This window comes from Mycobacterium sp. 29Ha (genome assembly GCF_032883055.1).
GTDB lineage: Bacteria > Actinomycetota > Actinomycetes > Mycobacteriales > Mycobacteriaceae > Mycobacterium > Mycobacterium gallinarum.
Map to the genome: position 1 here is coordinate 172,423 of NZ_JAMQTI010000009.1, position 56,386 is coordinate 228,808.

A 56,386-nucleotide genomic window follows, 5' to 3' on the forward strand; every position below is an offset into this window, starting at 1 on the left:
AGTAGCGGCAGGGAAGGTATTGCTAAATTAGGGCAGCCTTGCCTATGCTTTTGTTGAAGCAAGACGCGTACCACCGGACCGCGCCGGAGTCCTGAGGGCTGCAGTGACTCCCGGTCCACACGAAGGAAGGGCCCCGCATCATGTGCGGGGCCCTTCCGCATTTCCAGGTCTCGACCACAACGGTCCGGACATCGCCGTGTAGACAAATCTGCGTGAGCACAGACATCCCAGCCGGCCTCGGCGCCGGATTCGACTCGGCGATCGGCCTCGAATTCCTCGAGCTGACCCCCGAGGGCGGCACCGCCCGTCTCGAGATCAACGACAAGCTGCTGCAACCGTGGGGGATCGTGCACGGTGGCGTGTACTGCTCGATCATCGAGAGCCTGGCCAGCGTGTCGGGGCAGGTCTGGCTCAGCGAGAACGGCGGCGGTCACGTGGTCGGCGTCAACAACAACACCGACTTCCTGCGCGCCATCTCCGCCGGCACGGTGACCGCAGTATCGGTTCCGATCCATCGCGGCCGGCGCCAGCAGCTGTGGCTGATCACCATCACCGACGACACCGACCGTGTCGTGGCGCGAGGCCAGGTGCGGCTGCAGAACCTGCCCGCCGAGTAACCGCCGCTTTCCTCGCGCTGCTGAGGTGTGCGGGGCGTGGCAGTATCCCCGACTATGCGATTAACGCCGCATGAACAGGACAGGTTGCTGCTGTCGTACGCCGCAGAGCTGGCGCGCAGGCGCCAGGCGCGCGGGCTGAAACTCAACCACCCCGAGGCCGTTGCGGTGATCACCGATCACCTTCTCGAAGGGGCGCGCGACGGTCGCACGGTCGTGGAGTTGATGGCCAGCGGCCGCGAGGTTCTCAGCCGCGAGGACGTGATGGCCGGCGTTCCGGAGATGCTCGACGACGTCCAGGTGGAGGCGACGTTCCCCGATGGGACGAAACTCGTCACCGTCCACCATCCGATCCCATGACGGCCGACGATGCGTCGTGGGCGCCCGGCGAGATCGTCTACGGCACCGGCGATATCGAGATCAACCAGGGCGCGCGACGGGTCGAGATGGAGATCCTCAACACCGGCGACCGTCCCGTCCAGGTCGGTAGCCACGTGCACCTGCCACAAAGCAATGCCGCCCTGCGATTCGATCGTGCAGCCGCCCACGGACATCGGCTCGACATTCCCGCCGGCACCGCGGTGCGGTTCGAACCCGGTGTTGCCCAGCGGGTCTCGTTGGTACCGCTGCGCGGATCACGCGAGGTGTATGGGTTGAGCCTGCAACCGCCCGGCCGATTGGACACGTGATGAGCGCTTGCACGAAGAACAGAGAGCACCGATGAGCGCTTGCGCGAAGAACAGAGAGCACCGATGAGCGCTTGCGCGAAGAACAGAGAGCACCGATGAGCGCCATTTCCCGCGCCAGGTATGCAGCGCTCTTCGGACCCACGACCGGCGACCGCATCCGATTGGCGGATACCGATCTGTTCATCGAGATCACCGAGGATCGCAGCGGCGGGCCGGGTCTGGCCGGCGACGAGGCGGTCTTCGGTGGCGGCAAGGTGTTGCGCGAGTCGATGGGCCAGGGCCGGGCAACCCGGGCCGACGGCGCACCCGACACCGTGATCACCGGCGTGGTCATCATCGACCACTGGGGAATCATCAAGGCCGACATCGGTATTCGCGACGGCCGGATCGTCGCGATCGGCAAGGCCGGCAACCCCGACATCATGTCCGGGGTGCACCCCGATCTCGTGGTCGGTCCGTCGACCGAGATCATCGCCGGCAACGGCCGAATCGTCACCGCCGGTGGTATCGACTGCCATGTCCATTTGATCTGTCCGCAGATCATGGGGGAAGCCCTCGGTGGTGGCATCACCACAATCATCGGCGGCGGTACCGGACCCGCGGAGGGCAGCAAGGCCACCACCGTGACGCCGGGGGGGTGGCATCTGGGGCGCATGCTGGAGGCGCTGGACTCATGGCCGATGAACATTGCGCTGCTCGGCAAGGGCAATACCGTCAGTACCGAATCGATGTGGGAGCAATTGCGCGGCGGCGCTTCAGGTTTCAAGCTGCACGAAGATTGGGGGTCCACCCCCGCGGCGATCGACGCCTGCCTTTCCGTCGCCGATGCGGCCGGCGTGCAGGTTGCCCTGCACTCGGACACCCTGAACGAGGCGGGTTTCGTCGAGGACACGATCGGTGCGATCAACGGTCGGTCGATTCACGCCTACCACACCGAGGGCGCCGGCGGCGGCCACGCGCCCGACATCATCCGCGTCGCCGCGGAACCGTACGTCTTGCCGAGTTCGACCAATCCCACGCGTCCGCACACCATAAACACCCTCGATGAACACCTCGACATGTTGATGGTGTGCCATCACCTCAACCCTTCGGTGCCAGAGGATCTCGCATTCGCCGAAAGCCGCATCCGCCCGTCGACGATGGCGGCCGAGGACCTGCTGCACGACATCGGGGCGATCTCGATGATCGGCAGCGACTCCCAGGCGATGGGGCGCATCGGCGAAGTGGTGATCCGCACCTGGCAGACCGCTCACGTGATGAAGCGACGCCGGGGTGCATTGGAAGGGGATAAGTCCGGCGTCCGTCAATCCGACAACAATCGCGCCCGCCGGTACGTCGCGAAATACACGATCTGCCCGGCCATCGCGCACGGCCTCGACGACGAGATCGGCTCGGTGGAGGTGGGTAAGCTCGCCGACCTCGTGCTGTGGGAGCCCGCGTTCTTCGGCGTCCGGCCGCACGCGGTGCTCAAGGGCGGGATGATCGCCTGGGCCGCAATGGGTGACGCGAACGCGTCGATTCCCACACCGCAGCCCGTACTGCCGCGACCGATGTTTGGTGCGGCGACGGCAGCGGCGTCGGCGACCTCGGTGCATTTCGTATCCTCACAGGCCCTCGATGACGGGCTTGCCGACCGGCTCGCCGTCAACCGCAGGCTCGTCGCGGTCAAGGATGTCCGCAATGTCGGCAAGGTCGACATGCCGTTCAACGACGCGCTGCCCGAAATCGAGGTCGACCCCGACACGTTCACCGTCCGTATCGACGGCGACGTGTGGCGCGAAGACCCCGCCGTCGAGTTGCCCATGGCGCAACGCTATTTCCTGTTCTGACAGGTATTCCGATGAACTTGGCGACACTGCTGACACTTTCGGACTCGCGGCTGCCGACCGGCGGCCACGTGCACTCCGGAGGTGTCGAGGAGGCCGTCACCGAGGGTCTGGTCCGCGACCTCGTCACGCTGCGGGCCTTCCTGATCCGGCGAATCCGCACCACCGGATTGGTGACCGCATCGGTGGCCGCGGCCGTGCACAGCGCCAGCCTGCCGGTCAGCGGCGCGGACGCCGAGATCGACGCCCGCACACCGGCACCCGCCGCGCGTAAGGCATCCCGCGCGCAAGGGCGCGGTCTGCTGCGGCTCGCCCGACGGGTCTGGCCGGCCGAAGGCTGGGAATCGCTGGGTGCCGCGCCGCACCTCGCCACCGTGGCCGGAACCGTCGGCGCGGCCAGTGGGCTCGAACCCCAACAGACAGCGCTGACCGTGGTCTACACGACGATGACCGGATCCGCTACGGCCGCGCAACGACTACTGGCGCTGGACCCAGGCGACGTCGCGGCGCTGACCTTCGAGCTGGCCCCGTTGTGCGACCAAACCTCCGCGACGGCCTGCAAGGAGTTGGCCGACCTGTCTGATCCGCTGCTCGACCTGCTGGCCCAGAGGCACAGCCAACGCGAGCGACCCCTGTTCGCATCCTGAAAGAGAGTTCGCCCCATGCCGCCTCAGCCACCGCATTTCCTCGACGGCCAGCCACACGGTCACACCGACCGGCCCAAACGCCGGCGGACACCGGGGGAGCCGTTGCGCATCGGCGTCGGCGGGCCGGTCGGCTCGGGCAAGACGGCGTTGGTCGCCGCGTTGTGCAGGCAACTGCGTGACGAGCTGTCGTTGGCCGTGCTCACCAACGACATCTACACCACAGAAGACGCCGACTTCCTGCGCCGTCACGCCGTCCTGCCCGATGGCCGCATCGCCGCGGTGCAGACCGGCGGATGCCCCCACACTGCGATCCGCGACGACATCACCGCCAACCTCGACGCGATCGACGATCTCATCGCGGGCAACGAGCAGCTCGACCTGATCCTGGTGGAATCCGGTGGCGACAACCTGACGGCCACCTTCTCGTCCGGGCTGGTGGACGTTCAGATCTTCGTCATCGATGTCGCAGGCGGCGACAAAGTTCCCCGCAAGGGCGGCCCGGGCGTCACCTACTCGGATCTGTTGGTGGTCAACAAGACTGATCTGGCACCGCTCGTCGGGGCCGATCTCGACGTGATGCGGCGCGACGCGGCCACCGTGCGCGGCGACCGGCCGGCGGTATTGATCTCGCTGACCGAAGACCCCGCCGCGACCGCCGTGCTCACGTGGGTGCGCGAGCAGCTGAAGGTCGCGGTCTGATGCGATCCGACGTGCTCGTCGTCGCGCAACGCGGCCGCCGCCCTCGCATAGAATCCAGCGGTGGTATCGCGGCCCGGGAAACCGAACCCGACACCGTGCACCTGGTGTCGGCGGCGGCCACCCCGCTCGGCGGAGACTCCATATGTGTGCGCATCGTGGTGGAACCGGGCGCGCTGCTGCGCGTGCGCACCGCCGCCGCGACGATGACGCTGCCCGGACCGACCACCCATGAGTCACATGCGAATTGGCTCCTCGAGGTCGCCGGCGAGCTCGATCTGGACCCGCAACCGACCGTCGTTGCGGCCGCTTCCCGGCATATCACGTCGACACGGCTGGCCGTCGAAGGATCCGGCCGAGTCAAGTTGCGCGAGCGGATCCAGATCGGGAGAACTGATGAACGGCAGGGCTTTTGGTCCGGATCGCTATACGCCGACGTCGACGGGACGGCGCTACTGCGGCATCGCATCGAGCTGGGTCGAGGTTCGGCGGCCGACGACGAGTTGGCCGCGCCGATGGCTTGCATCAGCGAATTGCACTACCCACAGACGGAAGTCGACACCGCCGGCATGACGCTCGCGCTGGCGCGTGGCGGCTGCCTGTCGACCTGGCAGGGCGAGCGGCTCTAGACCGCGGCTCTCTCTTCCGGATCCTGCACCAACGCCGCGATCTCCTCGAGTTCTTCGATTCTGGTGCGGGCGTACGCCTGCTGCTCGGTGATCGTGAGGTTGCCGCGCTTCTTCGACAGGAACGTCACCGTCCACATCAGCAGCGTAGTGATCTTGCGCCTGAACCCGACCAGATACACCAGATGCAGCACCAGCCAAGCCAGCCAGGCGATGAAGCCGCCGAACTCCACCGGGCCGATCTTCGCCACCGCGGAGAAGCGCGACACCGTGGCCATCGAACCCTTGTCGAAGTACTGGAAGGGTTCGCGCTCAGCGGGATTGGCACCCTTGAGCTCGGCCTTGATCGCCTTGGCGGCGTACCTGCCGCCCTGGATGGCTCCCTGAGCCATACCGGGAACGCCTTCGACGGCGGCCATGTCGCCGACCACGAACACGTTCGGATGGCCGGGCACGGTCAGGTCGGGGAGCACCTTCAGTCGTCCCGCGCGATCGACCTCGGCGTCGGACTGATCAGCGATATCGCGGCCGAGCGGGCTCGCCGAAACGCCCGCCGACCACACCTTGGTCGCGCAGTCGATGCGACGGAACTTGCCGTCGGGATCCTTGACCGTGATGCCGTTGCGGTCGACGTCGGTGACCATAGCCCCGAGCTGGATCTCGACGCCCATCTTCTCCAGACGTGCCTTGGCCTTGTTGCCGAGCTTCTCGCCCATCGGGGGCAGCACGGCGGGTGCGGCGTCGAGCAGGATCACCCGGGCAGTCGTCGAATCGATGTGCCGGAACGCGCCCTTGAGCGTGTGGTCGGCGAGTTCGGCGATCTGCCCGGCCATTTCGACGCCGGTCGGACCGGCACCGACGACGGTGAATGTCAGCAGCTTCTCGCGGCGGGCGGGGTCGCTGGATCGTTCCGCCTGCTCGAACGCGCCGAGGATGCGGGCACGCAACTCCAGTGCATCATCGATCGACTTCATGCCCGGTGCCCATTCCGCGAAATGGTCGTTGCCGAAGTAGGACTGGCCCGCGCCCGCAGCGACGATGAGCGAGTCGTACGGCGTGACATAGGTGTGCCCGAGCAGCTCCGACCGGACGGTCTGATTCGCCAGATCGATGTGCGTCACATTGCCCAGCAGCACCTGCGCGTTCTTCTGATTGCGCAGGATCATCCGGGTCGGGGGAGCGATCTCGCCTGAGGAGATGATGCCGGTCGCCACCTGATACAGCAGCGGCTGGAAAAGGTGGTGTGTGGTCTTGGCGATCATCTTCACGTCGACGTCGGCACGCCTGAGCGCTTTGGCAGCGGTCAGCCCGCCGAACCCTGAACCGATGATGACGACCTTGTGCCTATCGGTTGCAGTGGCTCCGGGATGGCTCATTGTCGGGCTCCTCGACGGTGCTTCACGTGCTATTTCTACCCACTACGGTAGTCGCCCGAACCTCCGATACACGCACGGTTTGGCTGTGTTGTTTCCCACGTCAGCGCGGGGAATCACCCGGCGAGAACCGGTTTCAACGCCTCGCCGACGGCGGTGACGTGGCCGGGGTGGTAGCCGTCGAGGCTCGTCACCGGGCTGAGGATGACGCCGGTGACACCCGCGTCGAACACCTTGGTCTTGATCTGCTCGGCGACCTGCTCGGCGGTGCCGTATACCGCCTGCTGCTTGAAGTCGTCGGGAATCAGGTCCTCGGTGATGCCGTCGCCGATGAGCGCGATGACCAGCATGCTCGTCTCGAGCGTGGCCGGATCGCGGCCGATCTCCTCGCAGCGCTCCTTGACCACGGCCAGCTTGCGGGGCAACTCGTCGAATCCCGCGATGATGTTCAAGTGGTCGAAGTGCTTGACTGCCAGCGGAATCGTCTTCTTCTCGCCGCTGCCACCGATCATCAGCGGGATGTGGTCGCGGAACCGGGGCTCGGCCATGGCCTCGACGGTGCGGTAGTACTTTCCGTTCACTGTGGGCCGCTCGCCCGCGAGCATCGGCAGGATGATCTCCAACGCCTCGCCGAGCTTGTTGAAGCGGTCGGTGAAAGTTCCGAACTCGTAGCCGAGCGAGTCGTGCTCGAGCTCGAACCAGCCGGTGCCGATGCCCAGAATCGCCCGACCCTGGCTGATCACGTCGAGTGTCGTGATCGCCTTGGCGAGCAGCGTGGGGTTGCGGTAGGTGTTGCCGGTTACCAACGTTCCGAGCTGCACGCGCTCGGTCGCGGTGGCCAGCGCGCCGAGGGCGGTGTACGCCTCGAGCATCGGCTGGTCGGGGGTTCCGAGGCCGGGCAGCTGATAGAAGTGGTCCATCACGAAGACGGAGTCGAAGCCCGCGGCTTCGGCTTCCTGAGCCTGCGCGATGACGGTGGGGAAAAGTTCGGTGACGCCGGTGCCGTAGGAGAAGTTGGGGATCTGGAGTCCGAGTTTGATGGTCACGCCTTCACGTAACCACAACTAACCGGAGCGGTCACCCCGCTTTAGCTACAGGCGAACGAAGGAATATTCAGCCGAAGTTCGCCAGCGCACCGTGACTGACATGCAGCGTTTGACCGGTGATGTGCCGGGCGGCCGGCGTGGTCAGGAACAATGCGAGTCGGCTGATCTCCTCGGCCACCGAAGGTGGCGACTGCGAGAGACCGTCGTAGCCGGGTTCGGCGTTCCGGCCCGACGCGACCGCGTTCACAGTGATGCCGCGGATGCCGAAGTGCTGAGCCTGCCCCGCCGTCCAGTCGGACACCGCGGCCTTGATGGCGGCCTCGGCACTGCCCTCGGCCGGGTGCTCGGGCACGACGGTGATGATCGAACCCCCCGACCGCAGGTGGTCACCCAGTATCTGCACGGTCAGGACGGCGGAAAGGATCGTCGAGTCGAGCGCATTGCGCCACGCCGTCGCCAGATCGGAGAGGGAGTACGTCCGCGGATCTCCGGCCTGCCAGCGTGGCGCGGGCACATTGACGATGGTGTCGAGGTGGTGCGGGAAGTGGTCCCGCGCCGTTTCCAGGTTCGCCGCATCGGTGTTGTCGAACACGATGGCGTCGACTTCGAGTTCTTTGGCGGCGACGTCCAGTTCGTCGCGGCGAGCGCCCGCGATCACGACCTGGTGGCCCGCGCTGCGAAAGGTCTCCGCGATCGTGCGTCCTAGGTCGGTGTCGCCTCCGGTGACAAGCACGTCCATCGCAAGGACCTCCTCTGTGTTCGACGCTGAACCCCAGCCCGTGCACCAAATGTTACTGGACAGTAGCTATAGGAAGAAACGCGGCACGCGCACACGGCACCACATCGCCGCCGAAGTGCCATAGGGTCGTGATCTGTGAAGCCCGTCGCGACGGTGACCACCTCGAAGGCCAGCGCGATTTCCGCAGTTCGCGCCTTGCCGTGAACCCGTCGGCCGTCCTCCCGCGGTGGATCTATGTCCCGGCCGCACTGGGGGCGCTGTTCGTCGCGGTTCCCCTCGTCGCGGTGGCCGCGAAGGTCGACTGGCCGCGATTCTGGTCCCTGATCACCAGCCCGGCATCGGTGTCCGCACTCGAGCTGAGTCTGCGTACCGCGACCGCCAGCACCGCGTTGTGCCTGATCCTGGGTGTGCCGATGGCCCTGGTGTTCGCCCGAAGCGATGCCCGGGTGGTAAGGATGACGCGGCCGCTGATCCTGCTCCCGCTGGTGCTTCCACCGGTGGTCGGGGGCATCGCGCTGCTGTACGCCTACGGCCGCCTCGGGCTGATCGGGCAGTACCTGGACGCAGCGGGCATCCAGATCGCCTTCACGACGACAGCGGTCGTGCTGGCGCAGACATTCGTGTCGCTGCCGTTCCTCGTCATCGCGCTGGAAGGCGCCGCCCGTACCGCGGGGACCGACTACGAGGTCGTCGCCGCGACCCTGGGCGCCCGGCCCACCGCAGTCTGGTGGCGGGTGTCCCTGCCGCTGCTGGCCCCAGGCCTGGTTTCCGGCGCGGTACTGGCATTCGCGCGATCGTTGGGCGAATTCGGCGCCACGCTCACGTTCGCCGGTTCGCGCGAGGGCGTCACCCGCACCCTTCCGCTGGAGATCTACCTACAGCGGGAGAGCGACGCGGACGCTGCGGTCGCGCTGTCTCTGCTCCTCGTCGTGGTCGCGGCCGTGGTGGTCATCGGGCTCGGTAGCAGGAGGTTGCGGGCGGGCGGCGCCAATGCGTGGTGAATCAGCGTGACGGACCTCAGTGTGCGCGCGGTTGTCGAGAGCCGCGGTGTGGATGTCGAATTCGTGGTGGACGCCGGCGAGGTACTCGCCGTCCTCGGTCCGAATGGCGCGGGTAAGTCGACGGCACTTCATGTGATCGCGGGTCTGGTGCGGCCCGACGACGGCGTCGTCCGCGTCGGCGATCGGGTGCTGACCGATACGGCCACGGGCACTCATGTCGCCACCCACGACCGCCAGGTCGGGCTGCTGATGCAGGATGCGCTGCTGTTCCCGCACCTGAGCGTGGTCGGCAACATCGCCTTCTCACCACGCAGCTCACGAGCGGATGCGGCGCGCTGGTTGGACGAGGTCGAGGCCTCCGACCTGGCCGATCGTATGCCCCGGCAGCTCTCGGGTGGGCAGGCGCAGCGCATCGCGTTGGCTCGCGCGCTGGCCGCCGAACCGGATGTGTTGCTGCTCGACGAACCCCTGGCCGGTCTGGACGTTGGAGCGGCCTCCGCGATGCGCAAACTGCTGGGCCGTGTTCTGGCGCGCGACGGCCGATCTGCGGTCCTGATCACCCACGATCTCGTGGACGTCCTCACCCTCGCCGACAAGGTACTTGTCCTCGAGGAGGGCAGAGTTGTCGAAAAGGGTTCCACCGCAGCGGTTTTGACTGCACCTCGCAGCAAGTTCGGCGCCCGCCTCGCCGGCGTCAACCTGGTGGCCGGCGCCGCGGGTCCGCAGGGCGTGTTGACGACGCCGTGGGGAGTTGCCTGGCATGGCGTCGCCGAACCCGACAGCGTCGAAGGGGCGTCTGCGGTGGCGCTGTTCTCGCCGGCCGCGGTCGCCGTGTATCGCGACAAGCCGCACGGCAGCCCGCGCAACACCGTCGCGGTGACTGTCGCCGAACTGGACATTCGCGGGCCCGCCATCCGCGTCCGCGCCGAGGAACAGCCGGACGGCGCACCGGGACTGGCCGCCGACATCACTGCCGATTCGGCCGCCGAGCTGCGGCTGGCACCGGGGGAGCGAGTCTATTTCTCGGTCAAGGCGCAGGAGGTCACGCTTCTCCCGAGCCCGTAACGACGCGGCTCGCCCATACGAATTACCAACTGGATTGCCTGTGAGAGCCGTCACCAACCGCCGCGAGCGCGCCCCGCGCCAGGTGTGCGGCCCAGTCGAAGCAGCAATCTATAAAATGCTGTCTACCTGCACCTTTTTAGGTTTCAGCAATGTCACAATTAAGCACATTTGGAGCAACTCGCACTTGCGTCACGGCGGTAACACGGTATTTTCTTCCCCATGGATGAGCGAGACGCGTTACGCGAACCCCGCAAGGGCCTCTCAAAGTCGCTGATGATCGCGGCGGTGACCGGTGCGACCGCGGTGGCGCTCACACTGCCTTCGATCGCGCAGGCGCAACCGGAGCCGACGCCGGCGCCGCCACCTCCGCCACCGACCGGCAACACGTTCATGCAGGGGCCGCCTCCTCCGCCAGGCGCGCCCGCGCCCCCGCCTCCCGGCGCCCCGGCGCCGCCACCTGCCCCGCCCGGAGCCCCCGCGCCGCCACCTCCGCCCGCGGACCCGAACGCGCCGCCACCGCCGGTGGATCCCAACGCGCCGCCGCCCGTCGACCCGGGCCGCGTCGAAAATGCCGCCGGCGGCCTGAGCTTCGTGGTCCCCGCCGGATGGAAGGTTTCAGATTCCACCCAGCTGTCTTACGGCCAAGCGTTGTTGACGAAGATCGCGCCTGAGGGAGCGGAGCCGCCGAACGATACGAGCGTGCTGCTCGGACGGCTCGATCTGAAGCTGTTCGCCGGCGCCGAGACCGACAACACGAAGGCGGCCCAGCGCCTGGCATCGGATATGGGCGAGTTCTTCATGCCCTTCCCCGGCACCCGCATGAACCAGGAGACTATTCCGCTCGACGCCAACGGCATGCCCGGCGTTGCCTCCTACTACGAGGTGAAGTTCACCGACGCCAACAAGCCCACGGGGCAGATCTGGGCCGGCGTGGTTGGTGAGCCGGTCGAACCTGGCACACCGCGCGGTCAGCGCACCCCGCAACGCTGGTTCGTCGTCTGGCTCGGAACCGAGACCAACCCGATCCCGAGGGACGAGGCCGTCACACTGGCGAACTCGATCCGGCCCTACGCCCCGCCGGTCGCTGTGCCTCCGCCGCCTGCGGATCCGAACGCTCCGCCTCCGCCGCCGGCCGATCCCAACGCTCCGCCTCCGCCGCCCGCGGATCCGAACGCTCCGCCTCCGCCACCTGCACCCGCGGGCGTCGGAGTCCCCGTGCCAGTGGCACCGGAGGCTGCGCCGGGGATGTTGCCGCCCGCCTGACAGGTCAGGACTGGCTGTAACGCAGGCACAACGCGATGTGACTGCGTCGTCGGGTCGGCCGGGCGAGTGAAGAGCGGCCATCGACCTTCGCGGTCGTCAATTTTGGTGACTTGATTCGCCGGTCGGCCTACGATCAGGAGTACAGCTGAGGTCGGGGATGGGTAAGGGAGCCTCCATGCTGAACTCGATTTGTCGTGCGACCGCCGGGGTGGCGGTGGTTCTTGCGTCGCTTACAGGTATCGCGCTGGTGTCGCCGGCGGTGGGAAGCGCAATTGAGTGCGGAGTAGGAACTCTTTACGACCCACCGACGAACACCTGCATCGCCGCGCCACTTCCGCCGCCCCCGCCGCCTCCACCTCCGCCGCCACCACCACCGCCGGCCTGGAACGGCGATCCGACGCCGTACTTCTCGGTGGGGATCTGCGCTCCTATCCCCTTCGTGTCGTTGTGCGCTGGTATCTGACCTTCCGCGGCTTCACCCAGGCGCCCATTTGAAGACTGCTGATCTTGACCGCGGTGGCCCTCGAATCGTTACCCACGTGCGGTATATCTCGAGTTGGCTCGGCGGTTGCGCTGAGCCACGGCCAGCGATAGGCGGGAGATCCTGATGGACATCATTGCGGCTAGTGAGTTCCTCGCAGAACGGTCGACGACGCTGACCAGCGTCGGCTGGATCGGCTACATCATCATCGGCGCGCTCGCGGGCTGGATCGCCGGAAAGATCGTGAAGGGCCGCGGATCCGGCATCCTGATGAACATCGTCGTCGGTGTCATCGGCGCCTTGATCGGCGGCTTCCTCCTGAGCTTCTGGTTCGACACCGCAGAGGGTGGATGGTGGTTCACCTTCTTCACCGCGATCCTCGGATCGGTCATTCTGCTGTGGCTCGTCGGTCTGGTGCAGAAAAAGACATAGCGTCACCATGAGGTGATGGGCACCCCGACGATGAAGGCATGGCGAGTTCACCGGCCGGGCCCGATGAGCAGTCGACCGTTGCAGGAAGTCACCGCCGACGTGCCACGGCCCGCGACGGGCGAGCTCCTCGTCGCCGTGCGGGCATGTGGCGTGTGCCGCACCGATCTTCACGTCACCGAGGGCGACCTGCCTGTGCATCGCCGCGGGGTGATCCCGGGCCACGAGGTAGTCGCCGAAGTGGTCGAAGTCGGTCCGGAAACAGACGGCGGCGAGTTCGCGGTCGGTGATCGAGTCGGTATCGCGTGGCTGCGGAACACGTGTGGCCACTGCAAATTCTGCACGAGCGGTAACGAAAACCTATGCCCGGAGTCTCGCTACACAGGATGGGACGCCGACGGGGGTTACGCCGAATTCGCCACTGTCCCAGCCGCTTACGCCCATCCGCTCCCAGATCGATATTCCGATGTGGAACTGGCACCGCTGCTGTGCGCGGGCATCATCGGCTATCGCGCACTGCTGCGCGCCGAACTGCCTGAAGGCGGAAGGCTGGGCATATACGGGTTCGGTGGAAGCGCACACCTGACCGCGCAGGTGGCGCTCGCGCAGGGCGCCGAGGTGCATGTGATGACCCGCGGCGAGAAGGCGAGAGAATTGGCATTGGCACTGGGCGCCGCGTCCGCACAGGGCGCCGCCGACAGTCCGCCGGTGGCGCTGGACTCCGCGATTCTCTTTGCGCCGGTGGGTGATCTGGTGTTGCCGGCTCTCGAGGCGCTCGATCGCGGCGGCACGCTGGCCGTCGCCGGTATTCACCTTTCCGACATTCCCGCGCTGAACTATCAGCGCCATCTCTTCCAGGAGCGTCAGTTGCGGTCGGTCGCCTCGAACACCCGCGCCGACGCCCGCGAATTTCTTGCCTTCGCCGGCCGTCATCACCTCGAGGTGACGACACCGCAGTACCCGCTGGACCGGGCCGCCGATGCGCTTGCCGATCTTGGCGCGGGCCATATTTCGGGCGCCGCGGTATTGGTGGTCTAGAGCGCGGCGAGGGCAGCGCCGAGCCGGCCCCGCAGATCGCCGCGCCCGTAACGATAGAGCGGTCCTGTTCCGTCGCCCAGGATCTGGCGCAACCGCGCCATCCCGCGCGCGCTCACCGGCCGCGGTGAATGCAATCGCAGTGTGATCGCATCGATGACGTCTTCGGCCGCGACGATGTTGGGGACGTTCAGTGGCACCCGAGACGACAGCAGGAGACCGCGGCCGCGGGCATCGGCGACCGTCGCACGCAGCGACCGTGCGATTGCCTCACGTTCGGCGGGCGACGTCAGCCGCGCCTCGTGGGCCGCGAGCGCGCTGCCCTCGGGTGCGGGCACACCGACGGCAAGAAGCCGGTCGTACCGGTCGGCCCTCAGTCGCGCGGTCAACCGTGACCGCAGCGACGGCCGTGGAAGCGCGTCGGCCTCTGCGGCGGGGCGGACATTGGCGGAACTGGAAAGAACATCGGCTGGAATCTTGTTGTCAGCCATGGATATCTACCTCTTTGCCGGATTGCGGCTTTGACCTTTCGTGTGACCTTCTAACACGCTACAACAGTCATGCATGACCAGTCAACTTGATATACCGGTCATGCAAGGGTTACAGTGAACTGTGGTTGCCGAACCGACTAGTTGGCTGGCCGACGCCGAATCCAAGCCGGCGCCCGGCCCGCTGCTTCGGGTTCAGGCGCTGGTCAACACAGTGGAGCTGCCTTCGGGGCCAGACCGCCTCGCCGATCTCGACGATGCCCGGCCGTGGTTGATCGACAACGAGCTGATGGCATCCGACGCTGCCCTCGATGGCGCGGATCTGCAGCTGCTGCGCGATGTCCGTGAGGCGCTGCGCGCCCTGCTTGTGCGCAACGGCGGTGGGCCCTCGCCGACCGACGCCGAGCTTGCGCCCCTTCGTGCGGTGGCCGCCGGCGGCGCCGCGCGCGCCGAGTTCGATGCCGACGGGCTCGTCCGACTCACGGCCGTCGGCGATTCCGTGGCCGAGCGCCTGGTCGGTGTGGTGTTGATCATTCGCGACGCACAACTCGACGGCAGCTGGGCACGCCTGAAGGTCTGCGCGAACGACGAATGCCGGTGGGCGTTCTACGACAGATCCCGCAACCACGGCGGCACCTGGTGCGAGATGTCCGCGTGCGGCAACAAGCTCAAGAACCGCGAATTCAGGGCACGGCGCAGAAAGGTGAATGGTTGACCGGCGAGGCGTCAGTCAGGTCGACAGATGCCACACCAGGGCGGCGGCGAGCGCGCCCAAACCGTTGAGCGACCAGTGCAAAGCGATCGGCGCGATCAGGCTTCCACTGCGCCGACGCAACCAGGTGAACACGAAACCGGCGAAGGCTGTCGCCGCCACCGCGAGAATCACGCCGGCGACCGTACCCAGCACGCCGCCCCCGAACAGGCGGGTGAAGCCAACGTTGCTGCTGGTCAAGCCGAATGAGGTCGCGATGTGCCACAGTCCGAAGAGCAGTGAGCCGGCCGCGGCGACGCCGCGCCAGCCCCAGGCGCGGTCCAGTGCGCCGTGCAATACGCCGCGAAATGCCAGCTCCTCGGGGATGACCGTCTGAAGCGGAATGATGATCATCGACGCGATCAGCGCGCCCGAGATCGTCGCGTAGTTATTGTTCATGAACATCGGCCGCGTCCACGGCAACAGTGCGCCGATCGCGATCACCGAGAGCACCAGCGCGACCGCGGCCAGGGCATAGCCCGCGCCTGTTTTCCAGTGTTCCCGGCCCAGGCCCAGCTCGGTCCAGCCCAGGCCGCGGGACCGCACAAGCAGCAGCAGTCCGACGGCGGCCGCGGGCACCGTCGCGATGCTGGCCCACGGGGTGGTGAAGTGCGCTATCAGGTTGGTGAGCGCGAGCACCACGACCACCACGGCGATATCCGCGTAGATCCGGAAATGATGAATTGCGGACAACTGTTCGATCAGCGGGTGCGGCTGCTCGGCTACGTCCGGCGGGCAGGAGCGCAGCGACCGGGGAATCGACAGCGCTTGATCGGACACAATTGTCGATTCTACCGGTGTTCGCTGAGTGCCTGCTGAGACAGCAAGACCCCTGACTATGGAAGACATCCGCGTGCGGGTGTTCGTAGCCGGTGGGTGAACAAGTCTCGCTCGTCGGGCACACCGTGATTTGCAGGCGTTTGATGGGTATTGGAAACCGACCGCGACGCCACAGGAGGACCATGCGATGACCACGCTGGCGCACAATTGGCATTCCGCTGAGCTGCACTCGCTGAGCGACGAGACGCTCGCCCAAATCGACGGTTGGTGGCGTGCTGCCAACTACCTGTCCGTGGGCCAGATCTATCTGCTGGCCAACCCGCTGCTGGAAACTCCACTGTCCCGCGACGACGTCAAACCCCGTCTGCTCGGCCACTGGGGGACCACGCCGGGTCTCAACTTCTTGTACGCACATCTCAACAGGGTCATCAAGGAGCGCGAGCAGTCGACCCTGTACGTCACCGGGCCCGGTCACGGCGGCCCCGGACTGGTCGCCAACGCCTACCTCGACGGCACCTACTCGGAGGTGTACTCCGATATCACCCAGGACACCGAGGGCATTCGGCGGTTGTTCCGCCAGTTCTCATTCCCCGGCGGCATCCCGTCGCACGTCGCACCTGAAACGCCGGGCTCGATCCACGAGGGTGGCGAACTCGGGTATGCGCTCTCGCACGCCTACGGCGCGGCGTTCGACAACCCGGACCTGCTGGTCGCGGCTGTCGTCGGGGACGGCGAGGCCGAGACCGGGGCCCTGGCGACGAGTTGGCATTCGAACAAGTTCGTCAACCCCGCCAAAGACGGTGTGGTGCTGCCGATCCTGCATCTCAACGGGTACAAGATCGCGAATCCGACGGTTCTGGCGCGCATATCTCAGGACGAACTTCGTAGCCTGATGATCGGTTACGGGCACCATCCGTACTTCTTCGAGGCGACCGAGGACGACGACATCGCCGATGTTCACCGGCGGTTCGCATCGCTGCTCGACGAGGTGCTCAACGAGATCTCGGAGATCAAGGCCAAGGCGTTTGAGCGTGACGAGCGGCGGCCGGCGTGGCCGATGATCGTCTTCCGCACACCCAAGGGGTGGACGGGACCCGACTACATCGACGGAAAGAAGACCACGGGATCCTGGCGCGCACACCAGGTTCCGTTGGCCAGCGCCCGCGACACTCCCGAGCACCTGCAGGTGCTGGCCGACTGGTTGGGCTCGTACCGGCCCGACGAGCTGTTCGACGATGACGGCAAACTCCGTTCCGCCATCGCCGAACTCGCACCTGAAGGCACGCTGCGAATGAGTGACAATCCACACGCCAACGGTGGAATGTTGTTGAAGGATCTGCGGCTTCCTGACTTCCGGAGGTTCGGCGTGGATGTGCCGGCCCCGGGTGCGACCATCGCCGAGGCGACCAAGGTGCTCGGTGAGTGGCTGACGGAAGTGATTCGGCTGAACCCCGACAACTTCCGGATATTCGGCCCCGACGAGACCGCGTCGAATCGTCTCCAGGCCGTATTCGATACAACCGCCAAACAGTGGAACGCCGACTTCGTCGGTCCGGAGGTGGATGAGCATCTCGCCCGAGCCGGGCGCGTCGTCGAGATGTTGTCCGAACACCAGTGCCAGGGTTGGCTCGAGGGATACCTGCTGACCGGCCGACACGGTCTGTTCAACTGCTACGAAGCCTTCATCCACATCGTCGACTCGATGGTCAATCAGCACGCGAAGTGGCTCAAGGTCACCAACCACATACCATGGCGCCGGCCCATCGCAAGCCTGAATTACCTTCTATCGAGCCATGTTTGGCGCCAGGACCACAACGGCTTCAGTCATCAGGACCCCGGCTTCATCGACCACGTGGTCAACAAGAAAGCCGAGATCGTCAGGGTCTACCTGCCGCCGGACGCGAACACCCTGCTGTCCACCTACGACCACTGCCTGCGTTCCCGGCAGTATGTGAACGTGGTGGTGGCGGGCAAGCAGCCCCACCCGAACTTCCTCACCATGGACGAGGCGATCGCGCATTGCACCAGAGGACTGGGCATCTGGGAATGGGCGGGCAGCGAGGAACTCGGCACGGACCCCGACGTCGTGATCTCGACCGCCGGTGACGTGCCGACGCTGGAGGGTCTCGCGGCGGTCGACATCCTCAGACAACACCTGCCGGACCTGAAGGTGCGCTTCGTCAACGTCGTCGACCTGATGCGCCTGCAGGACGACACCGAGCACCCGCATGGTCTGTCCAACCGCGCATTCGACGGGATCTTCACTCGGGACAAGCCGGTGATCTTCGCCTATCACGGTTATCCGTGGCTGATCCACCGGCTCATCTATCGCCGTGACGGCGCCAACAACGTGCATGTGCGCGGCTACAAGGAAGAGGGGACGACCACCACCCCCTTCGACATGGTCATGCTCAACGACCTCGATCGGTTCCACCTGGTGATGGACGTGATCGACCGCGTGCCGGCCCTGCGGTCGCGGTGTGCGACGCTGCGGCAGCGCATGGTCGACATGCGGATCACCGCCCGCGAATACACCCGCGAGCACGGCGATGATCTGCCCGAGGTGCGTGACTGGGTGTGGCCCGACGCGCGCGGGCTGGCGGGGCAGTCGAACCTCGATGCGACCTCGTCGACCGGAGGCGACAACGAGTAGTCGCGAATGCACGCATTACCCTGTCGGTCGTGCTGGGATTCGCGGTGCCGCAATTCGGGGAGGCGGCCTACGCTGAGCTGGCCCGCTTCGCCTCGACGGCCGAGGAGCTCGGCGCCGACAGCCTCTGGGTAGGGGACCGGCTGCTGGCCGCGGTGCAACCGACCGTCGGATACGCGGGCAAGGACACCATCCCCGGGCAGTTCCGCACCGGTATCGACCCGTTCATCGCGTTGGCGGTGGCCGCGACCGCGACGACCCGAGCCCGCCTTGGGGCCAGTGTGTTCGTGGCCCCGTGGTACCCGCCGGTGCAGCTGGCCCGGCAACTCACCAGTCTGGACGTGGTCAGCGGCGGGCGCCTGATACCCGGTTTCGGCATCGGCTGGTCGCCCGAGGAGTACCAGGCTGCTGGTGCACCGTTTCGCCGTCGCGGTGCACAACTCGACGAGCTGCTGGACGCGCTGGAGCAACTGTGGACAACCAGTCCTGTTGCCCGCCAAGGGGAACGCTGGTCCATCCCGGCATCGTGGGTGAATCTCAAACCGGTACAACAACCGCGACCCCCGATCTACCTGGGTGCGTTCAGTTCGGCCGGACTCAAGCGCGTGGGTGAGCGTGCCGACGGCTGGATGGCGGTGGTTCAAGTGCCGGGCGGGGTGAACCTCGACATGCTGGCCTGGCAGCGGAAAAAGATCGACGACGCGGCCCGCGCGGCCGGACGTGATCCGTCGGCGATCGACGCCTGTGTCCGGATCAACGTCGCCGAGGACACGTCCGTGGAGTCGGTGGCTGAGGCCGTGAAGGTGCTGGCCGACAACGGATATCCCGATGTGTTCGTCGACCTGATATATGTCGCCACCACCACCGACTCCCATCTCGACTGGGTCGAACGGCTGCTGGCCTCATGAGCGGTGGATTGCTCGCGTCGGTGCGTGTGTTGGATTTGGGCGGCGCGTCTTCCGATGGGGTCGGCCGGCTGTTTGCGGACCTGGGTGCTGACGTCTTGAAGATCGAACTTCGCGACGGAACCGCGGCCCGTCGCGCGCTGCCCGCCATCGCGGGCGAAAGCATCGCGTTCGCGATGAACAACGCGAACAAGCGCAGCGCGGTGCTCGACCCGGACAGCGCCGACGGTCGGCGGCGACTCGCCGCGTTGGCCGGTGCCGCCGACATCGTCGTGGACAGCGGAAACACGGGAACAGCGGCGGCGTTCGGAACATCGGCCGCCGCGCTGGCCGAACAGTTCGGACACCTGGTGACGTTGTCGGTCACCGACTTCGGCGCCACCGGTCCATACAGTTCGCGGCAGGCGACCGACGCTGTGCTGTATGCGATGTCGACCGCTCTGTCACGGACAGGGCCGACTACGGGCAGGCCGGTGCTGCCGCCCGAGGGCGTGGCGTCGGGGACGGCCGCGGTGCAGGCCGCCTGGGCGGCGCTGGCCGCCTTCTACCGCCGATTGCGCGACGGCAGAGGCGATTACATCGACTTCTCGCGGTACGAGGGGGTGCTTCAGTCGCTCGATCCGCCGTTCGGATCGGAGGGCCAGGCTGCCGTCGGCCTCAAGTCCGCCGGTGAGCTGTGGCGGGGCCGACCGCGCAATCAGCACATCTACCCGATCTTCGCGTGCAAGGACGGCCACGTTCGCATCTGCCTGCTGTCGGCTCGCCAATGGCGCGGAATGCGTGGCTGGCTCGGCGAACCCGAGGAGTTCGCCGATCCCAAGTTCGACACCATTGCGGCCCGCTACGCCGCGTCGCGCGAACTCAACGCCGCGATCGCCGAACTGTTCGCGTCGCAGACGATGGACACGCTGGTTGCCGGTGGACAAGCGCGGGGAGTGCCGGTGGCCGCGGTCCTCACCGCGGCTGAAACCCTGACATCGGAGCACTTTCGCGCCGTCGGGGCGTTGACCGATGTCGCGATCTCCGATGACGTGAGGGTGGCCGTTCCCGTCGGCGCCGTCATCGTCGACGGCCGCCGCGCCGGGCTGGAGCGCCCGGCGCCGAAGCTGGGAACCGACGATCCCGCCTGGGCGGCAGACGCGTTCACCGTTGAGCGCCGCGACGTCGATGTGCAGCGCCCGTTCGACGGCCTGCGCATTCTCGACCTCGGGGTGATCGTCGCGGGCGGCGAGCTGGGCCGGCTTTTCGCCGACCTGGGCGCCGAGGTGATCAAGGTCGAAAGCGCCGCCTATCCCGACGGCCTTCGGCAGACGGCGCCGGGCATGACGATGAGCCGGTCGTGGGCGTTGACGCACCGCAACGAACAGAGTCTCGGCCTCGACCTGCGGCATCCCGAAGGGGCCGAGCTCTTTCGCCGTCTGGTCGCGGAATCGGACGCCGTGTTCGCCAATTTCAAGCCCGGAACACTTGAGTCGCTCGGCTTTTCGTATGAACAGCTGCGAGCCATCAACCCACGCATCGTGCTGGCGGAAAGCAGCGCATACGGGGTGACCGGTCCGTGGAGCGACCGGATGGGCTACGGCCCGCTGGTGCGTGCGGCGACAGGTGTCACCTGGCTGTGGACCTCCCAAGACGCCGAACCCGACAGCTTCTATGACGCGACCACCGTCTTCCCCGACCATGTCGCCGCCAGGCTCACCGCGGTCGCGGCGCTGGCCGCCCTGATTCGCCGCGAGCACTCCGGAATCGGTGCGCACGTGCACATTCCGCAGGCCGAGGCGGCCGTCAACCAGCTCGCCACCGCATACGTCGCCGAGGCGGCACGTACCGCAGGGGTGTCGGTGACCGAGGCCGAGGCAATCCATGGCGTCTATCCGTGCGAGGGCGACGATGAATGGTGTGTCATCTCTGTTCGGTCGCAGGCCGACCGTGCGGCGCTATCGACGGTCATCGGCCGTGACCTTCCCGAGGAGCGGGCCGCATTCATCACTGCGGTGTCGGAGTGGACGCATGCCCGCGATAAGGCGGATGTCGCCGAGACCCTGCAAGCCGCAGGTATTCCCGCGGCACCGATGAACCGGGCGGTGGACATACCCACCGACCCGCAGGTGGCGTTCCGGCGGCTCTACGTCGAGATGGCGCATCCGTTGTTCGATGCGCCGATGCTCAGCGAGACCGGACCCGCGCCCTACACCGGCATTCCCGCCGCAGAACTTCGGCCCGCCCCGATGCCGGGGGAGCAGACCCGCCAGATCTGCCAGGAGGTGCTCGGACTGAGCGCCGAGGACACCGATCGGCTCATCGCCGACGGCGTGCTTTTCACTCGACAAGGGAGCCCATGATGGATCCGCGGACGCCGGTGCTGATCGGCTATGGTCAGGTCAACCAGCACGATGAAAACCCCGACGTCGAACCGGTCGACCTGATGGAGGCGGCCGCCCGCGCCGCCGCCGACCCGCGCGTGCTGGCGGCCGTCGACGCCGTGCGCGTGGTCAACCTGCTGTCCTGGCGCTACCGTGATCCGGGACGGCTACTCGCACAGCGCATTCGGGCCGAGGGTGCCGCGACGCGGTACACCGGCATCGGCGGTAACGTGCCGCAGACACTGGTCAACAAGGCGTGCCTGGACATTCAGGCCGGCCGGTCGGAGGTCGTGCTGATCGCGGGGGCCGAGACGTGGCGCACCCGTTCCCGAGTCCGCAAGGCCGGGCGCAAGCTCAACTGGACGAGCCAGGACGACTCCGTACCGATCGCCGAAGGTTCCGACGAAGGCATCGAACTCGCCGGCCCCTCGGATCTCCGGATCAAGCTGGACCGGCCCGCCTATGTCTATCCGATGTTCGAGCAGGCGCTGCGAATCGCGGCGGGCGAATCCTCCGACGAGCACCGGCGCCGCATCGGCGAACTCTGGTCGCAGTTCAGCGCGGTGGCCGCGACGAATCCGTATGCGTGGAGCCGGGAGGCGCTGTCCGGTGACGACATCGCCGAACCCAGTCCGAGCAACCGGATGGTCAGCTGGCCGTACACCAAGCTGATGAACTCGAACAACATGGTGGACCAAGGTGCGGCGCTGCTGCTGACGTCGGTAGAGAAGGCCAACCATCTGCAGATCCCGCGCGACCGTTGGGTTTTCCCGTACGCGGGTACCGACGCGCACGACACCTACGCGATCAGCAATCGCGCCGAGTTCCACACCTCACCGGCCATCCGCATCGCGGGCAACCGCGCGCTGGAGCTGGCCGGTGCCGGTATCGACGACGTGGCGCTGATCGACCTCTACTCGTGCTTTCCCTCCGCCGTGCAGGTGGCGGCGAACGAACTCGGCCTGCCGAGCGGTGACCCCTCCCGGCCCCTGACCGTGACGGGCGGGCTCACCTTCGCGGGCGGGCCGTGGAACAACTACGTGACACATTCGATCGCCACCATGGCCGAACGCCTGGTCGCCAACCCCGGCCAGCGCGGCCTGATCACGGCCAACGGCGGCTACCTCACCAAGCACAGCTTCGGCGTGTACGGGACGGAGCCGCCGGCCCACGAATTCCGTTGGGAAGACGTACAAGACGCCGTTGACCGCGAACCCACCCGCGAGGCCGTGGTCGAGTGGTCGGGGGTGGGCACCGTCGAATCGTGGACGACGCCGTTCGACAGAGAGGGATCACCGGAGAAGGCCTTCCTCGCCGTGCGCACACCCGAGGATGCGCGTGCGCTCGCCGTGATCCCCGAGGATGTCGACGTGACGGTCCGAGAGGACATCGCCGGGGCCAAGGTTCAGGTCAACCAGGACGGCACCGCGACTCTGCTGTGAGCTAGTCGAGGTCGGCCAGCAGCGCTTCGATTCTCGTGACTATGGAGCCCCCACCGGCACGTCGGTGTACTGCGGCACGAATCCGTCAGCGGAGAACGTGAAGCCCTTGTCGCTGAACTCGCTCAGACATGAGACACCCGCCGCCTCCTGTACGTTGCAGCGGAATCCGGCTGCGGCCAGGATTCTGTTGAACGGCAGGACTTTCGCGGGTCCGGGATCGAGCGCGAATTCCGGTTCCTCCAGCGCAACGAACTGTGCGTCGCCGTCGCGTGGAATGACAAGTGCGTTCGGTGTCGCGGCGTCGCCGTCGGAGCCGGGCACCGAGTCCGGTGCGCCGGTGATGCCCATGGCTGATGGCCAGTTCGCGGTGGACTGACATCCCACCTTGTCCCGCGGAATGATCGCGCACGCCCAGTTTCCGCTGGGGGAGGTGAAGTAATAGCTCGTTCCGGCGGGCGGGTGGGCGACGTAATCGAATGCATTCGCCAAGTGCGCGTTGCTCGGCGGTGGGGTCGATGGTGATGGCGTGCCGGCGGGAAGCGCCGTGGATGATTCGTCGGTGTCGGTGACGGTGCCTCCCGAGCAACCCGCGGCCAGCGTCACCACGGCCGCCAGCGCCACCGAAAGGGTGCGGACGTTCACCTATGCGCCGACAAGCTTTTCCGGATCGACCGGTTCCCGCGACCGGACCAGCGATTTGATGTCATCGAGCCCTTCCCAGATGTTGACGTTCATCCCCGCGAGCACCCGGTTCGCGTCATCGAGCCAGTACGCTGTGAATTCGCGGCCTGCCACGTCGCCGCGGAACAGCACCCGGTCGTAGTCGGGCGCATGCCCCACGTATTCCATACCCAGGTCGTACTGGTCGGTGAAGAAATAGGGCAGTTCGGCGTACTCCTGCGGCTTTCCGAGCATGCCCGCGGCCGCGACGGCGGGCTGTTTGAGCGCGTTCGCCCAATGCTCGGTGCGGATGCGAGTACCGAACACCGGATGCTCGGCGGCGGCGATATCGCCGACGGCGAAGATATCCGGATTGCTCGTGCGCAACGCCGCATCAACGAGAACGCCGCCGTTCCCGGTGGCCAGGCCCGCCTGCTCGGCCAGCCCGATGTTGGCTGTCGCGCCGACCGCGACCAGAACGGCATCGGCGGCGACGGTCGAACCGTCGCCCAGCTTGAGCCCCGTTGCCTTGCCTCCGGCGGTGGTGATTTCGTCGACAGTGGTGCCAAGTCGCAGATCCACGCCGTGGTCGCGGTGCATCGCGGCGAATACTTCACCGGCCTCGCGGCCGAGAGCGCCCATCAACGGCACCTCTGCGGTTTCGACGACCGTGACGGCTGCGCCCCGATCGCGGGCCCCTGCGGCGACTTCGAGGCCGATCCATCCCGCACCGATGATCGCCAGCGAAGCACCTTCTGCCAGAACGGAGTTCAGCGCCTGGGCATCGTCGATGGTGCGTAGGTAGTGCACGCCCTCGGCGTCGGCGCCTGGAATCGGGGGCCGCCGGGGAGTGGACCCGGTGGCCAACACAAGCTTGTCGTAGCCCACGGTGGTGCCGTCGGGCAGGGACACGGTGTGGCCATCGGGATCGAGCGCGGACACCTCGGTGCCGAGTTGCAGCTCGACGTGGTGGTCGCGGTACCACGCCGACGACGCGGCGGTGAACTCGCCGAACTGCTTCTTGCCGAGGAGAAACTCCTTCGACAGCGGGGGACGTTCGTACGGCAGGTGCTCCTCTGCGGCGAAAAGCACGATGTGCCCGTCAAAATCCTTGTCACGCAATGCTTCTGCGGCCTTCGCTCCGGCGAGGCCGCCGCCCACGATGGCGAATGTCGACGACGTTGTCATGCCACCTGAGCTTACTCGGGACATGGCGTGGTGGATCAGGCCAACAGGTCTTTGAGCTTTCGCGCATTGCGGATGGCGTGTCCACCCAGGTCGTTGTTGAAGTACACCACCACCCGTCGTCCCTCCTCGTGCCAGCCGGCGATCCTGTCGGCCCATTCGCGCAGCTCGTCGTCGGTGTAGGAGCCCGCATAGATCGAGTCCTGCGGCGGTCCGTGCAGGCGGATGTAGACGAGAGAGCTCGTCGCCCGCGGGACACATGCCAGGCCGGGACCGCTCATCACCACGTACGCGGCGCCGTGTTGTTCCAGCAGCGCATAGACGGCCTCGTCGTTCCAGGACGGATGCCGCAATTCCATGGCCACCGGAATCCAGTCGGGCATCACGGTGAGGAAGTGGGACAGCCGGTCGTCGTCGCGTTCCTGCTCCGGATGCAGCTGGACGAGCAGCGCTTCTCGCCGGTCACCGAGCGCGGTCCAGCTGCGCTCGAACCGCTCCACCCACGGTTCGGGCGAACGCAGCCTTCGGTAGTGGGTGAGCCCCCGCTGAGCCTTGACCGACATCGTGAAACCGTCGGGCAGCCTGTCGCGCCAGCCCTCGAAGGTGGAGTCCTTCGGCCATCGGTAGAAGCTGGCGTTCAGCTCAACGGAGTCGAACTCCTGGACATACGTCGCCAGCCGCTTGGCCACCGGCAGTTTCGGCGGATACAGAACGCCCGCCCAGTGGTCATAGGACCATCCGGACGTGCCGACGCGAACAGCGTCACTTGCGCGGGAGGCTCTTGGCGTAGTCGACACCCCGAGTCACCCAGCCCTGCAACTGGCGTTTGGTTTTGACACCCTCCACGGATACCCGCAACCAGCCTCGGGTCTCTCGTCCGGCCATGACCATCGGTTCGACGTGTTCGCGTGCCAGCAGCTTCTCGGTGTCGTCGCGCGGCACCCGCACCATGAGACCGCCCTGGCCGCTCACGCACACCGACATGTTGCCGCCGATGAGGAATGCCAGCCCGCCGAACATCCGCTTCTCCTCGACACCGCGCTCGCCTGCGACAAGCTCTCGAACGCGGTGAGCCAGGTCCTCGTCGTAGGCCATGAAGCCGACCGTAACGCCATGGCGCGATTCCGGCGGAATTCGCGCCATGGCGTTACATGCGGCGCTAGGCCGCCGCCACCGCCGTATCCTCGGCAGGCACCAGTGCCTGCGCGATGATGTCGGCGACGTCGACCATCGGCTTGACCTCCAGCGACTCGAGCACGTCGGCCGGGACCCCGCCATGTTCTGGGTCCAGGTCGGCCTCGTTGCGCTGGGGGATGAAAACCGTTGACAATCCAGCTCGTTGCGCAGCCAGCAGCTTCTGCTTGACGCCGCCGATCGGCAGCACACGGCCGTTGAGCGTCACCTCACCGGTCATGCCGACATCGGAGCGGACCTGCCGCCCGGTGGCCATCGACACCAGCGCCGTCACCATCGTCACGCCGGCCGATGGACCGTCCTTGGGCACCGCGCCCGCGGGCACGTGCACATGGATCCTGCGGTCCAGAGACTTCGGGTCCACACCCAGCTGCTCGGCGTGTGCCCGCACATAGGACAGCGCGATCTGCGCGGACTCCTTCATCACGTCACCGAGCTGACCGGTCAGCTGCAGCCCAGCCTCGCCGTCGGTCGCCCCGGCTTCGATGTAGAGCACATCGCCGCCCAGTCCCGTGACCGCCAGCCCGGTGGCCACACCGGGCACCGCCGTGCGTTCCGCGGCTTCCGGCAGGAAGCGCGGGCGACCCAGGTAGTCGACGAGATCCGGCTCGTCGATCGTCAGCGGTGCATCGTCGGCTTCGGCCAACTTCGTTGTCGCCTTGCGCAACGCCTTGGCCAGCAGACGCTCGAACTGCCGCACGCCCGGCTCGCGGGTGTAGTCGGCCGCGATCTTGCGCAACGCGTCCTCGGTCACCGTCACCTCGGCTTCGGTCAGCGCCGCACGCTCGCGCTGCCGGGGCAGCAGGAAGTCCCGTGCGATGGCGACCTTGTCGTCCTCGGTGTAGCCGTCGATTTGGATCAGCTCCATCCGGTCCAGCAGGGCCGACGGGATGTTCTCGATCACGTTGGCCGTCGCCAGGAACACGACGTCCGACAAGTCCAGATCCAGCTCCAGGTAGTGGTCGCGGAACGTGTGGTTCTGCGCCGGGTCCAGCACCTCGAGCAGGGCGGCAGACGGATCGCCGCGATAGTCGGAGCCGACCTTGTCGATCTCGTCGAGCAGCACGACGGGGTTCATCGATCCCGCCTCGCCGATCGCGCGCACGATCCGGCCGGGCAGTGCACCGACGTAGGTGCGACGGTGGCCACGGATCTCGGCCTCGTCGCGCACGCCACCGAGGGCGACGCGAACGAACTTGCGGCCCAACGCCCGCGCCACGCTCTCACCGAGCGATGTCTTACCGACACCGGGGGGCCCGGCCAGCACCATGACGGCGCCGGAACCGCGACCACCGACGACGGCCATCCCTCGCTGTGCGCGTCGAGCGCGAACCGCCAGGTACTCGACGATGCGGTCCTTGACGTCCTCCAAACCGTGGTGGTCGGCGTCGAGGATCTCCCGTGCCGACTTCAGGTCGGTGGAGTCCTCGGTCGTGACGTTCCACGGCAGGTCCAGCACGGTGTCCAACCAGGTCCGGATCCAGCCACCCTCGGGACTCTGCTCGCTGGAGCGTTCCAGCTTGCCAACCTCGCGCAGCGCGGCTTCGCGGACCTTCTCGGGCAAATCGGCGGCCTCGATGCGGCCGCGGTAGTCGTCGGACCCATCGGGTTCACCCTCGCCCAGCTCCTTGCGGATGGCGTTGAGTTGCTGACGCAGCAGGAACTCCTTCTGTGTCTTCTCCATGCCTTCGCGCACGTCGTCGGCGATCTTGTCGGTGACCTCGACCTCGGCCAGATGATCGCCGGTCCACTCGATGAGCGCCTTCAGCCGCTCAGCGACATCGGGGGTCTCCAGCAGCTGACGTTTCTGCACCTGAGTCAGGTACGACGCGTAGCCGGCCGTGTCGGCCAACGCCGACGGATCGGTGAGCTGGTTCACGAAGTCGATGATCTGCCAGGCCTCGCGGCGCTGCAGCATCGCCAGCAGCAGCTTCTTGTACTCGGCGGCCAGCGCGCGGACATCGTCGGTCGGTTCGACCTCTTCGACCTCGGTCACCTCGACCCACAACGCGGCGCCGGGGCCGTTGGCGCCCGCGCCGATGTGAGCCCGCTTGGTGCCGCGCACCACCGCCGCGGTACCACTGCCACCCGCAATGCGGCCGACCTGCACGATCGATGCCAGCACGCCGTGCGTGGCGTACCGGTCCTCCAGGCGAGGCGCGATGAGTAGCTCACCGGACTCGCTCGCCTGTGCTGCGTCGACGGCGGCACGGGCCGCGTCGTCCAGCTCGATCGGCACGACCATTCCCGGCAGCACGATCGATTCGGTCAGGAACAGCACCGGCACTGATTTGGCTTCAGCCATGGTTCCTCCAAAGTTCAGTCAGATCGACTCAACCTTGGGAGGGGCGGGTTTGTTCCCGCACCGTCCCTGCCGACGTTCGTCCAGGGAATAGCGCATCTCGCGCCACCGTCGTAGCTGGGTATGACCAACCCGAGCCCGAGAAAAGTAATCGCCATCACCGGCGCAAGCAGTGGCATCGGAGAGGCCACCGCCCGCCTCCTCGGATCGCGTGGCGCTGCGCTGGTCCTCGGCGCCCGCCGCACGGACCGCCTCGATCGGATCGCCCGCGACCTCGGTTGCGCCGAGATCGTCACGGTAGCGACGGACGTGACGCGCCGAAACGATCTCGAACGCCTCGTGCAAACGGCGATCGACAGGTTCGGCCGGCTTGATGTGCTCGTGAACAACGCAGGCATCAGCGATCTCGGGCCGATCGCAGACGGCAACGTCGACGGCTGGGCGGCCATGATCGACGTCAACGTGAACGGTGTGCTGTACGGCATCGCGGCAGCGATGCCGGTTTTCCAACGGCAGGGCAGAGGCCACGTCGTGACGACGGTGTCGACGGCGGGGCTGAAGATCACGCCGACCATGGGGATCTATGCGGCAACCAAGAATGCGGTTCGCACGGTGATGGAGGCGCTTCGTGCGGAGTCCACCGATGGCGTCGTCCGAACCACATCGATCAACCCGGGATTCGTGTCGACCGAGCTCGACAGCACGATTGACGACCCCGCGATCCGGGCCCAGATACGTTCCAGCATGGACGCATTCGGCCTTGCGCCTGAAGCGGTCGCCAGGGCCATCGCGTTCGCGATCGAGCAGCCCCACGACGTCGAGATCGGGGAGATCACCATCCGGCCGACCGTTCAGGGTTAGTCACAGCGGTCACCGGTGTGGCCATCTCAATACCGGCACCGCAGTCAGCGCGCCGCCAGACCTTGTTCGACGAGCCGTAGGACCTCCTTGGTGAGGTCGGCAATCGGCACGTCGCGCGCTGTCGAGAACGCGAGCATCGCCGCGCCACGCAATTGGCCAATGATCGCCAGGGCGGCCGTGTCAGGGCGAGCATCGCCACGGATGGAGCCGTCGGCCTGACCGTCCCGGATATATTGCGCAACCGACGCTTTGAACGCCGCGTCCCGCTCGATGAACAGTGGTGCCAGCGCCGGTTCTGCTCCCGCGGCCTCCGCCCACAGCCTGAGGAACGCCTCCGAGCGCGGCGTCCGATCCCACATCCCGCCGAGATAGGCCGCGATGAAGGCTGTCAGCCGTCCCAATCCGGTCGGCGCATCGTCGGGGACATCGAACTGCTGGGTGTGCCGGATGAGCGCCTCGAGCAAGCGCGTCTTGGTGCCGAAGTGGTGGTTGACGATGCCGCGGCTGTAGCCCGCGGCCGCCCCGACAGCTGCCAGCGAGACGGCGCGCGATCCGCGAGCGGCGACGAGCTCCGTGGCAGCGTCGAGTACCCGACGCTGAGTCTCACCACGTCGTTGCACCTGCGTGCGCCGCTTACGCATGACCGCCATGGTGTCACCTGCAGAACTTGTCAGAGGCACGAACTAACTTACGTGACGTACAGCAAGTAAGTTGTCGACTCAAGGAGTGAACGCATGCCTGGCCTAGATCCCTCATCGCTTCAGCGCTTTGTCGCCGCGGACCCAAACGGTCCCGTGGTGATGCTCAACCTGCTGCGCTTCGCCGCCGACGGCGCCGACAGGTATACGGAGTACATGGAGCAGTTCGTCGCGTCCGGCGTCAAAGAGCGCTACGGCGTCACGATCGTCTACGGCGGCACGGGCGACGTGCCGTTGGTCGCCGTTGGGGGAGACGACTGGGACATGGTGGTCCTGGTGCGGTATCCCAGCCGTAAGCATTTCGTCGACATGGTCAACGACCCCGACTACCAGAGCTTCGAACACCTGCGGGCCGAGGCGGTGGCCGATACCGTGCTGCAGCCGACGAAGCCCGCGATCTGACAGATCGGGTGCAGATCACGCACAAATGCCAGGGAGCCTGCCGTTCGGGGGTTACGGCAGGCTCCCTGTAGTGGGTGGAACTTATGCGGTGGCTTGCGCCCCCAGCACCCGCTGGATATCGGGCTTCATCATCTCGAGCTGCTGGCCCCAGTAGCCCCAGCTGTGCGTGCCCTGCTGCGGGAAGTTGAACACACCGTTGGTGCCGCCAGCCGCGACGTAGTTGTCCTTGAAGCTGACGTTGGTGCGCAGCGTCAGTCCCTCGAGGAACTGCGCGGCCATCATGTTGCCGCCGCCACCGCTGGTATCCAGGTCCGACGGCGTACCGGAGCCGCAGTAGATCCAGACCCTGGTGTTGTTGGCGACCAGCTGATTGATGTTGACCATCGGGTCGTTCCGCTTCCACGCCGGATCCGAGGACGGACCCCACATGCTCTCGGCGTTGTAGCCGCCCGCGTCGTTCATCGCCAGCCCGATCAACATCGGCCACCAGCCCTCGGACGGATTCAGGAAGCCCGACAGCGATGCGGCGTAGATGAACTTCTGCGGGTGATAGATCGAGTACGTCAGCGCCGTGGCGCCGGCCATGGAAATGCCGACCACCGCGTTGCCGAGCTGCGAGACACCCTTGTTGGCCTCCAGCCAAGCGGGCAGCTCGTTCGTCAGGAACGTCTCCCACTTGTAGGTGTAATCCTGGCCGTTACCCCGTGACGGCTGATACCAGTCGGTGTAGAAGCTCGACATGCCACCGACGGGCATGACTGTCGACAGACCCGACTGGTAGTACCACTCGAAGGCCGGGGTGTTGATGTCCCAGCCGTTGAAATCGTCCTGCGCCCGCAGTCCGTCGAGCAGGTACACCGCATGCGGACCTCCGCCCTGGAACTGCACGCGGATGTTGCGGTTCATCGACGGGGAGAACACATCCAGATACTCGACCGGCAGACCCGGCCGGGAGAACGCACCAGCTGTCGCCGAACCCCCGACGAAGCCGATCAGCCCGGGCAGAGTCGCCGCCGCAACGGCGCTCACCGCCAGCCTGCGGAACCACTTACTCCGAAACCTCTCAAAGACCTTCATAACGGCAACCAACCCACCTTTCATCACCTGGCGCAAAGCCTTTGCCATTGCTCTGCCTGCGTAATGAAACACGTGGGCCGGGCGAGTTCGGATGCTCAACACTCGGTTGCGATATCGCGGTTGGCTAACGATTCCGACTCGGCGAGGACTCAGCAATCGCCGATTTGTGCTGTGGCCTGTGTGAATACTGTGACTGGAGTGAATTAGCGAGCGGTTACGACAAGCCGGGTCTCAGTCGGTGCAGCTGTGTTACGTGGCGCGGTTCCAATTCGGCGAGGGACGTCACCCCGAGCAGCGCCATGGTGCGGCTGACCTGCCCTGACAGGATCTCGATGGCGCGGTCGACGCCCGCCTCGCCGCCGGCCATCAGACCGTATAGATAGGCGCGACCGACCAAGGTGAACCGCGCGCCCAGCGCGATGGCCGCCACGACGTCAGCGCCGGACATGATGCCGGTGTCCAGCAAAACCTCGGTGTCGCGTCCGAGCTCCGCGGCCACGCGTGGCAACAAATGGAAGGGGACGGGCGCGCGGTCCAGTTGACGGCCGCCGTGGTTTGACAGCAGGATCCCGTCGGCACCGAGGTCGACGACCGATCTGGCGTCCTCGAGGGTCTGAATCCCCTTGACCACCAACTTGTTCGGCCACTGCGACTTGATCCAGGCCAGATCGTCGAATGTCACCGTCGGATCGAACATGCTGTCCAGGTACTGGGCGACCGTGCCGGGCCATCGGTCCAGCGATGCGAACGACAATGGTTCGGTGGTCAGCAGGTCGAACCACCAGCGGGGGTGCGGTATCGCGTCCAGGACCGTACGCAGCGTCAGCGCCGGCGGAATCGACATACCGTTGCGAGTGTCGCGGAGGCGGGCCCCCGCGACGGGAACGTCCACCGTCACGAGCAGCGTGTCGAATCCCGCCGCTGCGGCCCGCTCGACCAGCGCCATCGACCGGTCCCGGTCCTTCCACATGTACAGCTGGAACCAGTTGCGTCCGTGTGGGTTTGCAGCTTTGACCTGTTCAATGGAGGTGGTGCCCAAGGTGGACAACGAGAACGGGATGCCCGCACGGGCGGCGGCGTGTGCGCCGGCGATCTCACCCTCGGTATGCATCAACCTGGTGAATCCGGTGGGCGCGATCCCGAACGGCTGGGCAACGCGGTCGCCGAGTACGGTCGCGCCGGTGTCGACTTTGGCGACGTCGCGCAGGATGGTCGGGTGGAATTCGATGTCGCGGAACGCTTGTCGCGCCCGCGCCAGTGACAACTCCTCCTCGGCGGCACCGTCGGTGTAGTCGAACGCCGCCTTCGGCGTGCGACGTTTGGCGATACGGCGCAGGTCCTCGATCGTCAGCGCGCTGTCGAGACGGCGGCGCGTGACGTTCAGGTCCGGCTTACGGAATTGCAGCAGCGGTGCCAGCTCACGTGGTCGCGGCAGTCGGCGCTTCATCGCAGAGCTCAGTCCTGCGCGGCGGCCAGGGCCCGCCGCAGGCTCTCGCGCCGTTCTTCGATCGCCCGACCGAAGTCCTGCAGCAGCACCGGCTTTTTCGATACCAGGTCCTCGATGACGTCGCGGTCGAACCGCAGCACGGTCACTTCCTCGAGCGCATATGCGGCAGCGGTGACCGGTTCGAGGGTCAGGGCCGTCTGGCCGAGGAAGTCGCCCGATTCGAGCGTCCGCACCGGCACGATCCCACCGGTATCGTCGGTCACCGCGAGTCGAACCCTCCCGTTGACGATGAACGTCATTCGCTTGGGTACCTGACCGGAGTACTGGAGGTACTCGTCGGCGCCGTACCGGGTAAGGCGCACTCGTGTCACCAGGTCCTCTTGGTCCTCCGGACTCAGCCGCAGGGTGGGTGCGATGATCCGCAACGATGTCTGCACCCGCTCGGTGGTCGCGAACTCGTCCTCGGCCTCGTCGAGATGGAGACCGGCTCGTCGCGATGCGTACCAAACCCAGCGCATGAACTGTGATTTGGCGGCGAAGTCGTCGGCAGGGGAGCGCACCGGTACTCCAGTGCTGTACTCCATCGCGCCGGATCGAACGCTGGACGGCGTCGCGCCCGGTCGCAGTTGCGGCAGCATGGCGGCCACCCGGTTGAGCATGGCGATGACGTCATCGGGCGGATCGTCGACCGAAAAGGTGGTGGTGACGCTCAAGGCGTGGGTGCCCGCAGGCCGGCTGAAGTTCTTGAACGACGCCGCGGCCAAGGCCGAGTTGGGCATGATCATCATGCCGCTGCCGGTGTCGATATGCGTTGCGCGCCAGTTGACTTCGACCACCCGGCCCCGCGCGGTCGGAGCGTCGATCCAATCACCCAATTGAAACGGCTGCTCGAACAACAAGAGCAACCCCGAGATTATCTGTCCAACCGAATTCTGCAGTGCAAGGCCGAGGACGATCGACGACACGCCCAGCGCCGTGAACAGGCCGCCGACGTTGGCGCCCCAGATGTAAGCGAGCATGATGCCGACGCCGACGGCGATCACCGCGAACCGGGCCACGTCGAGGAAAATCGACGGAATTCGCTTGCGCCAACTGCCCTCCGGAGCGCCCTGGAACATCGTCGCGTTGAGGCCGGACAACAGCAGGACCAGGACGACGAAACCGAAGACGGTGGCGACGACGCGCACCGGCGTCGCTTCTCCGTTGATCTGGATGGCCTGCACCAGCAGGATCAGCAACGCACCGAGGGGCAGAATATAGTTGCGCACCAGATGCACCGGGCGGGCAAGTGCGTTGTTGCGGCGCAGCAGCGCATTGTGTAACTCGGTCAGGAGCACCAGGCATACGGGGAAGCCGATGGCAACCGCGATGGCCCAGTAAAACCACTCCGAATCGAAAATGCTGGTCATTGATGCGCCAACCGCCAGACAGGTTGTTCTTCACCATCGACGGTGATCACGCCCGCGGATTCGAACTTGCGGCTGTCGCGCATCGTGTCGTAAACGGCCGAGGTGACGTACACGCCGGGTTGTGGCGAGCCGCTCTGCACCTGATAGGCGAGGTTCACCGCCGACCCCCACATGTCATAGGCGAGAGTGGACCGCGCCACCAGGCCGCTGGTGACCGTGCCGGTGTCGATGCCGGCCCGCAGGCTGAGGTCGTGTCCGGTCTCGGCGTTGAATCTTTCGATGATTCGCTGCATCTCGATAGCGAAATCGACAGTGCGCCTGACGTTGTCGAGTCGGGGCACACTCAGCCCGCAACTGGCGAGGTAACCGTTGTGCAGGGTGCGTACCTGCTCGACACCGAGATTCTCTGCCGCGGCATCGAATTGGCGTGTCAGCTTGTTGACGATCGTGAGGAGCTCGTCGGAGTTCAGATCACGTGACAGGGCGTCGAGCCCGACGACGTCGGCGAAGATCACCGTGACGTCATTGTGGTCCTGGGCGATGGTCTCCTCGCCCTCCCGGTACCGCTGAACGACCGGCTCCGGCATCAGGGACAGCATCAGCCGGTCGTTCTCCCGGCGTTGCTCGGCGAGCAAATCCTCCTTGATGGCCAGGTTGCGGCTCATATCGTTGAAGGCGACGGTGAGATCACCGAACTCGTCGCGCGAATGCACCGGGAGGTTGATGTTGTAGTCGCCCGAACTGATCTTCTGGGCACCGGTTTCGAGCCGGCGGATGGGTCGCACGAACAATCGGGCAAGCAGCATCGCGGCAAGACAGACGACGAAGATGATCACGACCGTCGACAGCACCAGTGTGCGGGTGAACGCGGATACCGGGGCGAACGCCTCCGATGTGTCGATCTTGGCGATCACGTTCCACCGCAAGCCCTCGAGATCGGCGGGGGCGTAGGCCTGCAACGTCTCTTTGCCGAGATAGTCCTGGGCGATCAGTGTGCCCGATTGTCCCCGCTGTGCGAGTTTGGTGGCGTCCGTGGGCACGGGCTGTATCAGCGTCGTGCCGCCCCGGTCGATCGCCTCCTGGGCGATGTCCGGTGGAGTGCCCGCCTCGACGACGTCGCGTTTGTATGCTTCGGGGTCCTCGATGAACAGGCGCGAATCCGACCGCATCAAGTCGTCGTCGCCGACGATGAACGTCTCGCCCGTCTCGCCCATGCCGGACTCTTGCCACTTGCGGTCCATCGTCATCAGGCGGTTCACCTTGGAGATCGGGAACTGCAGGGCCAGCACCCCGTCTACCCGGCCCTGGGGGCCGACCGGCGACAGGAACCATGCGGTCGGCTCGTCGGCCGGTTCGTACTCCCCGAAGTCGGTCAGGCCGACGTAGTCCACGGTGTTCGAATCGAGCGCCTCCTGGTAGGCGGCGGCCAGGGGACCGCCCTTGAAGGGGCCGCTGAAGATGTTGGTGCCCAGATCGACGCCCTTGTAGGCGGTGTAGACGATGTTGCCCCGGGTGTCGAACAGCAACGCGTCCTCGAACTCGAACCGCGTGACGATCTCCCGGTAGAAGTCGTTGTAGCGGGCGTTGGCCGCCGACCATGCACTCCCGTCGCCGGCATCGTCGAACGCGATCGCCTTGTCCCAATCCGAGAACGGTGCGGTGTAGTACGCCTGGAGGTAGCGCTGAGCATTCGTGTCCGGCAGCACCGCCTCGACGTCGACCTCCTCGCCGGCCTTCTTCTTCGTCGGTGCGAACTGGTTGGTGTAGTAGTCGACGATGGACTGCTGTTGGGCCACGCTGATATTCGCGGCGTTGAGTTGATCGAAGCCGGCCGTGAAGGCTTGGACGGCCTGCGTCGACGTGGCTCCCCGCGAGTAGACGACGAGGGAGTCCTTCAGGTCTCCGATGCCTTCTCGCAGCTGGCGGCTCTGCGACTGGCGGATCTCGGTGAGGCGGTCGAACACCGACTCGCGCAGCGACGACCTGCCCGACTGGTATCCGATCGCACCGACCACGGCCGCCGACAGGACGCTGGTGATGAGAAGCATCATCAAGAGCTTCGACTGAATGCTGACCCTCGACGCGACGGGTAGTCGAAAATTTCTGGATTTCTTGACCGGCTCAGCCGTCGTCGACGATTCCGGATCATTCGATGTCGTCATTGAATCGCAAACACTATCCTGCAAAACTTGCCGAAGAGGGGGCTGTAGACAAATTGTTGTCATCGGAAGCAGCGGATCCATTCGACCTGCAACGCTTTGTCGATGCCCAGCACCGTGCGTATGCGACGGCCCTGGATGAACTGCGCAGCGGCCGCAAACGCAGCCACTGGATCTGGTTCGTCTTTCCCCAACTACAGGGTCTCGGGCGCAGCCCGACGGCGATCCGGTACAGCATCACCTCACTGGACGAGGCCAGGGCGTATCTCGATCACCCGGTGCTCGGCCCCCGGCTGCGAGAATGTGCGCGTGTCGTAGCCGGCATCCAGGGCGCCTCGGCCGACGACATCTTCGGCTGGCCCGACAACATGAAGGTGCGGTCGTCGATGACGTTGTTCGCCCGAGCCGCCGAGTCCGCCGAAGTGCAAGCCGACTTTCGTGCCGTGCTGGATCGGCTCTACGACGGTGTGGAGGATGAGCTCACTGCCGAGCAGCTGGCGAGATGATCAACCAGCCGTGCGGCTCGACATCCACCTGAGAAACGACGTCCTGTGGTGGTGCCCCCGACCCGGCGAGAATGATGCCATGGTCGAAGCCCAGCTGCGGCAGGGAGGCGGACAGCGGCTCGTCGCCGATATTGAGCGCGACGACAAGCGCGTCGGCACCGTTGCGCGTCTGGTACACGTACTGCCGGTTGGTCAGTTGCAGCGGCGACGTGCGCGCGGTGTGCAGCCACGGATGTCGTCTGCGTAATCCGATCAGGTATTGGTGCAGTCGGAACTCGTCCCGACCATGTTGGTCGACACCGTCTGGCGGAGAACTGAATTCGGGTCGCACCGCATCATCGCCGCCGAATCGCTCCTCTTTGATTCCGCGGTAGGCGAACTCGTCGCCCGCGTAGATGCTCGGCGTGCCTCCGGTAGTCAGCAGGAGGACGAGCGCGTGTGCCAGGTGTTTGGTGTTCTCCAACCGGCTGGCGATGCGGGTCACGTCGTGATTGCCGACGAACGTCATCGGCACGAAGGCGTCGAGGAATTCGCTGTGTCGTACCAGCGCCCAGTCGATCTCGTGAAAGTTCCCGTCGTTTAGGCCGCTCCAGATCGCTTTCCACAGTTCGTACTGCGTCACGGAGTCGAAGCCCGCGTCACGCACCCGCGCCGAGTAGTCGCCGTGAATGACTTCCCCGACGAACCACGCCTCGGGGAAGGCCGACCGAACGCGGGGAAGCACCTGCGCCCAGAACCGGTCGGGGACGGCGTAGGCGGCATCCAACCGCCAGCCGTCGGCGCCGCGGCCCAGCCAGTGCGACATGACGTCGACGGTGTAGTCGACGACTTCTGGGTTGTCGTGATCGAGCGCGATCAAGTCGCCGTGGCCTTCGAACGTGTCGAACCCAGAACCGTTGCGCTGCTTGCGGAACCACGAGGTATTGGCGAATTCGGTACCTACGTGGTTGAAGACGCCGTCGAGCAACACGCGCAGACCGCGGCTGCGCGCCTCGGCGATCAGGTGATCGAAGTCGCCGTCGTCGCCGAGGCGGGGATCGATCCGGTAATGGTCGGTGGTGTCGTAGCCGTGGGTGCGCGAGGCGAATATCGGACCGAGCGCCAGCCCCGAGGCGCCGAGGCCGATGACGTGATCCAGCCATTCGACCACGCGGCGCAGTCGATGCTCAGTGGCGGCCGGGGGTATGCCGGCCGGGTACGCCCCGACGAAGCCCAACGGGTAGACCTGCCACCAGATCGCGTGCTCCACCCAGGCCGGTTCCATTGCGGATGAGCGCCCGCCCGAAGACCCTGTCAAGGCCGGAACTTCGCTTCGTAGAGTGCCTTCATCTCATCCGCGTATTCGGCCGCCGGGCCGTCCACCTCGACGTGCGGTGCGACGGCGGTGATGGGGAGCGGCGCCACCGGCGGCGGTGTCGCACCCCACTCGGCCAGCCACTGGGTCAACTGTTCCGACGATGTCGCATAGACGATGCGGCCCAAGCCGACCCACGCGTGCGCCGCCGCGCACATCGGGCAGTGCTCGCCGGAGGTGTACACCGTCGCGGTGATCCGTTCGGCGGGGGAGAGCTTCTCGACGGCCCACCGCGCAATCGCGAATTCGGGGTGGCGGGTGTGGTCACCGTCCTTGACGCGGTTGCGGTCCTCGAATCGGATCCGACCGTCGGCATCGACGAGGATCGACCCGAACGGCTGGTCACCGTCTTCGAGTGCTTCGCGCGCGAGTTCGACACAACGGCCCAGGCGTTCAAGATCATGGTCGTCGATGGCCACAATCAAGAAGCTTACGGATTGGCGATCAGTCAGGAGGCCCGCGTACCGGGCACGGACGTCAGGCGTTGCGAAACGTGCCGGATCGGATCATGGCGGCGCCAATGGCCAGCACGCATCCGGCCGCAGCCCAGGCGAGCAGGGTGGCGAGCGAGCTCGCTGCACCGTTCGTGCCGAAGTACTCGACACTGCGCAGCAGCGCGACGCCGGAGCCTTGGGGCACGATCGCGTTGAACGTCGTGTAGAAGCCGGACAACAGTGGCTTGCCGACAGGGCCTGCCGCGGCGGCGTTGCCGATGATCACGAGGAACGCCGTGAGTGCCGCAGAGGCCACGGTGCCGAACGCTGCCGCAACGCCGGTCACCGCTCCCGCGACCGCCATCGCGTAGACGAAGAGCGCGCCGAACACCTGCCAGGTGTGTCCGGTGAGCGCGCCGAGGATCACGTCGACATACAGGGTCACACCACCTGCCAGCACCAGCGAGTACGCAACGAGACTCAATGTGCGCCAAGCAAATGTGGACGGCTTGTGCACGTTGCCCATCATTCGCCCGAAGATCGTGGCGCCCACCGAGGCGCCGATCGACAGGAAGATGACGGCGTAGAACACGACGGTGCCCTGCGGGTCGGCCGCGTTGGTCGGGGCGACGTCGGTGACATCTGCCGTCAGCCCGGCCTCGGCGGCGATGCCACGTCCGACCGTCTCGGCGGCGGCCGCGACGCTTCGGCCGCCGCCACCGGCCACATAGATGTCCAGGTGGCCGGGCGCGTCGACGACGAATGCCGCGTCTGTCTTGCGCTGGAAGACCTGATCGCGTGCCGCGGCCGCGTCGACCACCTGCGTGACGCCGAGCGCGTCCTGCCCGCGGACCCCGTCCACGAGTTGCTGTGGTGCTGCAATGGCGATGTTCAGGTGGTGCAGCGTCGGTTTGGCGAAGGCGCCCGAGTAGCTGGCGATCATCGCGATGACGAACACCGCGAGCGCCGCCATGACCACTGCCATGTTGCGAATGTCCCTGCGCGAAGGCTGAATATCGATTCTCCCGACGAGGGGAGCGTGGTGCTTGCCCACGGTGGATCCTTTCTGTTCAGGTCGTGAAGTGCGGGCGGGAAAGCAGCGCGTCGACGGTGTCGAGCGCTACGGTCACCCGGCCGAGGAGATCAACGGCTTGGCCCGATTCGCTGGGGTCTTCCATCCATGACCGCAGTACCTCCTGGAATCCACCCACCAAGAAGCGGCTGACCGCTCCGGGTTCGAGGCCCGCGGCGGCTCCGACGACGGGTAGGGCTCGGGCGGCCAACTCCTCACATGCCGGGAGGAGTTCGCCGCGGAACGCGGCGACCACCTTCTGGGCCACCGGACTGGGCACGACGTTGCGGTACATCGCGCGGTGTTCGGCGGCGAGCCCGAAGACCCGCAGAATCCGGGATCTCGGTTCGTCGTCCACATGGGCGGTCGCGGCCGCGAAGGCGATGACGAACGCTGTGGCGACCGCGTCGTCGCGGTCGGCGAAGTGCCGGTAGAAGACCTGCCTGCTGACGCCGGCCCGTGCCACGAGATCGCCGACGGTGAGCTGATCGACCGGGCGTTCATGGGCCAGCGCGAATGCCGCGTCGATCAACTTGGCTCGTACGCGCTCGGCGCGCGGGTCGGCGCTTTGGGTGCGGGTGGCCACGGATCGAGCCTAGGTTATTTCATGGACAACTGACTACGAAAATCTAGGTTAGCTAACACACCCTGGCGTGCCGACGTGACGTCGGCCTCAAAACTCGGTGTTACATGCAATGACACCGCTGCGAGTGCACTCGACACGCGGGAGTTGATTTCGCGATCGGGATAGCGAATTTATTGACGGTGCTGTAGATCTATATCCGCCGGTCAGTCTTGGCCGTTTCTGCCTCCGAGAGGAATTCCATGGATATCGCACGTTCGTCGGCGACGAGCTTGGCCGTCGCGGCGCTGATCATCGGGGTCGCCGCCGGCTGCAGCAAGTCGGACGACTCGGCGTCGGAGTCGTCGACTTCTGCGACGTCCACGACCACATCCGCCGAGGCCACTACCTCGGAGGAGTCCACCTCGGCGGAGGCCAGCACGCCCGCCGCGGAGCCGAGCGATTACGGCTCACTACTCCTTCCGCCGACCGATATCGGTCCTGACATCGCCACTCCGGGTGGTGTGCAGTTGAACCCGGGCGGGAACCCCGGCGCGGCGCAGGTCTATTCGAGTCCTGAAGGCCACCGGCAGATCATCGACACCATCCTCGTCTTTCCCGATGTCGCAGCCGCCGAGTCGAATTTTCAGAGCAACTCGGCCACGATGAACACCGTGGTCACCGGTGCGCCCGCACCGGTCGAGGTTGGCGACCAGGGTGTCATGGCGATCGGTACCTCACCTGACGGCAGCAAAGCGGTGACCGTACTTCTGTTCACCCAGGGCAAAGCCTTGGTGTCGATGAACTTCGAGAGCGCACCGAACGACCCGGTTCCGCCGGAACAAGCGCAGGACATTGCGATGCAGCAGGCGACGCTCATCGCAGACAATCTGCCCGAGGAGTAGCCCGCCACTGTGTCGGATCAGTGGCCCGCCACTGTGTCGGATTCGTCGACCTCGACCGGCTCCCTGGCGCCCGGCAGAAATGCGTACGCGACGCAGACGACGCCGAACAACACGTATCCGAGCGCGACCGCCGGGCTGGCGGCCCATGACACCTCGGGTGCGTGTATGAGCCCGATGAACGACAGCACCGCTCCGACCGCCGAGGCGATGGCGGCGTAGCGGAACTTCTTCTCGAGGATGAACGTCACCATGGTGCCGAGGATCAGGCCGACGAGCACCGCGCCTTCGCCCAGGGTCTTGAGTCCTTCGTAGACGACGCCCGCGCCGTTGAGCGCGTCCATACCTACCTCGGCCGCCGAGGTACCGGCCGCGTTCAACGCATTGTCGATGAGGCCGTGGGCCCATTGCGCGAGGTTCGGCAGAATCGCGGCGACCACGGCTATGGCGTGCAGCCGAGGTACCGCCTGAAACGCCTGCGCCCCGATGAGCAGACCGATGTAGAGCAGAATCGGCACGATCGCGGGGACCGGCAGCAGTGCGTCGAGGACACCGAACAGGCCGACGAAGCAGAGCACACCGATCACGATGCCGCTGGCCAGTGAGTAGCCGGCCCGGCCGCCTGCGTCCTTCCATCCTGGGTGTCCGATGTAGACCGCTGGCGGGAACGGTGAGCCGAACGCCGATCCGACGACTGCGCCGGCGCCGTCGGCCAGTAGCACGCTGCGCAGGTTGTAGTTGTCGCCCGCGGCCGCAGCGCTTTCCACGTTGCTCATCGCTTCGGTGAAGTTGTAGACGCCCAACGGGATTGCGGTCCCGAGGAGCGGCGCGAGGTCGGCGAGGCCGTTGAACAGCATGTCGACTCGCAGGTCCGGTATGCCGATCGCGATATCGGAAACCGCCTGCCCGACGTCCGGTGCTGACATGTAGCCGCCGGCCCATCCGATCGCCGTTCCCACCAACAGCGCGACCAGTCCCACCGGGATGTTGCCGGGCAACTTCACGTCGGTGAAGAAGCCGATCAGGATGATGGCGAGCACCGGAAGACCGATCCACGCCACCTCCCACATCTGCGCGGCGGGCCGCATCGAGATGAACGTGATCGAGATGCCGGCCAGCGTGCCGAGCATCGCGGCCCGGGGCGTCAGTTTGCGGATGTAGGGGCCGACGAACGCACCGATCATCACGATCACACCGATCAGGAAGGCCCACGCCAACCCGGCCTGCCAGGCCTGTAGCGGGTCGTCGGTGTTCAGGTACACCGGCAGCATCACGACGAAGATCACGATGAACATGTGCGGCACACTGGGCCCGTAGGGGAGCGCGGTGACGTCGGTTCTGTTCTCCCGCCGGGCAAGTCGGCGCGCGAGGAACGTGTAGTACAGGTTTCCCAGGATCAGCGCGACGCCCAGCGCCGGCAGAACGGTGCCCAGCACGTCGCCTGCCGGTACAGCGATCACCCCGATCATCAGCGCGGTCAGGGTCAGGACATTGACCAGGATGTTGAATCCGAGTCCGAAGAATGCGTTGAGGTCGCCACGGGTCCACCACGGGATCGACGACTTCTGGGGCGGATCGACCGATGGGTCGGCAAGGGGGTTGGTTACGTCGGTGCTCATGTCGGATCCCTTCAGGCGGCCGTGGCGGTCAGTGTTTGCAATGCCGGAACAATCGCGGCGGTGTCGGCAACCCAGCCGAAGATGCCGCCCTGGGCCTTGATCATTTCCAGGCCGACTCGCTGAAATTCGGGGAAATACGAACCCACACAATCGGATACGACGAGACACTCGTAGCCGCGGTCGTTGGCCTCTCGGGTGGTGGTGTGCACGCAGACCTCGGTGGTGACCCCGGTGATCAGCAACTGCGTGATACCCGCTCCCGCGAGCGCGTCCTGCAAGTCGGTGGCGTAGAACGCACCCTTACCCGGCTTGTCGATGACAAGCTCACCGTCGATGGGGGCGAGCTCGTCGACGATGTCGTGGCCGTATTCGCCGCGAATAAGGATGCGCCCGTACGTGCCCGGGTCGCCGATCCGCTTGGACGGCGCTCCGCGGTTCAATTTGGCCGGCGGACAATCCGACAGATCCGGGCGGTGCCCCTCGCGGGTGTGGATCACCATGATCCCCGCCGACCGGGCCGCCGCGATCAACGTCGCCAGTGGTGGTACGACCTTCTGCAACTGGCCGACATCGTTGCCGAGACTTTCCCCAAAACCGCCGGGCAACAGAAAGTCCCGTTGCATGTCTATGACGATCAGCGCCGTCTTACCGGCGATGAGCGCGAACGGCGACGGTTCCGCGGTGACCTCTACGGGCTGGCTCATACGTGCTCCTCGGCGGCGACGGGATCGATGGATGTGGAGTACGACGGTGCACGCGGTTCGTCGAGCAGCCTCGCCGCGAGTTGGAGAACCGTGTCGTCGGTCTGGGCGGCGCCGAGCAGCATTGCGCTGTAGGGACGGCCGTCCGGTGTGGTCCCCAACGGAATCGCGACACCGAGCAGATCGAGCAGATTCCCGAAATGGGTGTAGTGGCCCAGCATCGTGTTGCAGTCGATGGGCGCCTCGAGCACCTCATCGACGGTGAACGTCGTACCGACCGTCGGCAGGACCAGCACGTCCATCGACTGCCACAACCGCGCCACCGAGGCTTTGAGATCGGCCAGCCGCTGCAGCGCCGCGAATGTCTCGACCGCCGTGTACTTCCGCCCGCCCTGCAGGATCGACCGCACCACCGGGAGGATGGAATCCGGTTGCGCAGCAAGGAAATCACCGAACTCCACCAGACGTTCGGCGACCCACGGACCTTGATACAGCAGAGAGCCGGCCGCCAAAAACGGCTCCAGTGGAACATCGACGACGGTGCAGGTGCGAGACATCTGCGCCCGGAACGACATGTGCGCATCGCGCATGACCGTGTCGCCGAAGAATTCCAGATCTTCGGCTGCTGGCAATCCGACGCGGATCGGCGCACCGCGGTAGCCCGGGCCCCGGTCTCGCGACCAGGCATCGCGGTTGTCGCGTCCGGCCACCACGTCGAAAACGCGGTCGATGTCGTCGATCGATCCCGCCATCAGGCTGATGCAGTCCAGCGACTTGCAAGCCGGGACAAGGCCGACCGTGCTGATCAGACCGCGCGACGGTTTGAACCCGACGACGCCGTTGAGCGCGGCCGGGACTCGTCCGGATCCCGCGGTGTCGGTGGCGACCGCGAACGGCACCTGTCCCAACGCAACGGCCAGCGCCGAGCCCGAACTCGACCCGCCGGAGATCAAATCGCCGCCGTACACACTGCGCGGAATCGTGTACGGGGTGCGGGTGCCGTTCAGTCCGGTCGCGAACTGGTCGAGGTTGGTTTGCCGACATAGAGCGCGCCTGCGTCGAGCAGCCGCTGCACCACCGGTGCCGTTGCCGTCGCGACGTAGGCGTAGTCGGGGCACGCCAACGTGGTCGCGACTCCCTCGACGTCGATGCTGTCCTTGACCCCGAAGGGCACCCCGTAGAGAGGCAAAGTCCTTGCGCCGGGACGCTTTTCGATCTCCTCGGCAGCGGCGAGCAGCTGTTCGCGCGGCACGGTGGATAACCAGGTGCCGTCGTCACCGCGCGCGGCGATGGCGTCGGCGACCCGGGCGGCGGTCTTGGTCGGGCAACCGGTCCCGGATGCGTGCGATGCGAGGATCTCGGCGACCGAAGGTCCGATGGACGGGCCGTGCACGACGTCAGCCATGACTGTCGATTGTCGACAGAATCGTGGCGATCTCGGGTCAGCCGTGTGTCGTTTGTGTTAGCGCTGCAGTCGCGCGCCGAGATAGTCGAATTGTCCGTGCTCGCGCAGTGCGGTGATGACGACCGATTGGTCGTTGGTCGCGAGTGCGGTCACGATGGCCCGATGCCGGTCGAGACCGTCTCGTGCGTCGCGGTGGTGCGCCTCAGCCCGCATGTTGATCGCCATCGGCAACTGCAGTTTGAGCAAGACCGGCTCGAGTGCGATGTCGAGTTGCCGATTGCACGCAAGCCCGACGACCGCGGCATGGAACGCACGATGCGCGTCGTCGCGATCCAACTCGTCGGTCGCGGTGCGCATGGCGTCCAACGCAGCGCGTACGGGCCGCAGGGCCTCTTCGGGATCCGCGAGCGGCAGCGCCGTTTCGATGGCGTGGCATTCCAGTACGTGACGCAGGGCGAACAACTGCAGGATGTCCGTGGGCGACCATTCCGCCACCCGCGAGCCCCGGCGCGGGAAGTGTTCCACCAGACCTTGTTGGGCGAGCAACCGCAACGCCTCTCGCAGTGGCGCCCTGCTGATTCCGAGGTCGGCGCAGAGTTGCTCCTCGACGACCTTCTCTCCGGGCGCCAGGGCCCCGCTGAGGATGGCGTCGCGCAGCCGGTGTTCGGCTAGTTCCACGAGCGTGGCAGGCAGCGCGCCGCGCGCGTTGTCGACCCGTGGCGCAGCCATGGCGGTCAATCGTAGGAACTTCTCGCCGGGTTCGCTTCGTTGTGGGCAGGTGCCGACCCTCGCCGCGACCCTGCCTAGCGTCCCTGAACAGGCCGAACGACTGATCGAATTCGGAGTTCACCGGATCGCGGGTTTGCCCGCCGATCGAGTGCGGGCCGCGGCCCGTGACGCCGTCGGGTCTGGATCGATCCTGGCCGTTCATCACGACCTCGTGCCTGCGTCGAGGCTGACACCCCTGCTGCGCCGGGCGGGCAAGCCGGGTTTCGTGGTCAGCGACATGACCGATGTCGACGATTTCGCCCCGATCCCGGCGGCCGAGGTGCCGGACGCACCGCTGTATCTGGTCTTCGACCTCGATCGCGGTGACGACATGGCCAACTGGAGTCCAGACGAGGCGCTGCCCGGGATCGTCGATGCTGGACGGACGCCGCTGACGCTCACCGAGGGCGTGCACTGGCTGCTGCACCAGCCGGATGCGCTGGAGCGAGGGCACTGCTTCATGACGATCGGGTCCCGGCTCACCAAGCCGTCGGGCGCCGTGGACGCCAGGACCCCTGCGCTGTGGATCAGTAACGGCACGGGCCGCGACGGCAAGGCGAACCGCGACGCCCCCAAGGTCGGCTGGTGCTGGGCGGGCAATCGGCACAGCTGGCTGGGCTTCGGATCGGCGGGCGGCAGGGTCACTGTCGACGGCTGACGTCCGACCGGACGCCGTGCGCGGCGTCGACGAACGGCAGCACCGAACCGAGCCAGGCCGCCGGCTCGGACGAGAATACGACGTGTCCCGTCGGGAACGCTTCGAACGTCGACCCGGGAATGGCCTCGGCGACTTTCCTGCCCCAACGCATCGGGGCGGTCGGATCCTTGGCGCCCCACGTGATCAGTACCGGTGCGGCTATCTTGGCGGCACGCACCCGCAGGTCGTGCCCGGGCTCGACGAAGCTCTTCCACAGTGCCGCAGCTGTTTTCGCGCCATCGACGGTTTTCGCCCGGTCGACGACACGGCGGGTGACGGCCTTGTCCGTCGGGGTCTTCGGTCGCATGTATGCGCGGACGAAGACCGGAAACACGGCTTTGACGACGGCTGTGCGCGCCATCGCCGCGCACAGCGTGCGGGTGGCGACGCTGTGCGGCGTGAAGCCCCCGGTGTTGACGAGGACCACACCCGAAACCCGTTCTCCGCGCTGGAGCGCGAGCCGGCATGCGGCGTATCCGCCGACGGAGTTCCCGACGACAACGAGATTGTCCAGCTCGAGACGGTCGGCGAATTCGACCAGCAGATCGCCGAGTTGAACGGCGCGCAAGGGCGCCGGGGGCAGGGGAGACTCGCCGTGACCCGGCCAATCGAGGGTGAGCACACGGCGGCCCCGGCCGAGGTCTGCGCGTACGGTGTCGAAGTCGGTGTGATCGTGAAGCGCCGCGTGTAACAGCAGGATCGGTGGACCCGAACCCTCGTCGGTGTAGGAGACGGTTCCCAGTGACGTGTGCAGAGTGGGCATCGATCGGGGCCTTTCATTGACCGGTCGGTCGGTCAACTACACTAGGCCGGAGTCGACGTCCTGGCAAGGGAGGGCAGCGTGGAAACGGCCAACAAGCGGGTGGCAGCGGCCCAGCAGACACGTGCGAACCTGATCGAGACGGGGTTGGTGCTCGCCGAGGACCTCGGGCTCGAGGGGCTCAGCGTCAACGCCGTGGTGGCCGCAGCGGGCGTGTCGAAAGGCACGTTCTTCCACCACTTTCCGGATCGGGTGTCCTATCTGGTCGCACTGCACCGCCGCTTCCACGACGTGCTCTTCGAGGAGGTGGCGGCCGTCATCGCCGATCTGAAGCCGGGTCGAGACCGCCTGGCTGCCGCCGCGAACACCTACCTCGATGCCTGTCTTCGCGATCGCGGCGTGAAGGCGCTGCTGCTGGAGGCCCGCGGCCATCTCCCGATCGCCGACGAGGTGACGCGGCGCAACCGGATGAATGTCGACGTCGTGGCCGCCGATTTCGCCGCGCTCGGCAGTGCCCACCCTCGGGAGGCGGCGCGACTGTGGGTTGCCGCGACGGCGGAGTGCGCGTTGATCGAACTCGAGCGGGGCCGCCGTGTCGCCGCCGCCCGCGCGGCGCTCGATGATCTCGTCGGGTGAAGCGCCATCCCTCGCCGGGTGACTCGACAACCTTCACTAGAACGTGTTCTAGTGCACGGGTGGTGCAGTACACCGACATCGGCGACGTGTCCTCGGCGGAGGTCGAACGCATGCGCGCCGTATACGAGCCCCTTGCCGCTGCGGTCCGCGAGCTCATCGACGCGACGATCCGTACCGAGGTCGACGCCGACACCGTGGGCGAGGTGACGGCCGAGATCGGCGCGGCGACGGCGCGGCTGCGGTCCCGACAGTGCGACGGTCCGTTCGGCGTGCGCTCCACCACCGGCGGCGATCGCTTGGCATGGGGAAATCCGGTGATCGGGATCCGCAATCCGATCGCGCCGCCGCTGACGATCCAGCGCGACGACGATGGCGGCGTGTTCACCGACTTTCACCTGGGGGCCGCGTACGAAGGGCCGCCCGGACATGTGCACGGTGGAGTCTCCGCGCTCGTCCTCGACCATGTGCTCGGTGAGGTGGCGGCCAACGAGGAAACGCCACGCTTCACCGGCACCATCACGCTGCGCTATCTGCGGCCCACCCGGCTCGGCGAGCTACACGCCGAGGCGAGGATCACCCGGACCGACGGGTTCAAGGCCTATGCCGCGGGCCACCTCGCCGACGAGGAAGGCATCACCGTAGAGGCGGAAGGCATCTTCATCCAGCCGAAGTGGGCTCGCGGCTAGGCGCGATGCCGACGAGGCTGCGTGTGATGGCCGCGATTTCGGAGACCAGTACCCGCGCCGCCCCGTTGTCACCTGGCAGCAGCGCCGCCTGCGCGCGCACCTGCGCGTCCGCCGCCGTCAGCGCGGCGACGTCGACGGTCCATGGCAGTGCGGGATTCGGCGGTGCGCCCCGCAGCGCTTCGACGTAATCGTCGACCGCAGCGATGAAATCGGGAGTCAGCTTGTCGGGCGACTGCATCGGCAGGCTGCGCTCGAGCGACGTGCACGCGCTGGTGACCGCGTTGAGCGCGGTGCGATAGGAGCGCAGCCACCGACGTAGATCCCGCGAATCCATCCGCGCGGCGCCGGACGCGGCTTCGAACGCGGCCCGCGCCCGGAACGCGCGCTGCCAGGCGGCCGACATGGCGTCGGCAGGGTGATCGAGTTCATGGACGAATGCCTTGACCACCGTTGCCGCATAATCGATTTCGGTCTTGAGTAATTCGCCGGCGCGTTGCTGTAGCCGCGTCAGCGCATCATCGGGTAGCACCACATGCGCCATGACCGCCAGCCCGCCGCCGATCACGACGGAGAACAGCCGGTCTTCCACTGTTGCGCCGGCCGCGGCGGCGTCGATATTCATCAGGAACACCGCGGCGGTCGCCACCCCCGCGCTCGCCGCGATGTAGCCGAATCGCACCACCCAGAAGGTGACGGCGAGAAACCCCACGGTCAGCACCGCGGCGGCCGCACCTGTCGGCTGCCAGATCGTGGTGATCACCGACGCGAGAATGATGCCACCGGCGATACCCGCGACCCGGCCGACGCAGCGGGTGTAGGTGTGCGCCGTCTCGGGCCGTAGAACGAACAGGACGGTGAGCGCGATCCAGTGACCGTGCTCGATCGGGGCGAACCGGTCGGCGGCGGTGGCCAGCGCCAGGGCCGCCGACAACCGCACGGCATGTCGCAGGATCGGCGACGCCCAGGTCAGGTGCCCGCGGACCTCGGTGAGCGCGGTCCGCAACGGGCTGATCACCACGGGTTGAAGGAGGTCGGGAAACCGGAACTCGGCCGCTTGCTGTAGTTGCTTCGAGAACCGCTGCGCGGCTACCGCTTCCGGCCCCTTCATGGCCGACACCACGGTGTCGACGCGGACCAGGGCGTGCTCGGCTTCGCGTCGTGCGTTGTGCTTGTTCTCGGCGATGGCGTCGAGCGCCACCGCGGCATCGTTCAGCATGTGCGACACACGTTCGCGCTCATCGCCGTCGGCTCCGCGCAGCGCCACCAGCGTTGCCATCAACCGCTCGGGTAGGCGATGGCCGCCGTGGTAAGCCTCGGGCCGCCTGGTGGCCTGGGTGTCGGCGAACGCGTCGCGAAGCCCGGTCAGTTGAGCCGCCTCCGGGGGTTCGTCGTCATCGGCGGTGATGCGTCGCGCCTCGTCGGCCAGGGACCGGTACGCCAATGCCAACGCGTCGCTCTGCGTGCGCCAACGTTGGGGAGGCCAGACGGCGATGAGCGCCGCCTGCACGCAGCCCGTCGCGATCGTCAGTATCGTGGGCAGCGCGACCGACGTCACCGACGGCGCAATCGGAGGCGCGATCACCAGCAGCGCACTGCCCGCGGCGGCGACGAGCCCCGCATTGCCCCCGAGCGCCCACTGCATGCCGGCCGCCAGGCACCACACCGCGACGACGACGATGAACACGATGGTGTACGCCGATGTCAACGCTCCGACGAGGACGGCGCCGGCCATCTGCAAGGCCACGATGATGACGAGTTGCACACGTCCGCCGGGGCTGTCCTGCAGTGCGATCGCGCCACAGACCACCCCGGCGGCGGCTGTCCAAACCCCGGCGGCACCGCCGCCGATGGCCAGCGCGAAGATCGCCATAGCCAGGACACCGAGCAGGCTGCGAACGACCGCGCCGAGGTCCGGCGTGGGCGGCTTCAACACCTCGAAGACCCGGCTGGCGGTGGTCATCCACCCATTCTGACGCCACCGAAGCCGCTCGACGGCCGAACTCGGTGCGAGTCGCGCGACAAGGCCGCCGCGTCGTTTTCGGGATGGACGATCGGTCTCGGTGAGCCCGGCGCCAAACAGCTTGTGGCACATGGCAAGAACCCACAATGGTTTACGTATCCGTCAACAGCTGAGTCCGTTTTCGATTTGGCTGTATAAGTTCAATTTGCCCGATAGAGTCGGCGCTGGGTTTATAGAGCAGCCGGAGGTGCCGATGCCCAACAATGCTGTCGTGTTCGACGGCGTTGCTGGACCTTGCCCTGCGCACCGCATTCCGCCCCCCGTTCAGATTCGCCGATCAGCAATGAGTGCCGGCATGTCCGGCCGACGAAGGGACCCTTGATGAGTACTGCAGCAGAACGGGCGGCTCAACTCGAACTGACGTCCCGACTCAAATCGGCGTACCCGGAACTTCCCGATGCGCCGACCCCGGACATGCTCGACCACGGCCGGATCACCGCGTATCTCAAGCCCGTCCACGACGTCGGCGGCGAGCCGGACGCGCCGATGAAGTACGAAAACAAGCAGTACGAGCTCTGGGAACACATGACGTACGTCATCTGCGAGGTGCTGGGCTGGCGCGGTATCTGGCTGTCGGAGGAGAGACGGCGCATCGGCAACGTCGACGTCGGGCGCGCGGAATATCTGGGCCTGCCCTACTACGGCCGCTGGTTGCTCGCTGTCGCTCGCGTTCTGGTGGAGAAGCACCACATCGGGCTGACCGAGTTGAGCGAGCGGATGGCCGAGGTCCAACAGCGCTACGCGGGCGGGCTCGAGGGCAAGACGCTGGAGGCCAAACCGAAGTCCGAGGGCGACGGATCGCACGTCAAGCGCAACCAGCACGCCGAAGAGGCGAACGGGAAGGGCGATCCGCAGTGCTATTCCGGTCAGGCCGGGACGCCCAGGTTCAAGGTCGGTGATCCGGTCGTGGTGCGCGAACTCCCGGTGATCTTCTACACCCGCACCCCTGAATACGTGCGCGGTGCGACCGGCGAAATCGAGGCCGTCGCTTACGAGAGCCCGGCCGCCGAGGACGAAACCTGGGATCGTCCCGCAAAGCCGGAGTGGTTTTACGTCGTGAAGTTCAACATGGCCGACCTCTGGTACGGCTACACCGGAACCGACAACGACGTCATATCCACCGAGATTCCCGAACACTGGCTCGACGCCGCCAAATAGACTCTGACAGAAGGGATTCGATTTGTCTGACCACGACCACGACCACGACCACGATCACGACCGGACCGTCGCGCCGATGGTCGACGAGATCACGGACTTCGAGGTTCTGGAGATCGCCCTGCGCGAACTGTGCATCGAGAAGGGCATCTTCACGGCCGAGGAGCACCGCTTGATGACCGAGTTCGCCGAGCAGATCGGCCCGACTCCGGCTGCGCGTCTGGTCGCCAGGGCGTGGCTTGACCCGAAGTTCAAGGAGCTCGCTCTCGCGGAGCCGATGACGGCGAGCAAGGAGGTCGGCGTCGATTGGTTGCACCCCACCGGATGGGGGACACCGAGCGACTTCACCGCGTTCCAGATCCTCGCGGACACCCCCACGGTGCACAACGTGATCGTGTGCGCGTTGTGCTCCTGCTACCCGAGACCGATCCTCGGCAACTCACCCGAGTGGTACCGCACACCGAATTACCGTCGGCGCCTTGTCCGCTGGCCGCGGCAGGTGCTCGCCGAGTTCGGGCTTTATCTGCCCGACGAGGTGACGGTCCATGTGCAGGACTCCAACCAGAAGCACCGATTCATGGTGATGCCCCTGCAGCCCGAGGGCACCGAGGACTGGACCGAGGATCAGCTCGTCGAGATAATCACCCGGGACTGCCTGATCGGGGTGGCGCTGCCGAAGGCGGGGGTCACGACCAACATGATCGTCGACACCCGTCCCGCGATTCATCCGGGCAACGCCGGATGAACGCCGCCGACGGTCCCGCGTCCATCGAGTCCTCCCGCATCGCGCCACTGGAGGAAATCGTCGAGCGCGATCAGGTCTGGTCCCGAATGGCCGCCAAGTGGGGCGTCGAAAATCCTGTGCCACCGTGGAAGTCGAGCTTGGACGGGATGTGCGACGCTTTGGACAGGGCCTCGTGTGACGAGAACATCCCTGATTTCAAGCAGCGCCGCGACGAGGAGGACGAGCTATCGGCGACGCTGTACTCCAACCTGCCTTATCCCGAGAACCAGCTGATGTCGCTGGCGCATTCTCTGGTGAGCCGAGGCGTCATCGACGAGGCCGAACTCGAGCAGCGGCTGGCGAGCATCCGGGCGAGGCTGGAAGCCTGACCACGTCCTCGCGGTAGGTTCGACCGGTGGAAAAGGTGATCATCGCGCTCCGGCGCGCGGATGCGGATGACGCATGGTGCACGAGGATGCGGACCGACGTCGCGGCGGACCTGCTCGAGCTCGGATTGCCTGGGCTGGCCGTCAATGTGCGCGACGGTGTCGTGCGCAACTCACTCATGACGTTGACGACCCTCGAGCCGCCGGTCGTCGGGTTCGTCACCCTGTGGGCGCATCAGTCGTACGCCGAGCCGGTGATCGCGGCGTTGTCCCGGCTGGCATCCGAGGCGGACGAGGTTGCCGCTTACCTCGTCACCGAATCGGTGCCGTTGCCGCCGCCCGCCACCGCCGAAGGAGCGCGCACGGACGGCTTCGCGAACATCGCGCTACTGCGCAGGCCCGAGGACTTGGACGAGGCGACCTGGCTGCGGCGCTGGCACATCGACCACACACCGGTGGCCATCGAAACGCAGTCCACGTTCGGCTACACCCAGAACGCGGTGGTGCGCGCCTTGACTCCGGACGCCCCGCCGATCGACGCGATCGTCGAAGAGCTCTTCCCCGAAGCGGCTGTCACCGATCTGCACGCGTTCTTCGGCGCTCCCGGCGACGCCGAGCTGAGCCGCCGGATGGACCGAATGGTGGCCAGTACCTCGGCATTCGGGGCGAACCGCAACGTCGACACCGTGCCGACGAGCCGCTACGTTTACCGAACGCCGTTCGTCACCGACAACCGGATCGGGTGAGGTCAGATGCCCACACTGGAGGAAGCCTTCGCCCTTGCGGCCGACGACAGCGGCCTCGCTGTGGTCGCGACCGTGCGCGCCGACGCCACGGTCCAGGCGTCACTGGTCAACGTCGGTGTGCTGACCCATCCCGCGACGGGGCAGCCGGCCCTGGGCTTCGTCACCTACGGAAAAGTGAAACTGGCGAACCTGCGCGCACGTCCACAACTGGCGGTCACGTTCCGAAAGGGATGGCAGTGGGCCACCGTCGAAGGCACAGCGGAGTTGGCGGGTCCCGACGACCCTCAGCCGTGGCTGGCCGATTCCGAGCAGCTTCGTCTGCTGTTGCGTGAGGTGTTCACCGCCGCCGGTGGCACACACGACGATTGGGACGAATACGACCGGGTGATGGCCGAGCAGCGCCGCACGGTCGTCCTTATCGCACCCGCCCGGGTGTACAGCAACGGCTAGCGCATACGCTGCTGGCGTGATTCTCGAGATTGTCGACGACCAGCGGGTGCGGACCCTGACGCTCAATCGGCCCGACGTCCTCAACGCGTTCAACGAGGAGCTGTACTTCGCCACCGCGACCGCGCTGAACGAGGCCGCCGCCGATCCGGAAGTCGCCGTGGTGTTGCTGACGGGCGCCGGGCGGGCGTTCAGCGCCGGCAACGACCTCAACGAAATGCAGAGGCGCATCACCGATCCCGAGTTCAACGAGAAGGGCAGCCACTTCTCGACGATGATCGAGGCGCTCGCCGACTTCCCCAAACCGTTGATCATTGCGGTCAACGGAGTGGGGGTGGGCATCGGCGCGACGATCCTCGGTTACGCGGATCTGGCGTTCATGTCCTCAGCCGCACGCCTGAAGACCCCCTTCACCAGCCTCGGCGTGGCGCCGGAAGCGGCGTCGTCGTACCTGTTGCCACGGTTGATGGGCAGGCAGAACGCCGCATGGCTGCTGCTGTCCTCGGAATGGGTCGGTGCCGAGGAGGCGCGGGCGATGGGGCTGGTCTGGAAGGTCTGCGAGTCCGACGATCTGTTACCAGAGGCACGCCGTCATGCCGAAATCCTTGCCTCCCGGCCGATTTCGAGTCTCATGGCCGTCAAGCAGACGATCATCGCGCCGACCCGCGAGGGCATCGCCGCGGCGACGGAAAGAGAGAACGGGCACTTCGCGGTCCTGATGGGCGCGGCCGCCAATGCCGCCGCCTTGGCGGATTTCACCGGCAAGGGTCAGTAGGCGCCTGCCGAAACCCGTCAGGGTCGTTCACAGCTGAAATCTCTTCTGTCACTTTGGTTTCTGTTGTCCCAGCCTGGGTTGGGTTGTCGGTGGTCGAATGTATGTTCGAGTCATGTTGGCGACCCCGGTGCAGGTGGCGATGGCCGCGCTGCGGTCCGCCCACAAGTCGCTGGCCGGCTGCGACCTGGACATGCTCACCCACCGCGAACTGCTCGACGTCCTCGACGAGCTGGAGATGTTGTCGTGCCAACTGCCCGCGCAGTGGCATCGTGCGCTGGCCCGGCTACAGACCGAAACGACGCCCAAGGAGTTGGGCGCCAAGAACTGGAAAGACGTGCTGCGGATCCGGTGGCGGATCTCAGCGACCGAGGCCAACCGCCGCCTGGCCGAAGCCGAAGTACTCGGGCCGCGACGGGCGTTGACCGGTCAACCGTTGGCGCCGGTGCTCGCGGCGACCGCCGCCGCCCAAGCCGCCGGGCAGATCACCGGTGAACATGTGGACAAGATCCGCGACGCCATGGGACGCCTTCCCGGGTTCGTGGATGCCGCCACGCGTGAGGAGATCGAACAGGACTTGGTGCGTATCGCGGTCGGTGTCGGACCCTACGAGCTGGGCAGGGCCGCCACCACGATGCTGTTCCTCTTGGATCAGGACGGCCCGGAACCCGAGGACACCGAACGACAGCGCAAACGCGGTCTCATTTGTGGCCCGCAGGGCCGTGACGGCATGGTCTCCATCAAAGGCGACCTGACGCCGGAAGCGTGGGCAGTGCTCGAACCCATCTTCGCCAAATGGGGCGCACCGGGCATGTGCAACCCCGACGACGACACCCCGTGCATCAGCGGCACCCCCTCACAGGAGCAGATCGATACCGATCACCGCACCCTGGCCCAACGCCAACACGACGCCCTGCTCGCCCTGGGCCGCAACGCGTTGGAATCCGGCGAGTTGGGTCAGCACAACGGGCTACCGACCTCGATCATCATCCGCACCACCCTCCAAGACCTCGAGTCCCGCGCCGGGGTGGGCACCACCGGCGGCGGCAGCCTCATGCCGATCACAGATGTGATCCGCCTGGCCGCCCACGCCCACCACTGGCTGGCGGTGTTCGACAAATCCACCGGACAAGCCCTGGACCTGTTCCGCGCGCGACGCACCGCGTCGGCGGCGCAGCGGATCATGTTGATCGCCCGTGACGGGGGCTGCACCAAACCGTGCTGCGCGGTGCCGGCCTACGGCGCCCAGGTGCATCACGCACTGCAGGATTGGGCCGACGGCGGCCACACCAACGTCAACGAGATGACCCTGGCCTGTGGGCCGGATAACCGCCTCGTCGACAAGGACAACGGCTGGACCACCACCATCAACGACCACGGCGACGCCGAATGGCACCCACCACCAGGCCTCGACACCGGCCAAACCCGCATCAACTACCACCACCGCCCCGAACTACTCCTGAAACCACCAGACAAAGACGACGGGAACAACGAACGCGGACCCTAAGGTTCTACCGGCTCAGCGTTCTTTTCGCACAGCCGTTCTTCGACGGGCAGCCGGCGACATCGTGATGGGTGGCGATGATGGCGCGCAATGTACGGCGGCATCGGCCGCAGTCGCCTCCGGCGCCGCAGGCTTCGGTGATCTGCTTGGAAGTGCAGGCGCCGTTGGCGACGAGCTGGTCGACGTCGTGGCTCGTCACTCCCATGCACAGGCATACGAACATCGGC

Annotated in this window: 58 protein-coding genes and 1 pseudogene (1 of these 59 cut by a window edge); 33 read left to right on the top strand and 26 right to left on the bottom strand. The window is 66.3% G+C overall.

What is annotated here, in order from left to right:
• The 8 genes from M1248_RS14130 to M1248_RS14165 all read left to right on the top strand — a co-directional run.
• Window positions 1–31 carry the 3' end of an iron reductase gene (locus M1248_RS14130; protein ID WP_163728497.1) on the top strand. The gene continues 758 nt to the left of window position 1, outside the view, so only the last 31 of its 789 coding nucleotides appear in the window; its start codon lies off the left edge, out of view; the stop codon is at window positions 29–31.
• A 181-nt stretch (window positions 32–212) separates the two neighbouring features.
• Window positions 213–617, top strand: a complete 405-nt coding sequence (locus M1248_RS14135; protein ID WP_174262036.1) for a PaaI family thioesterase — start codon at window positions 213–215, stop codon at window positions 615–617.
• A 54-nt stretch (window positions 618–671) separates the two neighbouring features.
• Window positions 672–974 carry an urease subunit gamma gene (locus M1248_RS14140; RefSeq protein WP_163728495.1) on the top strand — a complete coding sequence of 101 codons (303 nt, stop codon included), beginning with the start codon at window positions 672–674 and terminating at the stop codon, window positions 972–974.
• Window positions 971–1,303, top strand: coding sequence for an urease subunit beta (locus M1248_RS14145; RefSeq protein WP_163728493.1), 333 nt, complete (start codon window positions 971–973; stop codon window positions 1,301–1,303). The genes M1248_RS14140 and M1248_RS14145 overlap by 4 nt, the downstream gene beginning before the upstream one ends.
• A gap of 95 nt (window positions 1,304–1,398) precedes the next feature.
• Window positions 1,399–3,132, top strand: a complete 1,734-nt coding sequence (locus M1248_RS14150; protein WP_317148741.1) for an urease subunit alpha — start codon at window positions 1,399–1,401, stop codon at window positions 3,130–3,132.
• A gap of 11 nt (window positions 3,133–3,143) precedes the next feature.
• Window positions 3,144–3,776 (top strand): urease accessory protein UreF, encoded by a 633-nt coding sequence (locus M1248_RS14155; RefSeq protein WP_317148742.1) that lies wholly within the window; start codon window positions 3,144–3,146, stop codon window positions 3,774–3,776.
• 15 nt (window positions 3,777–3,791) lie between these two features.
• Window positions 3,792–4,475: an urease accessory protein UreG gene (gene ureG, locus M1248_RS14160; RefSeq protein WP_317148743.1), complete on the top strand. Its 684-nt coding sequence runs from the start codon at window positions 3,792–3,794 to the stop codon at window positions 4,473–4,475.
• Window positions 4,475–5,101 (top strand): urease accessory protein UreD, encoded by a 627-nt coding sequence (locus M1248_RS14165; RefSeq protein ID WP_317148744.1) that lies wholly within the window; start codon window positions 4,475–4,477, stop codon window positions 5,099–5,101. The genes ureG and M1248_RS14165 overlap by 1 nt, the downstream gene beginning before the upstream one ends.
• Here M1248_RS14165 and M1248_RS14170 read toward each other — a convergent pair.
• The 3 genes from M1248_RS14170 to M1248_RS14180 all read right to left on the bottom strand — a co-directional run bounded on the left by M1248_RS14170 (window position 5,098) and on the right by M1248_RS14180 (window position 8,256).
• On the bottom strand, window positions 5,098–6,474 hold the full coding sequence (locus tag M1248_RS14170) for an NAD(P)/FAD-dependent oxidoreductase (protein WP_083127269.1): 1,377 nt from the start codon (window positions 6,472–6,474) through the stop codon (window positions 5,098–5,100). The two genes, M1248_RS14165 and M1248_RS14170, sit on opposite strands and share 4 nt — an antisense overlap.
• Window positions 6,475–6,587: 113 nt before the next feature.
• The gene (locus tag M1248_RS14175) at window positions 6,588–7,517 is read right to left on the bottom strand and encodes an LLM class F420-dependent oxidoreductase (protein ID WP_163728479.1); all 930 of its coding nucleotides are present in this window, start codon (window positions 7,515–7,517) and stop codon (window positions 6,588–6,590) included.
• 67 nt (window positions 7,518–7,584) lie between these two features.
• Window positions 7,585–8,256 carry an SDR family oxidoreductase gene (locus M1248_RS14180; RefSeq protein WP_163728477.1) on the bottom strand — a complete coding sequence of 224 codons (672 nt, stop codon included), beginning with the start codon at window positions 8,254–8,256 and terminating at the stop codon, window positions 7,585–7,587.
• A 200-nt stretch (window positions 8,257–8,456) separates the two neighbouring features.
• On the opposite strand from M1248_RS14180, the gene M1248_RS14185 reads away from it, so the two are divergent.
• The 6 genes from M1248_RS14185 to M1248_RS14215 all read left to right on the top strand — a co-directional run bounded on the left by M1248_RS14185 (window position 8,457) and on the right by M1248_RS14215 (window position 13,533).
• Window positions 8,457–9,257, top strand: coding sequence for an ABC transporter permease (locus tag M1248_RS14185; protein WP_163737182.1), 801 nt, complete (start codon window positions 8,457–8,459; stop codon window positions 9,255–9,257).
• Window positions 9,258–9,263: 6 nt separating this feature from the next.
• Window positions 9,264–10,322, top strand: coding sequence for a sulfate/molybdate ABC transporter ATP-binding protein (locus tag M1248_RS33380; protein ID WP_163728474.1), 1,059 nt, complete (start codon window positions 9,264–9,266; stop codon window positions 10,320–10,322).
• A gap of 219 nt (window positions 10,323–10,541) precedes the next feature.
• Window positions 10,542–11,585 (top strand): alanine and proline-rich secreted protein Apa, encoded by a 1,044-nt coding sequence (locus M1248_RS14200; RefSeq protein ID WP_163728471.1) that lies wholly within the window; start codon window positions 10,542–10,544, stop codon window positions 11,583–11,585.
• Between the two features lie 276 nt (window positions 11,586–11,861).
• Window positions 11,862–12,080 (top strand): hypothetical protein, encoded by a 219-nt coding sequence (locus tag M1248_RS14205; protein WP_174262035.1) that lies wholly within the window; start codon window positions 11,862–11,864, stop codon window positions 12,078–12,080.
• Window positions 12,081–12,192: 112 nt separating this feature from the next.
• The gene (locus M1248_RS14210) at window positions 12,193–12,498 is read left to right on the top strand and encodes a GlsB/YeaQ/YmgE family stress response membrane protein (RefSeq protein WP_163728464.1); all 306 of its coding nucleotides are present in this window, start codon (window positions 12,193–12,195) and stop codon (window positions 12,496–12,498) included.
• Window positions 12,499–12,513: 15 nt separating this feature from the next.
• Window positions 12,514–13,533, top strand: a complete 1,020-nt coding sequence (locus tag M1248_RS14215; RefSeq protein ID WP_163728461.1) for a zinc-binding alcohol dehydrogenase family protein — start codon at window positions 12,514–12,516, stop codon at window positions 13,531–13,533.
• Here the strand turns inward: M1248_RS14215 and M1248_RS14220 are convergent.
• The gene (locus M1248_RS14220) at window positions 13,530–14,021 is read right to left on the bottom strand and encodes a hypothetical protein (protein ID WP_317148745.1); all 492 of its coding nucleotides are present in this window, start codon (window positions 14,019–14,021) and stop codon (window positions 13,530–13,532) included. The genes M1248_RS14215 and M1248_RS14220 overlap by 4 nt on opposite strands.
• 121 nt (window positions 14,022–14,142) lie before the next feature.
• Here M1248_RS14220 and M1248_RS14225 point away from each other — a divergent pair, with 121 nt between their 5' ends.
• Window positions 14,143–14,733 (top strand): CGNR zinc finger domain-containing protein, encoded by a 591-nt coding sequence (locus M1248_RS14225; protein ID WP_317148746.1) that lies wholly within the window; start codon window positions 14,143–14,145, stop codon window positions 14,731–14,733.
• A gap of 15 nt (window positions 14,734–14,748) precedes the next feature.
• Here M1248_RS14225 and M1248_RS14230 read toward each other — a convergent pair whose 3' ends face one another.
• Complete coding sequence (locus tag M1248_RS14230; protein WP_163737180.1) at window positions 14,749–15,516, bottom strand: CPBP family intramembrane glutamic endopeptidase; 768 nt, start codon at window positions 15,514–15,516, stop codon at window positions 14,749–14,751.
• Window positions 15,517–15,736: 220 nt separating this feature from the next.
• Between M1248_RS14230 and M1248_RS14235 the strand changes: the two genes are divergently transcribed.
• Genes M1248_RS14235 through M1248_RS14250 form a run of 4 tightly spaced genes read left to right on the top strand, consistent with a single transcriptional unit; the run spans window position 15,737 to window position 22,909 of the window.
• Entirely contained in the window at window positions 15,737–18,202 is a 2,466-nt protein-coding gene (locus M1248_RS14235; protein WP_163728453.1) for a phosphoketolase, read from the top strand.
• Between the two features lie 29 nt (window positions 18,203–18,231).
• A complete protein-coding gene (locus tag M1248_RS14240) occupies window positions 18,232–19,107 on the top strand; it encodes a TIGR03619 family F420-dependent LLM class oxidoreductase (protein ID WP_317148747.1) in 876 nt (291 codons plus the stop codon).
• The gene (locus tag M1248_RS14245) at window positions 19,104–21,446 is read left to right on the top strand and encodes a CaiB/BaiF CoA-transferase family protein (RefSeq protein ID WP_163728446.1); all 2,343 of its coding nucleotides are present in this window, start codon (window positions 19,104–19,106) and stop codon (window positions 21,444–21,446) included. Before M1248_RS14240 ends, M1248_RS14245 begins: the two co-directional genes overlap by 4 nt.
• On the top strand, window positions 21,446–22,909 hold the full coding sequence (locus tag M1248_RS14250; protein WP_317148748.1) for an acetyl-CoA acetyltransferase: 1,464 nt from the start codon (window positions 21,446–21,448) through the stop codon (window positions 22,907–22,909). Before M1248_RS14245 ends, M1248_RS14250 begins: the two co-directional genes overlap by 1 nt.
• 39 nt (window positions 22,910–22,948) lie before the next feature.
• Here the strand turns inward: M1248_RS14250 and M1248_RS14255 are convergent, their stop codons facing one another.
• The 5 genes from M1248_RS14255 to lon all read right to left on the bottom strand — a co-directional run bounded on the left by M1248_RS14255 (window position 22,949) and on the right by lon (window position 28,253).
• The gene (locus M1248_RS14255) at window positions 22,949–23,551 is read right to left on the bottom strand and encodes a hypothetical protein (RefSeq protein ID WP_317148749.1); all 603 of its coding nucleotides are present in this window, start codon (window positions 23,549–23,551) and stop codon (window positions 22,949–22,951) included.
• The gene (locus M1248_RS14260; protein WP_317148750.1) at window positions 23,552–24,757 is read right to left on the bottom strand and encodes an NAD(P)/FAD-dependent oxidoreductase; all 1,206 of its coding nucleotides are present in this window, start codon (window positions 24,755–24,757) and stop codon (window positions 23,552–23,554) included.
• A gap of 35 nt (window positions 24,758–24,792) precedes the next feature.
• Complete coding sequence (locus M1248_RS14265; RefSeq protein ID WP_317148751.1) at window positions 24,793–25,551, bottom strand: DUF72 domain-containing protein; 759 nt, start codon at window positions 25,549–25,551, stop codon at window positions 24,793–24,795.
• Window positions 25,517–25,849 carry a TfoX/Sxy family protein gene (locus M1248_RS14270; protein WP_163728430.1) on the bottom strand — a complete coding sequence of 111 codons (333 nt, stop codon included), beginning with the start codon at window positions 25,847–25,849 and terminating at the stop codon, window positions 25,517–25,519. Before M1248_RS14270 ends, M1248_RS14265 begins: the two co-directional genes overlap by 35 nt.
• A 64-nt stretch (window positions 25,850–25,913) precedes the next feature.
• Entirely contained in the window at window positions 25,914–28,253 is a 2,340-nt protein-coding gene (gene lon, locus M1248_RS14275; protein WP_317148752.1) for an endopeptidase La, read from the bottom strand.
• Between the two features lie 120 nt (window positions 28,254–28,373).
• Here lon and M1248_RS14280 point away from each other — a divergent pair, with 120 nt between their 5' ends.
• Window positions 28,374–29,111 (top strand): SDR family oxidoreductase, encoded by a 738-nt coding sequence (locus M1248_RS14280; RefSeq protein ID WP_317148753.1) that lies wholly within the window; start codon window positions 28,374–28,376, stop codon window positions 29,109–29,111.
• Between the two features lie 44 nt (window positions 29,112–29,155).
• On the opposite strand, the gene M1248_RS14285 is transcribed toward M1248_RS14280, so the two are convergent.
• Window positions 29,156–29,761 carry a TetR/AcrR family transcriptional regulator gene (locus M1248_RS14285; protein ID WP_317148754.1) on the bottom strand — a complete coding sequence of 202 codons (606 nt, stop codon included), beginning with the start codon at window positions 29,759–29,761 and terminating at the stop codon, window positions 29,156–29,158.
• Window positions 29,762–29,845: 84 nt separating this feature from the next.
• Between M1248_RS14285 and M1248_RS14290 the strand changes: the two genes are divergently transcribed.
• Window positions 29,846–30,211, top strand: coding sequence for a DUF1330 domain-containing protein (locus tag M1248_RS14290; RefSeq protein WP_317148755.1), 366 nt, complete (start codon window positions 29,846–29,848; stop codon window positions 30,209–30,211).
• Window positions 30,212–30,292: 81 nt separating this feature from the next.
• On the opposite strand, the gene M1248_RS14295 is transcribed toward M1248_RS14290, so the two are convergent.
• The 4 genes from M1248_RS14295 to M1248_RS14310 all read right to left on the bottom strand — a co-directional run bounded on the left by M1248_RS14295 (window position 30,293) and on the right by M1248_RS14310 (window position 36,306).
• A complete protein-coding gene (locus M1248_RS14295) occupies window positions 30,293–31,288 on the bottom strand; it encodes an esterase family protein (protein WP_163685128.1) in 996 nt (331 codons plus the stop codon).
• A 214-nt stretch (window positions 31,289–31,502) separates the two neighbouring features.
• A complete protein-coding gene (locus tag M1248_RS14300; RefSeq protein ID WP_317148756.1) occupies window positions 31,503–32,735 on the bottom strand; it encodes an alpha-hydroxy acid oxidase in 1,233 nt (410 codons plus the stop codon).
• An 8-nt stretch (window positions 32,736–32,743) separates the two neighbouring features.
• A complete protein-coding gene (locus M1248_RS14305; protein WP_317148757.1) occupies window positions 32,744–34,144 on the bottom strand; it encodes a mechanosensitive ion channel family protein in 1,401 nt (466 codons plus the stop codon).
• A complete protein-coding gene (locus M1248_RS14310) occupies window positions 34,141–36,306 on the bottom strand; it encodes an adenylate/guanylate cyclase domain-containing protein (protein WP_317148758.1) in 2,166 nt (721 codons plus the stop codon). The genes M1248_RS14305 and M1248_RS14310 overlap by 4 nt, the downstream gene beginning before the upstream one ends.
• A gap of 53 nt (window positions 36,307–36,359) precedes the next feature.
• Here M1248_RS14310 and M1248_RS14315 point away from each other — a divergent pair, with 53 nt between their 5' ends.
• Window positions 36,360–36,809: a DUF1810 domain-containing protein gene (locus M1248_RS14315; RefSeq protein ID WP_232076108.1), complete on the top strand. Its 450-nt coding sequence runs from the start codon at window positions 36,360–36,362 to the stop codon at window positions 36,807–36,809.
• Here M1248_RS14315 and M1248_RS14320 read toward each other — a convergent pair.
• The 4 genes from M1248_RS14320 to M1248_RS14335 are packed head-to-tail and all read right to left on the bottom strand — an operon-like array spanning window position 36,784 to window position 40,255.
• Window positions 36,784–38,073 carry an alpha-amylase family protein gene (locus tag M1248_RS14320; protein WP_317148759.1) on the bottom strand — a complete coding sequence of 430 codons (1,290 nt, stop codon included), beginning with the start codon at window positions 38,071–38,073 and terminating at the stop codon, window positions 36,784–36,786. The two genes, M1248_RS14315 and M1248_RS14320, sit on opposite strands and share 26 nt — an antisense overlap.
• Window positions 38,074–38,102: 29 nt before the next feature.
• The gene (locus tag M1248_RS14325) at window positions 38,103–38,582 is read right to left on the bottom strand and encodes a nucleoside deaminase (protein WP_317148760.1); all 480 of its coding nucleotides are present in this window, start codon (window positions 38,580–38,582) and stop codon (window positions 38,103–38,105) included.
• 58 nt (window positions 38,583–38,640) lie between these two features.
• Entirely contained in the window at window positions 38,641–39,651 is a 1,011-nt protein-coding gene (locus M1248_RS14330) for a hypothetical protein (protein ID WP_410506667.1), read from the bottom strand.
• Window positions 39,652–39,667: 16 nt separating this feature from the next.
• Window positions 39,668–40,255, bottom strand: coding sequence for a helix-turn-helix domain-containing protein (locus M1248_RS14335; RefSeq protein WP_317148762.1), 588 nt, complete (start codon window positions 40,253–40,255; stop codon window positions 39,668–39,670).
• Between the two features lie 239 nt (window positions 40,256–40,494).
• On the opposite strand from M1248_RS14335, the gene M1248_RS14340 reads away from it, so the two are divergent.
• Complete coding sequence (locus M1248_RS14340) at window positions 40,495–41,136, top strand: hypothetical protein (RefSeq protein WP_163728403.1); 642 nt, start codon at window positions 40,495–40,497, stop codon at window positions 41,134–41,136.
• A 17-nt stretch (window positions 41,137–41,153) separates the two neighbouring features.
• Here M1248_RS14340 and M1248_RS14345 read toward each other — a convergent pair whose 3' ends face one another.
• From M1248_RS14345 to M1248_RS14360, 4 genes and pseudogenes are all read right to left on the bottom strand, one after another.
• Window positions 41,154–42,752, bottom strand: coding sequence for a regulator (locus tag M1248_RS14345; protein WP_317148763.1), 1,599 nt, complete (start codon window positions 42,750–42,752; stop codon window positions 41,154–41,156).
• A gap of 11 nt (window positions 42,753–42,763) precedes the next feature.
• Window positions 42,764–43,456, bottom strand: a complete 693-nt coding sequence (locus M1248_RS14350) for a cysteine hydrolase family protein (protein WP_163728397.1) — start codon at window positions 43,454–43,456, stop codon at window positions 42,764–42,766.
• Window positions 43,453–44,858 (bottom strand): annotated as a pseudogene (locus M1248_RS14355) (allophanate hydrolase). Before M1248_RS14355 ends, M1248_RS14350 begins: the two are co-directional and overlap by 4 nt.
• A gap of 57 nt (window positions 44,859–44,915) precedes the next feature.
• Window positions 44,916–45,587 carry a GntR family transcriptional regulator gene (locus tag M1248_RS14360; RefSeq protein ID WP_163728391.1) on the bottom strand — a complete coding sequence of 224 codons (672 nt, stop codon included), beginning with the start codon at window positions 45,585–45,587 and terminating at the stop codon, window positions 44,916–44,918.
• On the opposite strand from M1248_RS14360, the gene M1248_RS14365 reads away from it, so the two are divergent.
• Window positions 45,586–46,284, top strand: a complete 699-nt coding sequence (locus tag M1248_RS14365) for a DUF5701 family protein (protein WP_317148764.1) — start codon at window positions 45,586–45,588, stop codon at window positions 46,282–46,284. The genes M1248_RS14360 and M1248_RS14365 overlap by 2 nt on opposite strands.
• Here the strand turns inward: M1248_RS14365 and M1248_RS14370 are convergent.
• On the bottom strand, window positions 46,268–47,086 hold the full coding sequence (locus M1248_RS14370; protein ID WP_317148765.1) for an alpha/beta hydrolase: 819 nt from the start codon (window positions 47,084–47,086) through the stop codon (window positions 46,268–46,270). The two genes, M1248_RS14365 and M1248_RS14370, sit on opposite strands and share 17 nt — an antisense overlap.
• Before the next feature lie 78 nt (window positions 47,087–47,164).
• Between M1248_RS14370 and M1248_RS14375 the strand changes: the two genes are divergently transcribed.
• Both M1248_RS14375 and M1248_RS14380 read left to right on the top strand, forming a co-directional pair.
• Window positions 47,165–47,719 carry a TetR/AcrR family transcriptional regulator gene (locus tag M1248_RS14375; RefSeq protein WP_163728383.1) on the top strand — a complete coding sequence of 185 codons (555 nt, stop codon included), beginning with the start codon at window positions 47,165–47,167 and terminating at the stop codon, window positions 47,717–47,719.
• 59 nt (window positions 47,720–47,778) lie between these two features.
• A complete protein-coding gene (locus M1248_RS14380) occupies window positions 47,779–48,405 on the top strand; it encodes a PaaI family thioesterase (RefSeq protein WP_317148766.1) in 627 nt (208 codons plus the stop codon).
• On the opposite strand, the gene M1248_RS14385 is transcribed toward M1248_RS14380, so the two are convergent.
• A complete protein-coding gene (locus M1248_RS14385) occupies window positions 48,377–50,365 on the bottom strand; it encodes an FUSC family protein (protein WP_317148767.1) in 1,989 nt (662 codons plus the stop codon). The genes M1248_RS14380 and M1248_RS14385 overlap by 29 nt on opposite strands.
• Before the next feature lie 381 nt (window positions 50,366–50,746).
• Between M1248_RS14385 and M1248_RS14390 the strand changes: the two genes are divergently transcribed.
• From M1248_RS14390 to M1248_RS14420, 7 genes are all read left to right on the top strand, one after another.
• Window positions 50,747–51,583: an SH3-like domain-containing protein gene (locus tag M1248_RS14390; RefSeq protein ID WP_163728373.1), complete on the top strand. Its 837-nt coding sequence runs from the start codon at window positions 50,747–50,749 to the stop codon at window positions 51,581–51,583.
• Between the two features lie 76 nt (window positions 51,584–51,659).
• The gene (scnC, locus tag M1248_RS14395) at window positions 51,660–52,325 is read left to right on the top strand and encodes a thiocyanate hydrolase subunit gamma (RefSeq protein ID WP_163737175.1); all 666 of its coding nucleotides are present in this window, start codon (window positions 51,660–51,662) and stop codon (window positions 52,323–52,325) included.
• A complete protein-coding gene (locus M1248_RS14400; RefSeq protein ID WP_163728368.1) occupies window positions 52,322–52,693 on the top strand; it encodes a thiocyanate hydrolase in 372 nt (123 codons plus the stop codon). Before scnC ends, M1248_RS14400 begins: the two co-directional genes overlap by 4 nt.
• Window positions 52,694–52,719: 26 nt before the next feature.
• Window positions 52,720–53,436 (top strand): EthD domain-containing protein, encoded by a 717-nt coding sequence (locus M1248_RS14405; protein ID WP_317148768.1) that lies wholly within the window; start codon window positions 52,720–52,722, stop codon window positions 53,434–53,436.
• Window positions 53,437–53,442: 6 nt separating this feature from the next.
• Window positions 53,443–53,886, top strand: a complete 444-nt coding sequence (locus tag M1248_RS14410) for a TIGR03618 family F420-dependent PPOX class oxidoreductase (protein WP_317148769.1) — start codon at window positions 53,443–53,445, stop codon at window positions 53,884–53,886.
• 16 nt (window positions 53,887–53,902) lie between these two features.
• Window positions 53,903–54,658, top strand: a complete 756-nt coding sequence (locus M1248_RS14415; protein WP_163728361.1) for an enoyl-CoA hydratase/isomerase family protein — start codon at window positions 53,903–53,905, stop codon at window positions 54,656–54,658.
• 97 nt (window positions 54,659–54,755) lie between these two features.
• A complete protein-coding gene (locus tag M1248_RS14420; protein ID WP_317148770.1) occupies window positions 54,756–56,162 on the top strand; it encodes an HNH endonuclease signature motif containing protein in 1,407 nt (468 codons plus the stop codon).
• A 4-nt stretch (window positions 56,163–56,166) separates the two neighbouring features.
• On the opposite strand, the gene M1248_RS14425 is transcribed toward M1248_RS14420, so the two are convergent.
• On the bottom strand, window positions 56,167–56,382 hold the full coding sequence (locus M1248_RS14425; protein WP_163685172.1) for a bacterioferritin-associated ferredoxin: 216 nt from the start codon (window positions 56,380–56,382) through the stop codon (window positions 56,167–56,169).
• Between the last annotated feature and the right edge of the window lie 4 nt (window positions 56,383–56,386).

Excerpts from the sequence above, each read along its gene's own strand:
- M1248_RS14165 (WP_317148744.1), top strand. The coding sequence starts at position 4,475 with ATGCGATCCGACGTGCTCGTCGTCGCGCAACGCGGCCGCCGCCCTCGC.
- lon (WP_317148752.1), bottom strand. The coding sequence starts at position 28,253 with ATGGCTGAAGCCAAATCAGTGCCGGTGCTGTTCCTGACCGAATCGATC.
- scnC (WP_163737175.1), top strand. The coding sequence starts at position 51,660 with ATGGTCGACGAGATCACGGACTTCGAGGTTCTGGAGATCGCCCTGCGC.
- M1248_RS14400 (WP_163728368.1), top strand. The coding sequence starts at position 52,322 with ATGAACGCCGCCGACGGTCCCGCGTCCATCGAGTCCTCCCGCATCGCG.
- M1248_RS14345 (WP_317148763.1), bottom strand. The coding sequence starts at position 42,752 with ATGAGCACCGACGTAACCAACCCCCTTGCCGACCCATCGGTCGATCCG.
- M1248_RS14245 (WP_163728446.1), top strand. The coding sequence starts at position 19,104 with ATGAGCGGTGGATTGCTCGCGTCGGTGCGTGTGTTGGATTTGGGCGGC.
- M1248_RS14235 (WP_163728453.1), top strand. The coding sequence starts at position 15,737 with ATGACCACGCTGGCGCACAATTGGCATTCCGCTGAGCTGCACTCGCTG.
- M1248_RS14270 (WP_163728430.1), bottom strand. The coding sequence starts at position 25,849 with ATGGCCTACGACGAGGACCTGGCTCACCGCGTTCGAGAGCTTGTCGCA.
- M1248_RS14280 (WP_317148753.1), top strand. The coding sequence starts at position 28,374 with ATGACCAACCCGAGCCCGAGAAAAGTAATCGCCATCACCGGCGCAAGC.
- M1248_RS14385 (WP_317148767.1), bottom strand. The coding sequence starts at position 50,365 with ATGACCACCGCCAGCCGGGTCTTCGAGGTGTTGAAGCCGCCCACGCCG.
- M1248_RS14320 (WP_317148759.1), bottom strand. The coding sequence starts at position 38,073 with ATGGAACCGGCCTGGGTGGAGCACGCGATCTGGTGGCAGGTCTACCCG.
- M1248_RS14300 (WP_317148756.1), bottom strand. The coding sequence starts at position 32,735 with ATGAAGCGCCGACTGCCGCGACCACGTGAGCTGGCACCGCTGCTGCAA.
- M1248_RS14250 (WP_317148748.1), top strand. The coding sequence starts at position 21,446 with ATGGATCCGCGGACGCCGGTGCTGATCGGCTATGGTCAGGTCAACCAG.
- M1248_RS14200 (WP_163728471.1), top strand. The coding sequence starts at position 10,542 with ATGGATGAGCGAGACGCGTTACGCGAACCCCGCAAGGGCCTCTCAAAG.
- M1248_RS14170 (WP_083127269.1), bottom strand. The coding sequence starts at position 6,474 with ATGAGCCATCCCGGAGCCACTGCAACCGATAGGCACAAGGTCGTCATC.
- M1248_RS14215 (WP_163728461.1), top strand. The coding sequence starts at position 12,514 with ATGGGCACCCCGACGATGAAGGCATGGCGAGTTCACCGGCCGGGCCCG.
- M1248_RS14180 (WP_163728477.1), bottom strand. The coding sequence starts at position 8,256 with ATGGACGTGCTTGTCACCGGAGGCGACACCGACCTAGGACGCACGATC.
- M1248_RS14390 (WP_163728373.1), top strand. The coding sequence starts at position 50,747 with ATGAGTACTGCAGCAGAACGGGCGGCTCAACTCGAACTGACGTCCCGA.
- M1248_RS14360 (WP_163728391.1), bottom strand. The coding sequence starts at position 45,587 with ATGGCTGCGCCACGGGTCGACAACGCGCGCGGCGCGCTGCCTGCCACG.
- M1248_RS14350 (WP_163728397.1), bottom strand. The coding sequence starts at position 43,456 with ATGAGCCAGCCCGTAGAGGTCACCGCGGAACCGTCGCCGTTCGCGCTC.
- M1248_RS14290 (WP_317148755.1), top strand. The coding sequence starts at position 29,846 with ATGCCTGGCCTAGATCCCTCATCGCTTCAGCGCTTTGTCGCCGCGGAC.
- M1248_RS14285 (WP_317148754.1), bottom strand. The coding sequence starts at position 29,761 with ATGGCGGTCATGCGTAAGCGGCGCACGCAGGTGCAACGACGTGGTGAG.
- M1248_RS14305 (WP_317148757.1), bottom strand. The coding sequence starts at position 34,144 with ATGACCAGCATTTTCGATTCGGAGTGGTTTTACTGGGCCATCGCGGTT.
- ureG (WP_317148743.1), top strand. The coding sequence starts at position 3,792 with ATGCCGCCTCAGCCACCGCATTTCCTCGACGGCCAGCCACACGGTCAC.
- M1248_RS14145 (WP_163728493.1), top strand. The coding sequence starts at position 971 with ATGACGGCCGACGATGCGTCGTGGGCGCCCGGCGAGATCGTCTACGGC.
- M1248_RS14370 (WP_317148765.1), bottom strand. The coding sequence starts at position 47,086 with ATGCCCACTCTGCACACGTCACTGGGAACCGTCTCCTACACCGACGAG.
- M1248_RS14365 (WP_317148764.1), top strand. The coding sequence starts at position 45,586 with ATGGCGGTCAATCGTAGGAACTTCTCGCCGGGTTCGCTTCGTTGTGGG.
- M1248_RS14140 (WP_163728495.1), top strand. The coding sequence starts at position 672 with ATGCGATTAACGCCGCATGAACAGGACAGGTTGCTGCTGTCGTACGCC.
- M1248_RS14340 (WP_163728403.1), top strand. The coding sequence starts at position 40,495 with ATGGATATCGCACGTTCGTCGGCGACGAGCTTGGCCGTCGCGGCGCTG.
- M1248_RS14310 (WP_317148758.1), bottom strand. The coding sequence starts at position 36,306 with ATGACGACATCGAATGATCCGGAATCGTCGACGACGGCTGAGCCGGTC.
- M1248_RS14260 (WP_317148750.1), bottom strand. The coding sequence starts at position 24,757 with ATGACAACGTCGTCGACATTCGCCATCGTGGGCGGCGGCCTCGCCGGA.
- M1248_RS14425 (WP_163685172.1), bottom strand. The coding sequence starts at position 56,382 with ATGTTCGTATGCCTGTGCATGGGAGTGACGAGCCACGACGTCGACCAG.
- M1248_RS14210 (WP_163728464.1), top strand. The coding sequence starts at position 12,193 with ATGGACATCATTGCGGCTAGTGAGTTCCTCGCAGAACGGTCGACGACG.
- M1248_RS14420 (WP_317148770.1), top strand. The coding sequence starts at position 54,756 with ATGTATGTTCGAGTCATGTTGGCGACCCCGGTGCAGGTGGCGATGGCC.
- M1248_RS14220 (WP_317148745.1), bottom strand. The coding sequence starts at position 14,021 with ATGGCTGACAACAAGATTCCAGCCGATGTTCTTTCCAGTTCCGCCAAT.
- M1248_RS14150 (WP_317148741.1), top strand. The coding sequence starts at position 1,399 with ATGAGCGCCATTTCCCGCGCCAGGTATGCAGCGCTCTTCGGACCCACG.
- M1248_RS14295 (WP_163685128.1), bottom strand. The coding sequence starts at position 31,288 with ATGAAGGTCTTTGAGAGGTTTCGGAGTAAGTGGTTCCGCAGGCTGGCG.
- M1248_RS14155 (WP_317148742.1), top strand. The coding sequence starts at position 3,144 with ATGAACTTGGCGACACTGCTGACACTTTCGGACTCGCGGCTGCCGACC.
- M1248_RS14410 (WP_317148769.1), top strand. The coding sequence starts at position 53,443 with ATGCCCACACTGGAGGAAGCCTTCGCCCTTGCGGCCGACGACAGCGGC.